The 50,705-nt window shown below is 65.5% G+C and carries 45 protein-coding genes (1 of these 45 cut by a window edge); 23 read left to right on the top strand and 22 right to left on the bottom strand.

Annotated elements, in window-relative coordinates:
- Positions 1–904: the 3' portion of a bifunctional 5,10-methylenetetrahydrofolate dehydrogenase/5,10-methenyltetrahydrofolate cyclohydrolase gene (locus CCR94_RS20600; protein ID WP_104509751.1), read on the top strand. It extends 14 nt beyond the left edge of the window; 904 of the gene's 918 nt are visible here — the last part of the coding sequence; its start codon lies off the left edge, out of view; the stop codon is at positions 902–904.
- 88 nt (positions 905–992) lie between these two features.
- On the opposite strand, the gene CCR94_RS20605 is transcribed toward CCR94_RS20600, so the two are convergent.
- From CCR94_RS20605 to CCR94_RS20635, 7 genes are all read right to left on the bottom strand, one after another.
- On the bottom strand, positions 993–2,117 hold the full coding sequence (locus CCR94_RS20605; protein WP_104509753.1) for a branched-chain amino acid ABC transporter substrate-binding protein: 1,125 nt from the start codon (positions 2,115–2,117) through the stop codon (positions 993–995).
- 84 nt (positions 2,118–2,201) lie between these two features.
- Positions 2,202–2,690, bottom strand: coding sequence for a hypothetical protein (locus CCR94_RS20610; RefSeq protein ID WP_146090125.1), 489 nt, complete (start codon positions 2,688–2,690; stop codon positions 2,202–2,204).
- 86 nt (positions 2,691–2,776) lie between these two features.
- The gene (locus CCR94_RS20615; RefSeq protein ID WP_104509758.1) at positions 2,777–3,076 is read right to left on the bottom strand and encodes a DUF6867 family protein; all 300 of its coding nucleotides are present in this window, start codon (positions 3,074–3,076) and stop codon (positions 2,777–2,779) included.
- On the bottom strand, positions 3,073–3,795 hold the full coding sequence (locus CCR94_RS20620; RefSeq protein WP_104509760.1) for an ABC transporter ATP-binding protein: 723 nt from the start codon (positions 3,793–3,795) through the stop codon (positions 3,073–3,075). Before CCR94_RS20620 ends, CCR94_RS20615 begins: the two co-directional genes overlap by 4 nt.
- On the bottom strand, positions 3,792–4,718 hold the full coding sequence (locus CCR94_RS20625; RefSeq protein ID WP_104509763.1) for an ABC transporter ATP-binding protein: 927 nt from the start codon (positions 4,716–4,718) through the stop codon (positions 3,792–3,794). Before CCR94_RS20625 ends, CCR94_RS20620 begins: the two co-directional genes overlap by 4 nt.
- Complete coding sequence (gene livM / locus CCR94_RS20630; RefSeq protein ID WP_104509766.1) at positions 4,715–6,034, bottom strand: high-affinity branched-chain amino acid ABC transporter permease LivM; 1,320 nt, start codon at positions 6,032–6,034, stop codon at positions 4,715–4,717. The genes CCR94_RS20625 and livM overlap by 4 nt, the downstream gene beginning before the upstream one ends.
- Positions 6,018–6,932 carry a branched-chain amino acid ABC transporter permease gene (locus tag CCR94_RS20635; protein ID WP_104509769.1) on the bottom strand — a complete coding sequence of 305 codons (915 nt, stop codon included), beginning with the start codon at positions 6,930–6,932 and terminating at the stop codon, positions 6,018–6,020. Before CCR94_RS20635 ends, livM begins: the two co-directional genes overlap by 17 nt.
- 109 nt (positions 6,933–7,041) lie before the next feature.
- On the opposite strand from CCR94_RS20635, the gene CCR94_RS20640 reads away from it, so the two are divergent.
- The 5 genes from CCR94_RS20640 (at position 7,042) to CCR94_RS20660 (ending at position 11,300) form a co-directional block, all read left to right on the top strand.
- The gene (locus CCR94_RS20640) at positions 7,042–7,530 is read left to right on the top strand and encodes a cupin domain-containing protein (RefSeq protein ID WP_104509772.1); all 489 of its coding nucleotides are present in this window, start codon (positions 7,042–7,044) and stop codon (positions 7,528–7,530) included.
- A 66-nt stretch (positions 7,531–7,596) separates the two neighbouring features.
- Positions 7,597–8,082 carry a flavin reductase family protein gene (locus CCR94_RS20645; protein ID WP_104509775.1) on the top strand — a complete coding sequence of 162 codons (486 nt, stop codon included), beginning with the start codon at positions 7,597–7,599 and terminating at the stop codon, positions 8,080–8,082.
- Between the two features lie 122 nt (positions 8,083–8,204).
- Entirely contained in the window at positions 8,205–8,558 is a 354-nt protein-coding gene (locus CCR94_RS20650) for a hypothetical protein (protein WP_104509777.1), read from the top strand.
- A gap of 108 nt (positions 8,559–8,666) precedes the next feature.
- Positions 8,667–9,134, top strand: coding sequence for a hypothetical protein (locus CCR94_RS20655; RefSeq protein WP_104509779.1), 468 nt, complete (start codon positions 8,667–8,669; stop codon positions 9,132–9,134).
- Between the two features lie 153 nt (positions 9,135–9,287).
- Positions 9,288–11,300, top strand: coding sequence for an acetyl-CoA carboxylase biotin carboxylase subunit (locus tag CCR94_RS20660; protein ID WP_104509782.1), 2,013 nt, complete (start codon positions 9,288–9,290; stop codon positions 11,298–11,300).
- A 54-nt stretch (positions 11,301–11,354) separates the two neighbouring features.
- On the opposite strand, the gene queF is transcribed toward CCR94_RS20660, so the two are convergent.
- Positions 11,355–11,816 carry a preQ(1) synthase gene (gene queF, locus CCR94_RS20665; protein WP_104509785.1) on the bottom strand — a complete coding sequence of 154 codons (462 nt, stop codon included), beginning with the start codon at positions 11,814–11,816 and terminating at the stop codon, positions 11,355–11,357.
- Positions 11,817–11,966: 150 nt separating this feature from the next.
- Here queF and eno point away from each other — a divergent pair, with 150 nt between their 5' ends.
- The 3 genes from eno to CCR94_RS20680 are packed head-to-tail and all read left to right on the top strand — an operon-like array spanning position 11,967 to position 14,558.
- Complete coding sequence (gene eno / locus CCR94_RS20670; RefSeq protein WP_104509866.1) at positions 11,967–13,250, top strand: phosphopyruvate hydratase; 1,284 nt, start codon at positions 11,967–11,969, stop codon at positions 13,248–13,250.
- 25 nt (positions 13,251–13,275) lie between these two features.
- The gene (locus CCR94_RS20675) at positions 13,276–14,085 is read left to right on the top strand and encodes a threonine/serine exporter family protein (RefSeq protein ID WP_104509788.1); all 810 of its coding nucleotides are present in this window, start codon (positions 13,276–13,278) and stop codon (positions 14,083–14,085) included.
- Entirely contained in the window at positions 14,082–14,558 is a 477-nt protein-coding gene (locus tag CCR94_RS20680) for a threonine/serine exporter family protein (RefSeq protein ID WP_104509791.1), read from the top strand. The genes CCR94_RS20675 and CCR94_RS20680 overlap by 4 nt, the downstream gene beginning before the upstream one ends.
- A 54-nt stretch (positions 14,559–14,612) precedes the next feature.
- Here the strand turns inward: CCR94_RS20680 and CCR94_RS20685 are convergent, their stop codons facing one another.
- Entirely contained in the window at positions 14,613–14,816 is a 204-nt protein-coding gene (locus tag CCR94_RS20685; RefSeq protein WP_104509794.1) for a hypothetical protein, read from the bottom strand.
- 146 nt (positions 14,817–14,962) lie between these two features.
- On the opposite strand from CCR94_RS20685, the gene CCR94_RS20690 reads away from it, so the two are divergent.
- From CCR94_RS20690 to CCR94_RS20720, 7 genes are all read left to right on the top strand, one after another.
- Entirely contained in the window at positions 14,963–15,313 is a 351-nt protein-coding gene (locus CCR94_RS20690; protein WP_104509796.1) for an FtsB family cell division protein, read from the top strand.
- Positions 15,314–15,388: 75 nt separating this feature from the next.
- Entirely contained in the window at positions 15,389–16,360 is a 972-nt protein-coding gene (locus CCR94_RS20695) for a thiamine pyrophosphate-dependent enzyme (RefSeq protein WP_104509798.1), read from the top strand.
- Positions 16,361–16,370: 10 nt separating this feature from the next.
- Positions 16,371–17,651 (top strand): pyruvate dehydrogenase complex E1 component subunit beta, encoded by a 1,281-nt coding sequence (locus CCR94_RS20700; RefSeq protein ID WP_104509800.1) that lies wholly within the window; start codon positions 16,371–16,373, stop codon positions 17,649–17,651.
- A gap of 53 nt (positions 17,652–17,704) precedes the next feature.
- Positions 17,705–17,992, top strand: coding sequence for a DUF5076 domain-containing protein (locus tag CCR94_RS20705; protein WP_104509802.1), 288 nt, complete (start codon positions 17,705–17,707; stop codon positions 17,990–17,992).
- Positions 17,993–18,180: 188 nt separating this feature from the next.
- Positions 18,181–19,170, top strand: a complete 990-nt coding sequence (lipA, locus tag CCR94_RS20710; protein WP_104509804.1) for a lipoyl synthase — start codon at positions 18,181–18,183, stop codon at positions 19,168–19,170.
- A gap of 1 nt (position 19,171) precedes the next feature.
- Positions 19,172–19,624, top strand: a complete 453-nt coding sequence (locus tag CCR94_RS20715) for a type II toxin-antitoxin system RatA family toxin (RefSeq protein WP_104509806.1) — start codon at positions 19,172–19,174, stop codon at positions 19,622–19,624.
- Between the two features lie 888 nt (positions 19,625–20,512).
- Positions 20,513–21,514, top strand: coding sequence for an alkaline phosphatase family protein (locus tag CCR94_RS20720; protein ID WP_104509808.1), 1,002 nt, complete (start codon positions 20,513–20,515; stop codon positions 21,512–21,514).
- Positions 21,515–21,664: 150 nt separating this feature from the next.
- On the opposite strand, the gene CCR94_RS20725 is transcribed toward CCR94_RS20720, so the two are convergent.
- On the bottom strand, positions 21,665–21,826 hold the full coding sequence (locus CCR94_RS20725) for a Flp family type IVb pilin (protein ID WP_104509810.1): 162 nt from the start codon (positions 21,824–21,826) through the stop codon (positions 21,665–21,667).
- Positions 21,827–22,101: 275 nt separating this feature from the next.
- Between CCR94_RS20725 and CCR94_RS20730 the strand changes: the two genes are divergently transcribed.
- Together CCR94_RS20730 and CCR94_RS20735 are read left to right on the top strand one after the other, a co-directional pair.
- Entirely contained in the window at positions 22,102–22,890 is a 789-nt protein-coding gene (locus tag CCR94_RS20730; RefSeq protein ID WP_104509812.1) for a TOBE domain-containing protein, read from the top strand.
- A 92-nt stretch (positions 22,891–22,982) separates the two neighbouring features.
- On the top strand, positions 22,983–24,551 hold the full coding sequence (locus tag CCR94_RS20735; RefSeq protein WP_244594160.1) for an undecaprenyl-phosphate glucose phosphotransferase: 1,569 nt from the start codon (positions 22,983–22,985) through the stop codon (positions 24,549–24,551).
- A 49-nt stretch (positions 24,552–24,600) separates the two neighbouring features.
- Here CCR94_RS20735 and CCR94_RS20740 read toward each other — a convergent pair whose 3' ends face one another.
- Both CCR94_RS20740 and CCR94_RS20745 read right to left on the bottom strand, forming a co-directional pair.
- Positions 24,601–25,890, bottom strand: coding sequence for a TldD/PmbA family protein (locus tag CCR94_RS20740; protein WP_158254853.1), 1,290 nt, complete (start codon positions 25,888–25,890; stop codon positions 24,601–24,603).
- The gene (locus CCR94_RS20745; protein ID WP_104509815.1) at positions 25,887–27,263 is read right to left on the bottom strand and encodes a TldD/PmbA family protein; all 1,377 of its coding nucleotides are present in this window, start codon (positions 27,261–27,263) and stop codon (positions 25,887–25,889) included. The genes CCR94_RS20740 and CCR94_RS20745 overlap by 4 nt, the downstream gene beginning before the upstream one ends.
- Positions 27,264–27,373: 110 nt before the next feature.
- On the opposite strand from CCR94_RS20745, the gene CCR94_RS20750 reads away from it, so the two are divergent.
- Positions 27,374–28,312 carry a hypothetical protein gene (locus CCR94_RS20750; RefSeq protein ID WP_104509817.1) on the top strand — a complete coding sequence of 313 codons (939 nt, stop codon included), beginning with the start codon at positions 27,374–27,376 and terminating at the stop codon, positions 28,310–28,312.
- A gap of 180 nt (positions 28,313–28,492) precedes the next feature.
- Here CCR94_RS20750 and yidD read toward each other — a convergent pair whose 3' ends face one another.
- Positions 28,493–28,837, bottom strand: a complete 345-nt coding sequence (yidD, locus tag CCR94_RS20755; RefSeq protein ID WP_104509820.1) for a membrane protein insertion efficiency factor YidD — start codon at positions 28,835–28,837, stop codon at positions 28,493–28,495.
- 151 nt (positions 28,838–28,988) lie between these two features.
- On the opposite strand from yidD, the gene CCR94_RS20760 reads away from it, so the two are divergent.
- Positions 28,989–29,855 carry a MipA/OmpV family protein gene (locus CCR94_RS20760; protein ID WP_158254854.1) on the top strand — a complete coding sequence of 289 codons (867 nt, stop codon included), beginning with the start codon at positions 28,989–28,991 and terminating at the stop codon, positions 29,853–29,855.
- 133 nt (positions 29,856–29,988) lie between these two features.
- Here CCR94_RS20760 and CCR94_RS20765 read toward each other — a convergent pair whose 3' ends face one another.
- The 4 genes from CCR94_RS20765 to CCR94_RS20780 all read right to left on the bottom strand — a co-directional run bounded on the left by CCR94_RS20765 (position 29,989) and on the right by CCR94_RS20780 (position 38,051).
- Positions 29,989–32,121: a di-heme-cytochrome C peroxidase gene (locus CCR94_RS20765; protein ID WP_146090126.1), complete on the bottom strand. Its 2,133-nt coding sequence runs from the start codon at positions 32,119–32,121 to the stop codon at positions 29,989–29,991.
- 497 nt (positions 32,122–32,618) lie between these two features.
- Entirely contained in the window at positions 32,619–33,461 is an 843-nt protein-coding gene (locus CCR94_RS20770; RefSeq protein ID WP_104509827.1) for a tetratricopeptide repeat protein, read from the bottom strand.
- 277 nt (positions 33,462–33,738) lie between these two features.
- A complete protein-coding gene (locus CCR94_RS20775) occupies positions 33,739–35,877 on the bottom strand; it encodes a putative bifunctional diguanylate cyclase/phosphodiesterase (RefSeq protein WP_104509830.1) in 2,139 nt (712 codons plus the stop codon).
- Between the two features lie 221 nt (positions 35,878–36,098).
- A complete protein-coding gene (locus CCR94_RS20780) occupies positions 36,099–38,051 on the bottom strand; it encodes a sensor histidine kinase (protein WP_104509833.1) in 1,953 nt (650 codons plus the stop codon).
- 163 nt (positions 38,052–38,214) lie between these two features.
- Here CCR94_RS20780 and CCR94_RS20785 point away from each other — a divergent pair, with 163 nt between their 5' ends.
- The gene (locus CCR94_RS20785) at positions 38,215–38,667 is read left to right on the top strand and encodes a response regulator (RefSeq protein ID WP_206605876.1); all 453 of its coding nucleotides are present in this window, start codon (positions 38,215–38,217) and stop codon (positions 38,665–38,667) included.
- A 46-nt stretch (positions 38,668–38,713) separates the two neighbouring features.
- Here CCR94_RS20785 and CCR94_RS20790 read toward each other — a convergent pair whose 3' ends face one another.
- The 4 genes from CCR94_RS20790 to CCR94_RS20805 form a co-directional block, all read right to left on the bottom strand.
- Positions 38,714–41,488: a valine--tRNA ligase gene (locus CCR94_RS20790; RefSeq protein ID WP_104509872.1), complete on the bottom strand. Its 2,775-nt coding sequence runs from the start codon at positions 41,486–41,488 to the stop codon at positions 38,714–38,716.
- Between the two features lie 976 nt (positions 41,489–42,464).
- A complete protein-coding gene (locus CCR94_RS20795) occupies positions 42,465–43,595 on the bottom strand; it encodes a PopZ family protein (RefSeq protein WP_146090127.1) in 1,131 nt (376 codons plus the stop codon).
- A 211-nt stretch (positions 43,596–43,806) separates the two neighbouring features.
- Positions 43,807–45,192, bottom strand: a complete 1,386-nt coding sequence (locus CCR94_RS20800; RefSeq protein ID WP_244594161.1) for a TolC family outer membrane protein — start codon at positions 45,190–45,192, stop codon at positions 43,807–43,809.
- 198 nt (positions 45,193–45,390) lie between these two features.
- Positions 45,391–46,089: a protein-L-isoaspartate O-methyltransferase family protein gene (locus CCR94_RS20805; RefSeq protein ID WP_158254855.1), complete on the bottom strand. Its 699-nt coding sequence runs from the start codon at positions 46,087–46,089 to the stop codon at positions 45,391–45,393.
- A gap of 161 nt (positions 46,090–46,250) precedes the next feature.
- On the opposite strand from CCR94_RS20805, the gene CCR94_RS20810 reads away from it, so the two are divergent.
- Together CCR94_RS20810 and CCR94_RS20815 are read left to right on the top strand one after the other, a co-directional pair.
- Complete coding sequence (locus CCR94_RS20810) at positions 46,251–46,811, top strand: DUF4337 family protein (protein WP_104509845.1); 561 nt, start codon at positions 46,251–46,253, stop codon at positions 46,809–46,811.
- 116 nt (positions 46,812–46,927) lie between these two features.
- Complete coding sequence (locus tag CCR94_RS20815; protein WP_104509847.1) at positions 46,928–48,676, top strand: B12-binding domain-containing radical SAM protein; 1,749 nt, start codon at positions 46,928–46,930, stop codon at positions 48,674–48,676.
- Positions 48,677–49,002: 326 nt separating this feature from the next.
- Here CCR94_RS20815 and CCR94_RS20820 read toward each other — a convergent pair.
- Positions 49,003–50,705: HWE histidine kinase domain-containing protein (locus CCR94_RS20820; protein ID WP_146090128.1), on the bottom strand; the 1,703-nt coding region annotated here is incomplete at its 5' end.

The raw sequence follows: 50,705 nt of genomic DNA on the forward strand, positions 1-50,705 counted from the left end.
GAAAACCTCGGGGAAAAAGGCCCTGCTCATCGACGGCAAGGCGGCCCAGGCGGAGGTGCTGGCGCGGGTCGCGGCGGAAGCGGCTCTGCTCAAGCAAAAGCCCGGCCTCGCCGTGGTGCTGGTGGGCGAGGATCCGGCCAGCCAGGTCTATGTCAAATCCAAGGGCAAGGCGGCCAGCGCGTGCGGCTTCCTTTCGGTGCAGCACGATCTTCCCGTCACGACAACGCAAGCCGAGTTGATCGCGCTGGTGCAAAGCCTCAACGTCGATCCGGCCATCCACGGCATTCTCGTGCAATTGCCGCTGCCCAAGGGCATCGACGCCAGCAAGGTTCTGGAAACCATCGCGCCGGAAAAGGACGTGGACGGCTTTCACCCCGTCAATGTCGGCCTGCTGGCCACCGGCCTGACCGACCGCGCTTTGGTCCCCTGCACCCCGGCGGGCGCCATGCTCTTGATCGAGGAAGCCGCCAAGGCTTTGGGTCGCGACATTTCCGGAGCGGAAGCCGTGATCGTCGGGCGCTCCAACATTGTGGGCAAGCCGATGGCGCAATTGCTGCTGGCGCGGAACGCCACGGTGACGGTCGCCCATTCGCGCACCAGGGATCTGCCCGCCGTGGCGCGGCGCGCCGACATTCTGGTGGCGGCGGTCGGCCGTCCCGAAATGATCCGGGGCGACTGGATCAAGCCCGGCGCGCTGGTGATCGATGTCGGCATCAACCGCATCCCCGGCGAAGGTTTTCGCCCGGATGGCCAGCCGAAAACCCGACTGGTCGGCGACGTGGCCTTGCAGGAAGCCCTTGAGGTGGCGGGCGCGATCACCCCGGTTCCCGGCGGCGTCGGCCCGATGACCATCGCGCTGCTGATGTCCAACACGCTGCGGGCGGCGAAGCTCGCGGCGCTCTGACGCGCAAGCCATCGGTCTGAGCGCTCTCCCCGCACGTGGGGAGAGCGGATGATGCGTTACGAGGGGACGTCGCCGTCAGGTCAGCTTTTCATTTCTCGATCTGCTGATAGCTCACCTTGCCATCGGCGGCCTTGCGCCATTCATAAACCGTGTAATCGGCGCGGGTGATGTCGCCCTTGGCGTCGAACGACAGATCGCCGATCACGGTCGAAAACGGCCCGGAGTCGTGCAGAGCCTTGGCTACGGCGGTCGGGTCGGCGGTTCCGGCCTTTTCGATCGCCTGTTTCAGCACTTGCACGGTCGCGTAGGAATAGAGGGTGTAGGTCTCGGGATTGTAGCCCTTGGCTTCAAAAGTCCTGACCACGGCGGCGGCCTCGGGGCGCTTGCGCGGGTCCGGCGGGAAGGTCATCAGCGCGCCCTCGACGCCCGGCCCGGCGATGGAGGCGAATTCCTGGCTGGCGATGCCGTCGCCGCCCATCAGAATGGCCTTCACCCCCTGGTCGCGCATCTGCCGCACCAACAGGCCGCCCTCGGTGAAATAGCCGCCGAAGAACACAATGTCCGCGTCCACCGACTTGATCTTGGAGACCATGGCGGAATAATCCTTCTCGCCCTTGTTCAGCCCCTCGTAGATCACCTCCTTGATCCCGGCGACGGCGAGCGCCTTGCGCGCCTCATCGGCGAGACCCTTGCCGTAAGTGGACTTGTCGTGGACGATGGCGATCTTCTTGCCCTTGGCGTGGTCGGTCAGATATTTCGCGGCGACGGCGCCTTGCTGGTCGTCGCGCCCGCAAGTGCGAAACAGCAACGGCATGTTGCGCTCGGTGATCTGCGGATTGGTCGAGCCGGGCGAGATTTCGAGCACGCCGGCCTCGTTGTAGACTTCCGACGCCGGCATGGTCACCGCCGAATTGAAATGGCCGACGACGAAGCTCACGCCCTCGCCGACGAATTTGTTGGCGACCGAACGCCCCTGCTTGGGTTCGCCGGCGTCGTCGCCGACCGAAATCTGGAATTTCTGGCCAAGCACGCCGCCGGCCGCGTTAATGTCGGCGACCGCCTGTTCCGCGCCATTCCTGACCTGGGCGCCAAAGGCGGCGTCCGATCCGGTGATCGGACTGCCCACGCCCACAATGATCTGCGCGCGGGAGGGGCCGGCGAGCAGGACCGCCAGAAGGCCGAGGGCGAGGCCGGCGAAAACGTGCTTTCTCATGAGGACTCCGGGCGAAGGCGATGAGCAACCAAACTTGGCCGATCTTGCCGTCTGCCCGAAGGTTTGTCGATAGCCTTGGCGCCCTCAGTGGGGGGGACGGAGGCCTCCCTGGGGGTGTCCGCCGCCATGAAAGCCGCCGCCCCCATTAAACCCGCCGCCGTTGAAGCCGCCGTGATGGGGGCCTCCGCCCCAGCCATGACGGCGCCAGCCGCCGCCATAATAGCGACCGCCGCCATAATAACCGCCGCCGCCATAATAGACGGGGTCGCCGCCGTAATAATCGTCATCGTAACGGCGGCAGCCGCCGTAGAGGCAGGGATTGGACAGCACGCCGCCGATCACGGCGCCGAACATCGCCGCGCCGGGATCGTAACCATGGCGGTAACGGCGGTGATGCCGATAGCCGCGATGATAATGGCGGTAATAGTGCCGGTGGGCATAGCGGCGGTAGTGCGCCGCCTCGACCGGCGCGGCCGTGCGCTCGATCGCGGCGGGCGCGATCGGCGCGGCGGCGACCGGCTCCATCAGGGTGAAAGCCAGCACGCCCGCCAGCACTGTCGAGAGCATACGCATGGACGTCTCCGTTTCTTGAAATGATGCGGAGCGATCAGGCGCGCCGCTGTTTCATGAAATAGAAATGGGAAGCCCGCGCTTTGGTTTCAATTCAACCAAGGATATTGCCGACGCATCATGGCGCGGCGCGCGATCGCCCAGGAGGCGCCCTGCACGGCGAGGCTCCAGCCATAGGCGGCCAACGCGCCCAGCGGCGCGAGCGGCTCCTGGAACAGCGACCAATGCAAGAAACGAATAGCCGCAGCCAGCAAAAGCCCATAGAGCGGCAGCAGCGCAGGCGACTTCCAGGCGCGGGCCACCGCGCGCCCGGAGGCGAAACTGGCGAGTCCGCCGAGAACCAGCGTCACGCCCACGAACACCCGCCAGTCGCCGATGACGAAACTCAATGCGCGCCCCCCTCAAGATAGGCCGAGCGCACTTTTGGGTCGCGCAGCAGGTCGGCGCCCTTGCCGGACAGGGTGACGGCGCCGTTGACCAGCACATAGGCGCGATGCGCCAGTTTCAGCGCGTGATGGGCGTCCTGCTCGACCAGAAACACGGACAGGCCCTCGACCTCGTTGAGCCGCTTGACCGTCTCGAAAATCTGCTTGCACACCAGCGGCGCCAGGCCGAGCGACGGCTCGTCGAGCAGCAGCAGCTTGGGATTGCTCATCAGCGCGCGCGCGATCGCCAGCATCTGCTGCTCGCCGCCCGAAAGCGTGCCGCCGCGCTGGCGCAGCCGCTCTTTTAAGCGCGGGAAAATGCCGAAAACTTTCTCCAGATTGGCCTCGAAGCCTTCAAAGCCCGCGACCGCCGCCCCCATTTGCAGGTTTTCGAACACCGTCATGCGCGAAAAAATCCGCCGCCCCTCCGGCGATTGTGCGATGGAGAGCCGCGCGATCTCGTGGGTCGGCATCTGCGTGATGTCCCGCCCATCGAACAGGATTTGGCCGTCGCGGGCGCGCGGCGCGCCAAAGATCGACATCATCAAAGTGGATTTGCCGGCGCCATTGGAGCCGATCAGGGCGACGATCTCGCCCTTTCCGACTTCGAGATCGACCCCGCGCAAGGCTTGCACCGCGCCATAGAAGGCGGTGAGGCCGGAAATCGACAGCAGCGCGGTCATGTCGCGTCGCTCCCCGTCTTCGCGGACTCGGCAAGCGCGGCTTCGGCCGCCGGCTCGTCGGTCTCCTCGACGCCAAGATAGGCGGCGATCACGGCGGAATTTTCGCGCACCTCGACCGGCGAGCCGTCGGCGATCTTCTGGCCGTAATCCAGCACCACCACATGGTCGGAAATCCGCATCACCACGGACATGTCGTGCTCGATCAAGAGGATCGAGGTCTCGCCCTCGTCGCGGATCGCGCGCAGCAAATCCGCGAGATCGCGCGATTCCGTGGCGTTCAAACCCGCCGCCGGCTCGTCGAGGCAGAGCAGGGCGGGGTTTGTACACATGGCGCGCGCGATTTCGAGCCGGCGTTGGTCGCCATAGGGCAGTTCGCCGGCGGGATCGTCGGCGCGACCTGTCAGGCCGATGCGCTCCAGCCAGCCCGCCGCGCGGTCCACAGCCGCCCGTTCGGCGCGCCGCCACGAAGGCGCGCCGAGCAGGCCCAGCACCGAAAAACCGGCGGCGCGCGACAGGCTTCTGCCTTGCGCGATCATCAGATTTTCCAGCGCGCTCATGCCCTGGAACAGCCTGATGTTTTGGAATGTGCGGGCCAGCCGCGCCTTGCGCACGATCTCATGGTCGGCCATGCGTTCGAGCAAAAACGTGTCGCCGTCGCTTTTTCGCGCCGAGCGGGTCAGGCGTTCGATCTTTTCCGCATCGAGCCGCTCGGGCGAAAAGGCGATGCGGCCGCTGGTCGGTTGGTAAAAGCCGGTCAGGCAGTTGAACAGAGTGGTTTTTCCCGCGCCATTGGGGCCGATCAACGCGGTAATGTCGCCGCGCCCGGCGGCAAACGAGACCTCGTTGACGGCGACGAGCCCGCCAAAGCGCATGGTGAGCGCATCCACGCGCAGAATCGGATCGTCGATCCAGCGCGCGCTCATTTCGCCGGCTCCGGTCCGAGTCTTATGGTCGGCTCTCGCGTGGACACCAGCCCGCGCGGCCGGAAATTCATCATGCCGACCATGGCGAGGCCGACCAGCAGCATGCGATATTGCGCGGGATCGAAATCCTCCCCGAACACGCTTTTCAAAAAGGTCAGCTCGCGCAAAAGCTCGGAGGCGCCGACCAGAAACACGGCGGCCACGGCCACGCCGAGTTGCGAGCCGCCGCCGCCCAGCACGACAATGGCGAGGATCAGCGCGCTTTCCGAAAAAGTGAAGGCCGACGGCGACACGAAACCCTGCCGCAGCGCGAACAGGCAACCGGCCACGCCGGCGAAAAAGGCGCCCAGCGCGAAGGCGGTGAGTTTGATGTTGGCGGTGTCCAGCCCAAGCGCCCGGCAGGCGATCTCATCCTCGCGCAAGGCCTCCCAGGCGCGGCCCAGCGGCAGGCGGCGCAGCCGCAGCGAGACGAAATTGGCGGCCAGCGCCAGAACCAGCACCAGATAATACAGGAAAATCGGCTTGTGGACGCCGGCGAACGGCAAGCCGACATGGGCGGCGAAACCGCGCGGTCCAGGTATGAAGGGCAGGCCGAAGAAATTCAGGCCGGGAAAGCCGAACAGCCCGGCCTCGCCATGGGTGACCACATCCCAGTTGATCAGCACGATGCGCACGATTTCGGCGAAGGCCAGCGTCACAATGGCGAGGTAGTCGCCGCGCAGGCGCAAAACCGGGAAGCCGATGCAAAAGCCCCAAAAGGCGGCGAGCAGGCCGCACACAGGCAGCAGCGCCCAGAACCCGAGGCCGGTGGCGGGGGCGATCAGGGCATAGGCATAGGCCCCCACCGCATAAAAGGCGGCATAACCGAGATCGAGCAGGCCGGCGAGGCCGACCGTGATGTTCAGGCCCCAGCCGAGCAGCACGTAGATCAGGATTTGCACGCCATAAGTGTCCACCCACTTGAGCGCGGCCTGCGGTCCAAGCGCGCCGACAATGGCGATCGGATAAACCACGAGCACGGCGAGCGCCACCGGCCCGAGCCAGCCGGGCTTGCGCCAGATTCTTTCCCGCGCAACCGCTTTGGCCGCGCCGCCGCTCCATAGCGCCAGGGCGAAGCGCAGCACGAAGGCGGCGAGGCAAAATTCGAAAAACAGCGGCCAGCGCGCCTGCAACATCAGCGCATTGTTGAAGTCGGGCTCGGCGCGATAGGCGATGATGGGAAAGCCCAGACCCGCGACGACCAGCGTGGCCCAAGCCGCCTCGCGCGCGGCGCGAAAAATGTGATCCCCGCGCGTCACGTCAAACCTTTTCGACATCGGGGCGGCCCATCAGGCCTGAGGGCATGAAAATGAGGGTGATCGCCAGCACGGAAAAGGCCGCGACATCCTTGTAGTCGCTGGAGAAATATTGCCCCCACAACGTCTCGATCAGGCCGATCAGCAGCCCGCCGAGCACGGCGCCGGGCAGCGAGCCGATCCCGCCCAGCACGGCGGCGGTAAAGGCTTTTACGCCCGGCACGAAGCCGTCGGAACTTTTCACCACGCCATATTGCAGCAGGTAGAGCGAACCGGCCACCGCCGCCAGCGCCGCGCCGATGACAAAGGTGAGCGCGACGGTGCGGTTGACGTCCACGCCGAGCAAAGCCGCCATTTTGGCGTCCTGTTCACACGCCCGCTGCGCCCGCCCGAGCGCGGTTTTCTGCACCACGAACCAGAAGGCGGCGAGCAGCGCGCCGGTCACCGCGACAATGAGAATCTGCTTGTAGGACAGGGTGACGTCATAGGCGCCGCCTGAGGTGATCTTGATCACGTCGTCCCACATCGGCGGGATGCTCTTGTTGTTCGGCCCCTGCGTCACCGTGACGAAATTGGCGAGAAAGGTGGACATGCCGATGGCCGAAATCAGCGGCGCCAGCCGGAACGAACTGCGCAAGCGCCGATAGGCGACCCGCTCGATGGCGTAGTTCCAAAGGGCGGTGAGGGCCATGGAGGCGACCATCGCCGCCACGAAGGCGGGCGCGGCGGCAAGCCCCAGCATCTGCGTCAGCAGCAGAAGCAGCAGCAGGGCGATGAAGGCGGACAGCATGAACACGTCGCCATGGGCGAAATTGACCATGCCGATAATGCCGTAAACCATCGTATAACCAATGGCGATCAGCCCGTAGATCGAGCCGAGCGTTACGCCATTGATGATCTGTTGCAGGAAGATTTCCATTGCGCCGCCGGATTCGCTTGGGGTGACGCTAGCAATCGGCGCGTCCTGCGGCAATAGCGGGCGGGCTGCCGCCCGTCGGAGCGAAAAAGGCGCATTTTTGGAGGCAAGCATGAGCAATTCGACGTCAACCCCGCGCATCATCGCCGAAAACGCGGTTTCTATTCCTCCACGCGCGAAAAAATCCAATTATCCCGAGCCTTTCGCCAGTCGGATGCAGGGCCGGGAAAAACGCGCGCTCGGCGATTTTTTCGGCCTGACCCGATTCGGCGTCAATCTCGTCACGCTCGCGCCCGGCGCGGAATCCGCCCTGCTGCATCGCCACAGCCGGCAGGAGGAATGCGTCTATATTCTGGACGGCCATCCCACGCTTGTCACCGACGCGGGAGAATTCCCGCTCGCGCCGGGCATGTGCGCCGGTTTTCCCCCCGACGGCGTCGCCCACCAACTGGTCAATCGGGCCGCGCGCCCGGCGGTCTATCTGGAAATCGGCGACCGCCCGCCCGGCGACGAGGCCTCTTATCCCGTCGATGACCTCGCCGCGGAGCAGGCGGACGACGGGCGCTGGCGGTATCGTCACAAGGACGGGCGGCCCTATTGAGTCAGCCCCTTTGTCGCCGGGCGCGCGCGGTGCTACAGCAAGCGCGGCACATCGAGGGAGGCCCGCATGATCGACCCCAAAGACTATCGCGACGCCATGAGCGCGCTCGCCTCGCCGGTGCATATCATCGCCACTGACGGCAAGGCCGGACCGGCGGGCCTGACGGTGACGGCGCTGGCCTCCGTCACCGATTCCCCGGCGACGCTGCTCGTCTGCGTCAATCGCGAAACCGCGTCCGCGCCGCGCTTCATCGACAACGGGTTTTTCACCGTCAACAGTCTCGCCGCGCAGGATCGCGAACTCTCCGACATTTTCGCCGGCCGCACCGACGAGCATTTTGAAAAGAAATTCACCCACGGCCTGTGGAAGCGCAGCGTGAACGGCCAGCCGGCGCTGCTCAGCGCGCTCGCCTGTTTCGAATGCAAGCTGACGGAAGTGAAGGACGTCGGCACCCACCACATCTTCTTCGGCGAGGTTTTGGCCGTCGCCCGTCCGGCGGCGGGACCGAGCCTGATTTATCACCACCGCGCCTATGGGCGGGTCGGGGACTAAGCTTGCGCGGCGCCGCGCAAGTTTTAAGTAGGGGCCGTGATGTAAAGCTTGAGGGCGTATCCGGCTTTGGCGCGAAATTCGCCACTGGGGTCGCGACGCGCGGAAACAGCCGGATCGCCCCGATGAACGCCCAAAACAGCGCTGAGGTTATCGCTTTTCCCAAAACCACGGCCCGCTCAGCCGCCCGGCTGTTCGCCTTCGACGAACCGCCGACGGTCGAAACCCTGCTGGACCGCTGGCGACTCGCCGACAGCCTGTACCAAGGCGCCGTCGCCGAGCAGGCGGGCAGGGCGGTCTGGGCCAGGCCGCCCGCCGGTCTGAACGCGCTGCGCCAGGCGGCGGACTATTTCTGGGAGCGGTGCATGGAGCGGGTCGCGGTCGAAACCGTTTTCGCGGCGCTGCAACGCAGCGGCGCCGACGCCGCGCTGAAGACGCGCGTGCGCGATCATTTCAGCGCTTTTTGCCATTCGCTGTGACAGTCAATGTGACGTGACTCATTAACCTTTCCATTCGTTCACCAGTTTTCTTCAAAGTCGATCAATACCCCGGCGCTTAACTGATCTCCACTGAAGGAGTTCCCGTTGATGGCGTCCGGAAACCTGCCCAAACACACGCTTTACGGCTTCGAGCCGGCGAGCGACCGGCGCGGACTGATCGCCTCCCTTGCGCAAAACGCCGAGGCGATGGTTCCGGGAAAAGTGCGCCAGTTGCGCCGCGCTTTGTTCGAGGACGAGGTTTTGGCGCGCCCCGAGGCGGAAGCCCTGTTCGCGCTGGAGCGCGCGCAAAAAGGCCGGGCCGGCCGCGACTGGACCAAATTCTTCGTCGAAACCCTCACCGACCATCTGGTGTGGCGGGGACAGCCCGGAAAAATCCTCGATCACGAAACCGCGCGCTGGTTGATCGTCGAGGCCGACCGCAATCTCACGCCCGCCGTTTACGCCCTGCTCGCCCATGTGCTCGCGGAGGCCGAAAGCGCCCCGGCCTGGTTCGTCGAGGCCGTGCGCGCAAGAGGCGAGGCGGACCCGGTGCGCGCCGCGCTGGCCTGCGCGTAAGCCCATTGGGCCTGCGCGTAAGCCGAATGACTAACCTATTTGCTATGACCGCCGAGCTTGGCGGCGCTGGACGCGCGGTCCCGCTTCTCCTAAAAGGCCCGTTCCAAACGTCTCTTTGAGAGCGGAAACCCGTTCGTCCGCACCGGGGCCAAAATGTTCAAGAAAATACTGATCGCCAACCGTGGCGAAATCGCCTGCCGCGTCATCAAGACCGCTCGCAAGATGGGCATAAAGACGGTCGCCGTCTATTCCGACGCGGACAAGGACGCGCTCCATGTCGATATGGCCGACGAGGCCGTCAACATCGGCGCGCCGCCCGCGAGCGAATCCTATCTGGTCATCGACAAGATCATCGACGCCTGCAAGAAGACCGGCGCGGAGGCCGTGCATCCCGGCTACGGCTTCCTGTCCGAGCGCGCCGCCTTCGCCGAGGCGCTGAAGGCCAACGGCATCACCTTCATCGGCCCCAACGTCGGCGCCATCGAGGCGATGGGCGACAAGATCGAATCGAAGAAATTCGCCAACGCCGCCAAGGTCAGCACCGTCCCCGGCTATCTCGGCGTGATCGAAACCCCGGAAGAGGCGGTGAAAATCGCCGACGGCATCGGTTATCCGGTGATTCTCAAGGCCTCCGCCGGCGGCGGCGGCAAGGGCATGCGCATCGCCCACAGCCGCGATGAAGTCGCCGAAAGTTTTGCGCGCTCCAAGTCGGAAGCCAAGAGTTCGTTCGGCGACGACCGCGTGTTCGTGGAGAAATTCATCGTCAACCCGCGCCACATCGAAATCCAGGTGCTCGGCGACAAGCACGGCAATTGCATCTATCTCGGCGAGCGCGAATGCTCGATTCAGCGCCGCAACCAGAAGGTGATCGAGGAGGCCCCGTCGCCGCTGCTCGACGAGGCGACCCGCAAGAAGATGGGCGAGCAGGCCGTCGCGCTGGCCAAGGCGGTGAACTACGATTCCGCCGGCACGGTGGAGTTCGTCGCGGGACAGGACAAGTCGTTCTTCTTCCTGGAAATGAACACCCGCTTGCAGGTCGAGCATCCCGTCACCGAACTGATCACCGGCATCGATCTCGTCGAGCAGATGATCCGAGTCGCGGCGGGCGAGGAACTCACCATCAAGCAGAGCGACGTCAAGCTCAACGGCTGGGCGATCGAATCGCGCATTTACGCCGAGGACCCGACCCGCAACTTCCTGCCCTCCACCGGCCGTCTGGTGAAATACCGCCCGCCCAAGGAAGGCAAGTGGGACGCGATCACCGTGCGCAACGACACCGGCGTGTTTGAAGGCGGCGAAATCTCGATCTATTACGATCCGATGATCGCCAAGCTGGTGACTCACGCCGGCGACCGTCTTGTCGCCATCGACGCGCAGGCGCGGGCGCTCGACGCCTTCGTCATCGACGGCATCCGCCACAACATTCCGTTCCTGTCCTCGCTGATGCAGCATAAGCGCTGGCGCTCGGGCAATCTTTCGACCGGCTTCATCGCCGAGGAATATCCCGACGGCTTCGCGCCGCTGACGGCGGAAGGCGAGGTCGCCCACCGCATGGCGGCGGTCGCGGCCTATGTCGACAATATCTACAACCAGCGCAAGCGCCGGATTTCCGGCCAGTTGAAGGTGCAAAAGCCGGTCAAGTTCCACGACGACCGCACGGTCGCGTTAGGCAAAGTGCAGTATCAGATCGAACTCGACGAGAGCGAGGGCGAGGGCGCGCTGCTGGTGCGCTTCGTCGAGGGCGGACAGGCCCACCGCCTCGAAACCAACTGGATTCCCGGCGATCCCGTGTGGAACGGCCTGATCAACGGCGTCGGTCATTCCGTGCAGGTGCGCGACATTCTCAATGGTTTCCTCATCTCCCACGCCGGCGTGACGGTCGAGGCGCGCACCTTCACCCGCCGCGAGGCCGAGATTTACAATCTCATGCCGGAGAGGAAGCCCGCAGACACCTCGAAAACCCTGCTGTGCCCGATGCCGGGCCTGGTCAAGGCGCTTTACGTGAATGTCGGCCAGGAGCTGAAGGTCGGCGACCCCCTCGCCATGGTCGAGGCCATGAAGATGGAAAACGTGCTTCGCGCCGAGCGCGACGTCACGGTCAAGGCGCTGAAATGCAAGGAAGGCGATTCGCTCGCGGTTGACGCCGTGATCATGGAATTCGCCTGATTGAGCGACCGCGCCCTTCCTGCCCGGCAATCGGGGGCAGGAAGGGCCGCGCCGTCACCCCCGCCCGCGATAGCTCGGCGCCCCCTGGTCCGGCAGCCATAAGCCCTTGGGCGGTTCGCCGGTCTGCCAGAATACGTCGATGGGCATGCCGCCGCGCGGATACCAGTAGCCGCCGATGCGCAGCCAGCGCGGTTCGAGCGCGCTCACCAGATCCTTGGCGATGCGGATCGTGCAGTCCTCGTGAAAGGCCCCGTGGTTGCGGAACGAGGTGAGATAAAGCTTGAAAGACTTCGATTCGACCAAAAACCTGTCCGGCGCATAATCGATCACGAGATGCGCGAAATCCGGCTGTCCCGTCACCGGGCACAGCGAGGTGAATTCCGGCTGGGTGAAGCGCGCGAGATAGACCGCGTCCGGATGCGGATTGGGAACGCGGTCGAGTCGGGCCTCATCGGGATTTTTTGGCGTCTGGGCCTGCGCGCCGAGCAGGCCGGCGCCCTCATGTGTTCTCACCATGTGCAACCTCTTCGTGCGCGCAGCATTAGGACAGGCCGGCGCCGCCCGGCAAGGGCATTGCTTAGCGGCAATCCCCTCTTTTTTCTTTCACGCAATTCGCCTATGACGCTTGCGGAAAGCCGTTGCGCGAAAAAATCAGAGGAAAGCCAGATGACCGAGATTATCGACATTGCCGCCCGCGAAATCCTCGATTCGCGTGGCAATCCCACCGTGGAAGTCGATGTGACCCTGGAAGACGGCTCGTTCGGCCGCGCCGCCGTGCCTTCCGGCGCCTCGACGGGCACGCGCGAAGCCGTGGAGCTGCGCGACGGCGACAAGTCCCGCTACGGCGGCAAGGGCGTGCTCAAGGCGGTGGAAGCCGTCAACGGCGAAATTTTTGACGCGGTTTCCGGCCTCGACGCCGAGGATCAGGTCGGCATCGACCAGGCCATGATCGAACTCGACGGCACGCCGAACAAGGAACGCCTCGGCGCCAACGCCATCCTCGGCGTGTCGCTGGCGGTCGCCAAGGCGGCGGCCGAAGCCGCCGGCCTGCCGCTCTATCGTTATGTCGGGGGGACGCAAGCGCGCGTGCTGCCGACCCCGATGATGAACATCATCAACGGCGGCGCCCACGCCGACAATCCCATCGACTTCCAGGAATTCATGATCATGCCGATCGGCGCCGATTCCATCAGGGAAGCGGTGCGCTGGGGCGCGGAAGTGTTCCATACTCTGAAGTCGGCGCTGAAGAAGGCCGGCCACAACACCAATGTCGGCGATGAGGGCGGCTTCGCCCCCAACCTGCCGTCTGCGGAAGCCGCGCTCGACTTCATCGTGAAGGCTATCGAGACAGCCGGCTTCAAGCCGGGCCAGGACATCGCGCTGGGACTCGACGCGGCGGCGAGCGAGTTCTTCAAGGACGGCGCCTATCATTATGAAGGCGAGGGCAAGGTCCGCTCGATCCAGCAGCAGGCGGAATATCTGAAAAAGCTCGCCGACGCCTATCCGATTGTCACCATGGAAGACGGCAACGCCGAGCAGGATTGGGAAGGCTGGAAGATCACCACGGATCTGATCGGCAAGCAGGTGCAGATCGTCGGCGACGATATTTTCGTCACCAATGTCGCGATTCTGAGCGAAGGCATCAAGAAGGGCGTGGCCAATTCGGTCCTGATCAAGGTCAACCAGATCGGCTCGCTCACGGAAACGCTCGCTGCGGTCGACATGGCGCACCGCGCCGGCTACACCGCCGTGATGTCGCACCGCTCCGGTGAAACCGAAGACGCCACCATCGCCGATCTCGCGGTGGCGACGAACTGCGGCCAGATCAAGACGGGATCGCTGGCCCGCTCCGACCGGTTGGCCAAGTACAACCAGTTGATCCGCATCGAGGAGGAACTGGGCAATCAGGCGGTTTACGCCGGCCGCGCCGCTCTGAAGGCGCTGGCTTAAGGCCGCCCATCGCCGCAGGCCGGAGATGCAAGACGAGTTGGACGAGGACGATGCGGACCCGGTCCGCATGCGTCATCGCGATCTCGAACGGATCGCCAACGCCGCCTTGCGCGTCGGCCGCGCGCTGATGGAATGCGGCGCGAGCGTCAGCGTCACCCGTCTTGGGGTGACGATGACGGCGCGCGGACTCGGCGCCGGCATTATCGGCGTGCGCGTCGGCTATGCCTCGATCGGGCTGACGGTCTCAGCCGAACAGACCACCATCACGCGCATGATTTCGGTTGGCGGTCTCGGCGTCAATCACCGGCTCGACATGGCCGTGCGCGCGTTGGCCGCGCGCGTGGCGGAGAAAGGCGGAACGGTCGCCTCGGTCAATGGCGACCTGGATCGCCTGATCCGCGAAACGCCGCGCCACCCCATCTGGCTGGTGGCGCTGGCGACGGGGGTCGCCTGCGCCGCGTTCGGACGCCTGCTCGGCGTCGACGGGCAGGCCTTCGCCGCTGTCCTGCTCGGCGGGACGGTCGGGCAAGACCTGCGGCGCCGGTTGGCGGCGCGCGGCGTCAACCCTTTCGTCATCGCGGCCCTGGTCGCCTTCGTCGCCGGTTCGATCGGGGGCTGGGGCGCGCGTCTGCTCGGATCGGCCAGCGTCGACATGGCGACGATCGCGGCGAGCCTGCTGCTGGTTCCCGGCGTCCCCGCGACCAACGCCCAGACCGACATCATGGAGGGCTATCCGACCGTCGGCAGCGCGCGGGCGGTCGCGGTGGGCATGATGATGATTTTCGCCGCCACCGGCATCTGGTGCGCGCAGGGCCTTCTGCGAGCGGGCGCATGATCGACCTGGCCGCGCAAGCGCGGATCGTCCTGCATCAGGCGTTTTTCGGCGGCCTCGCGGCGGCCGGCTTTGGCGTGCTGTTCAATTTCGGCCCGCGCAGTCTGGCGCTTTGCGCGGGCGCGGGCGCGTTCGCGCTGGCCGTTCGCACGCTTGGCCTGGACGCGAACTGGACTCTCGAAGCCGCGACCTTCGTGGCGGCGCTGGCGACCGCCAGCGTCGCCATGATCGGCCTGCGCGGCATTGGCGCGGCGGCGCAGGCCATCGCGCTGGCAGGCTGCATCCCCATGGTGCCCGGCGCCTTTCTCAACGAGGCGCTGCTGGGTTTCTTCACGATTTCGGCGTCCGAGGCGGTCAACGCCGAAGCGGCCATCCTGCCTTCGCTTCAGGCGATGCTGCGCTTCATCTTCACGCTCGGCGCCATCGGCGCCGGACTGGCGATCCCGTCGCATCTCGCGCGCCATCGCGGCTTCTGACGCCGCTTGCGCTCCGATTCGGCGCGCCGCCCGGGCGAAACGCGCAAGCGCCGATCAGAACAGTCCGGCGATCCGCGCGAACATCAGGCGCACACTGTCCTGACAGGCGGCGGCGGAGAGAATCAGCAGGCCGAGGGCGACCATGCCGACGACGAAGCCGCCGTCGCCGCGTGCGTCCAAATGGTCGCGGCGGACGGTGGCGGGGGCGCCGCGCCGGATAGGCGCCTTGTGTTCGACCGAAAATCCCAGGGACGGCATGACGGACTCCCATTTTTGGCGATGTCCGGGGGAAATTGTATCAAAATGGAACAGTCGCCCCCGGTTCCCCTCAACATTTCAAGTTTGGCGCCGCGCGGGGCGGCGCGCATTAACCCGCGCCTAACCAAAAGGCGCGAGAATGCGCCATGGTCGTTCGCACGCGTCTCGCCGCCATCCTCATCCCCTTGGCCTTCTACGTCTTCTCCGGCGTGGTCGGGTCTTATTTCGTTTACCACGCCGCCCACGGCCAGCGCGGCCTTGAGGCTGACGCGGCCACGCGCAAGGAAATGGCCGAGATCGAGTCCAGGCTGAAGGCGGTGCGCGCCGAGGAAGACTATTGGCGCAATCGCATCGCGCTGCTGCGCGGCCCGGAGATCGACCGCGACCTGCTCGACGAACAGGCCCGCACCCTGCTCGACCATGTCGGCAAGAGCGACCTGATGATCTTCCTGCCCACGGTCAGCGCGGAGACCACAGGCGCCACCACCCGTCGCTGAGGCCCTCTCGCATTTCCCCGCGCTTCTGTTACGCTTTCGTAAGGAATCGAGGCTGACGCCGCTTGGGGAGGGAGAATGGCGATGCAACCGCATGGCGGCGCCGGGCGGGCGGAATTTCTGGCGTGCGACCCGCTGTCGAGCTTTCGCGCGATGCTGTTCCTGCGCCGCTTCGAGGAAAGGGCCGGGCAGATGTTCGCCATGGGCCTGATCGGCGGCTTCTGCCATCTGAGCATCGGCCAGGAGGCGATTGCGGTCGGCATGCGACAGGCGGCGCATCCGGGCGACCCGTTCATCGCCTCCTACCGCATGCGCGGCCATTTGCTCGCCAGCGGCGCCGATCCCCGCGCCGTGATGGCGGAACTGGCCGGGCGTCGCGACGGCCTGTCGCGCGGCAAGGGCGGCTCCATCCACATGTTCGCGCCGGAACTGGATTTCTTTGGCGGGCACGGCATTGTCGCGGCCCAGGCCTCGATCGGGACCGGCCTCGCCTTCGCCAGCGCCTATCGCGGCGACGGCAAGGTTTGCGTCGCCTTTCTCGGCGACGCCGCCGCCGACCAGGGCCAGTTCGCGGAAAGCCTGGTCATGGCCCAGCGCTGGGCGCTGCCCATCGTCTATGTCATCGAGAACAACCAACCGCGCGACGGCTGGAATCGCCTCGCCCTGGCGGATCGCGGCGCGGCCTTCCGCATCCCCGGCGAGGAGATTGACGGCATGTGCCTGGCTTCCGTGCGCGACGCCGGGACGCGGGCGCTGGACTGGGCGCGGGCGGGCCATGGCCCCACCATTCTGGAAATGCGCACCGAGCGCTATCGCGGTCATTCCGAGGCCGAGCCCGGCAAATATCGCGGCGGCGAGAAAAAGGCCGCGCCTGCGCCCGACCCGATCGCGCGGTTGCGCGCGGAAATCGTCGAGGCCGGCCTCGCCAGCGACGCGGAACTGCGGCGCGTGGACGCAGAGATTCGCGCGCGCGTCGCCGACGCCGCCGAGGCCGCCGCGCGCGGCGCCGAACCGGCCGCCGCCGAACTCATGACCGACATCCTGCTGTGAGGCGCCGGCGATGATCACTCACGTGCTGATGCCCGCCCTGTCGCCGCAGATGAAGTCGGGAACGCTGGTGCGCTGGCTGGTGGAGGAGGGCGAGGCCATCGAGGCCGGCGACATCCTCGCGGACGTCGAGACCGACAAGGCGACCATGGAGGTCGAGGCGGCGGTATCTGGCGTGCTGCTGCGCATTCTCGTTTCCGAAGGCGAGAATGTCGCCGTGGGCGCGCCGATCGCCGCGATCGAGCCGACGCCTGAACGGCCCGCGCAAGTTCGCGCGCCCGAACCGGCGCGCCGGCAGCCCGAACCCGCGCCGGTCGCGCGGCTCACCGTGCGCGAGGCCTTGCGTCAGGCGCTGGCCGAGGAAATGCGGCGCGACGACAGCGTGTTCCTGCTCGGCGAGGAAATCGGCGCCTATCAGGGGACGTTCAGGATCACGCAAGGGTTGCTGGAGGAATTCGGGCCGAAGCGGGTGGTGGACGCCCCCATCGTCGAGCACGCCTTCGCGGGCTTGAGCGTCGGCGCGGCCTTCGCCGGGCTGCGGCCGGTGATCGAATTCATGAGCTTCAATTTCGTGTTGCAGGCGCTCGACCATATCGTCAATTCGGCGGCGAAGACCCTGTACATGTCCGGCGGGGCGCTGAATTGCCCCATCGTGTTCCGGGGTCCCAACGGCGCCAGCGCCCGCGTCGGCGCCCAGCACGCGCAGGATTTCTCCGCCTGGTTCGCGCATGTGCCCGGCCTGAAGGTGGTCGCGCCCTATACGGCCGCCGACGCCAAGGGCCTGCTCAAGGCGGCGATCCGCGACCCCAACCCGGTGGTTTTCCTCGAACATGAACGTCTCTACGGCGAATCCTTCGACCCGCCGGCCGATCCGGAAGCTTTGGTCGAGATCGGCGTTGCGGCGATCGCGCGGTCGGGGGAGGACGCGACGCTGGTGTCGTTTTCGCGCGGCGTCGCGCTGGCTTTGCAGGCGGCGGAACAATTGGCGGGGCAGGGCGTCGCCGTCGAGGTGATCGACCTGCGCACGCTGCGGCCGCTCGACATGGCCTGCGTGATCGAGTCCGTGGCCAGGACCGGGCGCTGCGTCGTGGTCGAGGAGGGCTGGCCGCAGGGCGGAATCGGCGCGGAAATCTCGGCGCGGCTGATGGAGGAAGCGTTCGACTTGCTGCGCGCGCCGGTGCGTCGCGTGGCGGGGCGGGATGTTCCGGCGCCCTATGCCGCCAATTTGGAAGCTCTGGCGCGGCCACAGGTCGGCGACGTGGTGGCGGCCTTGGAGTCCGTGCTTTATCTTTAGCGCCCGCTCCCCTATCACGCGCATCGAGACGCTGGCGCGCGAAAGGAAAATCGATGTCGCAAGAAAAGGTCGAACTCACCGTGCCCCCGGATGTCGAACAGCATGGCGGGGCGGAAATCCTGCGCCTGTTCATCTGCAACGGGGCGCTGACGCTGTCGATGCAGCGCGCCTTCGAGCAGCCGGACATGTGGGGCCGCCTGCTGGCGGAACTGGCCATGCAGGTGGCGCAGGTCTATGCGCACGAAACCGAGATGAGCGCCGAAGAGGCGCTCGCCGACCTGCGCGTCGCGCTGGAGTCCGGGCTCGACCGCGTGACCTTCGAGCCGCCGCCGATTAACTGATACGAAATCCGAATGATCCATTCGGATTTGGCATTCGGCTCGTGCGGAACTTCGCTTTCGTTTCAAGGAATTCCGTGCGATTTTGTTTTCGCGGATCGCGGAGCGCGATCTCGCGTAAACCGGATGAGTGGCGATTTGACAGGGAGGCTTGAGCCGCGCATGAGAGGAAGAACGCCGGAACCCGCGCCATGCCCGTTGTGATCGACCTGCTCAATTCCGACCCGCGCCAGAGCGGCGGCGAACGCCCGCGCCATCCCGAAAAGGCGCATCGGCCGGACCAACCCATCGCGCGCAAGCCAGACTGGATCCGCGTCAAGGCGCCGGGGTCGCCCGGCTGGGCCGAAACCAAGGCCATCGTCAAGGCCAACGGACTGGCCACGGTGTGCGAGGAAGCCAATTGCCCCAACCAGGGCGAGTGCTGGGAGCGCAAGCACGCCAGTTTCATGATCATGGGCGGGATCTGCACCCGCGCCTGCGCCTTCTGCAATGTCGCCACCGGCTTGCCCAACCCGCTCGACGCCGGCGAACCCGATCATATCGGCGCGGCCACGGCCAAGCTCGGTCTTGAGCATGTGGTGGTGACCTCGGTCGATCGCGACGATCTCGCCGATGGCGGCGCCGCCCATTTCGCCGCGACCATCGCCGCGATCCGGCGCCTCAGTCCGAACACCACGATCGAGGTGCTGACCCCGGACTTCTTGCGCAAGCCCGGCGCGCTCGAAGTGGTGGTGGCGGCCAGACCGGACGTGTTCAATCACAATCTCGAAACCGTGCCGTCCAACTATCTGAATGTGCGGCCGGGCGCGCGCTATTTTCATTCCCTGCGGCTGTTGCAGCGGGTGAAGGAACTGGACCCGGAAATGTTCACCAAGTCCGGCATCATGGTCGGCCTGGGCGAGACCCGCAACGAAGTGCTGCAACTGATGGACGACATGCGCTCGGCCGACGTCGATTTCCTGACCATCGGCCAATATCTGCAACCGACGAAAAAACATTATCCGGTCAAGGCGTTCGTCACGCCCGAGGCGTTCAAGGCCTACGAGACATTGGCCTATTCCAAGGGCTTCCTGCTGGTGTCGGCCTCGCCGCTGACCCGCTCCTCGCACCATGCCGGCGAGGATTTCACCAAGCTGCGGGCGAAACGGCGCCAGCTTTGCGGGCAGGGAGCAGGCGTCTGACATGCCGTCGTTTCGCACCAGCCATGTTGTCAAGCACTCACCGGAGCAGATGTTCGATCTGGTCGCCGACGTCGAATCCTATCCGCAATTCGTGCCGCTCTGCGCCGCCATCAAGATCAAGCGCCGCTTTTCCGCCTCGGATGGGACGGAGGTATTCGTCTCGGAAATGGAGGTCGGCTACAAGGCCGTTCGCGAACGATTCACCAGCCGCGTGGTGCTGAACCGCGCCGCGCGCCGCATCGACGTCACCTATGTCGATGGCCCCTTCAGCCATTTGGAAAACCGCTGGACCTTCGCCGAGGCTGACCCCGGCCGCTGTCGCGTGGAATTCTTCATCGCCTATGAATTCCGCAACCGCATGCTGGCCACGCTGATGGGCGGCATGTTCGACGCCGCCTTCCGCAAGTTTTCCACAGCCTTCGAGGCGCGGGCCGACCAGATTTTCGGTGTTTGAGCGTTTTGCGCGGTGGAAGCAATCATGCGGTTAAGAAAGTATTAATGACGATACGTCAAGTAAAACGGCGGCTGGCAGGACAATGAGACGACATTGCCACCGGGACTGTCGGTCGGCAGGTCTTCGCATGACTTCAGGCAACGACCTCCGCGCGCAACAGCCGCCGAGGACTGCTGGCGTTTTTCCGTGCAAGGGCGGGCAAGGGAACGTGCAAACGAAATGGAGAGGGGCGGCGGGACGTTAGCGGCGCGGCGATCCTGTCGGCGTTGATCGCCTGTCCAAATCGCTGGAACTGTCCCCAAAAAGTGACGGCCCCGTCGCCTGGGGCGCACGGGGCCTTTTAATTCGCTCTATGGCGAATTCCGATAAAAATCAGAAGGTTAAGCGGATTTTACCCGCGCATGAACTGTGGTGGATTGTCTGATCTGTTTCTCCCTTCGATTGGCGGCAAATCCCAGACGCCCGCGAAATAGCGCGCGTCACGCCCCGTCAAGGGCCAGAGGTCAATTGGCACTGCGGTGGAGTCATGCTCCCGCTCCGTCTTCCCATTCTGCCGACCAGCTACGTGGCGCGGCGCTCCAGGTCAGAAGGTCGATTCGCAAGAGGTTGCGCGACGTTTTAAGCCCGAAACCCAGCTTGCGGGGAACGATCAGTTTATTGCTCGCCACGTGGGTTCGTAGCCCTGGGCGTTGGCCTCATCTTGAAAGCGGCTCCGCACGTCTTTCAATCAAGGCTGCAATACATGAATACTGACATCTTTTTTCACGGCGTCAACTGGAAAATTGCGTCCGCCCGTTCCTCCTGAAAAATGGGCGATCCCGGTCAACCCGCCATGGAATCGTCATCCAGGCCGGCTTATCCTTGGCTCGAATCAAAGGGAGAACCGCCATGCGATGGGCGACGAGAGCGTGCCTTTTCCTGCTTGCCCTGCTGGTCGTCCCCCGCGGCGCGATGGCGGAGCCGGCGCGGCGGCTCGATCACGTCTTCGTCCTCGTTCTGGAAAACCACGGCTTCGACGACGCCTTCCTGAACGGGCCGACGCCTTTCCTGCGCGAACTCGCGGCGAGCGGCGGGCTGGCGACCAATTATTTCGGGGTCGCCCATCCCAGCCTGCCGAACTATCTCGCCCTGATCGGCGGCGACACTTTTGGCGTGCGCGACGACCGTCCCAGCTGTTTCGCCAGCGATCTAACCCCCGGCGCCGCCTGCAACCGCGTCGAGGGCGAAAGTCTCGTCGGCCAGTTGGCGGCGGCGGGCCTGACTTCCGCGCTTTACGCGGAAAGCCTGCCGGAGCCGGGCGCGATGGTTACGGCCGCGCCCTCGCGCGCGCAGGCGCTGTATGCGCAAAAGCACAATCCCATCGCCTATTTCGCGGCCCTGGCGCAAAATTCCGAGGCGCTGGCGCGCGTAAAGCCGCTGGAGGCGCTGGCGCGCGATCTGGAGCAGGGGGCCGCGCCGAATTTCGCGCTGATCGTTCCCAACCAGTGCCACGACGGTCACGGTCTGGAAATCTGCCATGATCGCGACCAGTTGGCGCGCGACTATGACGACATGGCGCGCGAGGTTTTCGCAAAAGTTCGGGCGTCAAGGGCCTGGACGGAGCGGTCCGTCTTCGTCGTGGCCTTCGACGAGGGCGCGCGAACGCTCTATCCGGAGGCGCAGCCGTCGGAGTTCACCCGCGCTGTCGGCGGCGCCGACAACCATATCGCGACATTCGTCGCCACGCCCTGCGGCAAGCCGATCCAGGAGCCGGCGCGGCGCGATCATTATGCGCTGCTGGCGACCATCGAGGACGGCTTCGGCTTGCCCCGGTTGCGCAAGGCGGCCGGCGCCCCCGCGATGGACGCGCTGTTCTTTCCGGCCTGCGACGGGTCGAAAGCGCGAGATTGAGCGCGCCGGTTCGGAACGCTGGCGCCGGCGGCTTCGCTCGTCGAAAATGTTCTTCGCTCGGGACCGATGACGAAGCGCGGGAAAAGTCTCGATGCGTGATCGGATGGCGCGGGGAGCCTGGCATGGGACTCGCGCCATCTCGCGAAAAGCTCAGTTGAGGCCGTTGGAAACCTTGATGAACTTGGCGTTCAACTTGGTGCCGACCGTCGTCAGGGTCGCGATGGCCACGACGGAGATGAGCGCGGCGATCAGGCCATATTCAATGGCCGTGGCGCCTGACTCATCTCGAAGAAAAACTCTGAACACTCGCATGTCTCGCACTTTCAAATTGGCCTCGCGGTCAAAGCCTGTTTCGCTGCGAGTTAAAGTTGTAGCGCCAAAAAGTTTCGCGCGGCTTTACGTAAAGTAACAATATTGACCATACGGCCATAGTGGCTCTTAAGTCGGCGTTATGAAAGGAAAAAGTCACCGGAGCGCTTCGCGGCGGGGCGGGCGCGTATCGCGCCGACAAAGGCGAAGAATTTCTGCGCCAAGCCGGAATCGTGGTAACTCTGACGGCTGGCGCGGACGCGACGGGGCTGGGGCGAATGGCGGAACACAAGATCGATGCATTGCTGGCGCTGCATGGCGGCGGGCGCTTCCTGGTGGGCCGGGACCGCATAAAACTGCTGGAGAAGGTCGCGGAATTCGGCAGCATCGCCAAGGCGGCCAAGGCCACGGGCTTCAGCTACAAGACCGCCTGGGATTCGGTCAACGCGGTCAACAACCTGCTGCCGACGCCGGCGTTCCTGACCCGGCCGGGCGGGCGCTCGGGCGGCGGCGCCGAGGTCACGCCGGAGGGCCTGCGCCTGATCGCCACCTTCCACAAGCTCGAGGAGAAACTGTCGCGCATCTCCAACCTGATTGCTGAAGAGGGGCTGGAGGGCCAGGAGGAGGCGCTGCTGTGGACCGTCGGCGCCCGCGTATCGGCGCGAAACGTGTTCCAGACCGAAGTGGCGACCATCCGGCGCTGGCCTGTTGATGTCGAGGTCACGCTGACATTCGCGCTCGACCAGCAGATCCACGCCATCGTCACCAATGAGGCGACCGACGACCTGCAACTCGCGCCGGGGCGGCGCGCGCTGGCGCTGGTGAAATCCTCCTTCATCAGGCTGGCCGCGCCCGACCGCCCCGAAGGCGCCCGCAATCATTTCGTCGGCGAAGTCAAGGAGCGCACCGACGCTGAGCGCAACAGCGAGATCCATCTCGACATCGGCCACGGCAAGACCCTTTACGTGGTCACGCCGCGCGAAACGGTGGAGGCTCTGAAATTGCAGCCCGGCGCCCAGGCCGCGGCCCAGTTCGACGCCAACCATGTGATCCTGGCGGTGAGCTGAATTTTTCCGCCGCCAGAGAATATTTACTTCCGTTCGGTATAATCAAGGTCGGCGCCGGCGGCTGACGCGGCGCTGCTTGCTGGATGGCGCGTATGAGTTTGCCGCACCCCTCCTTTCCCGACCCCGACTTCGACCTGAACCGCGCCCGCGCGCCGCAGGCCAAGCCGGACTTCTATTTCGCCGACATGCGCGCCCTGGCGCGCCGGGTCGCCGCCGAAGCCGCGCGGGATATCGACGTTCCGCCGCCGGCGCGGGCCGTGTCGCAACCGGCGATCATCGGCGCGGCGCTGCTGTTCGACCTCGGCGCTTTCCTGGCGTCCGGCATTCTGTCGCACATGCGCGCGCTCGGCGGCGCAGCGCCGGACCTGAAATTCCTGATATGGGGCCTGTTTCTGGCGACGGCGGTCGGGATGTTCACGTTGCAGGCGCGCTGGACCTACACCATCCGCGCGCTGGCCGATTTCCCCCGCCAGACCCTGAACCTGATGCTGGCTTTCGCGCTGGCCATCGCCATCTGGGACGCCGATTGTGTGCTCGCCGGCTTCGAACAGACCGCCTTTCTGCGGCAATGGAGTCTTGATTGGTTCGCCTGGGGCGTCGGCGCCACGGTTTTGTCGCGCGCCCTGCTGGCGCTGGCGATCGGCGCCTGGACGCGGCAAGGCGCGCTCGCCCGCCGCACCGTGATCGTCGGCGGCGGCGAACAGGCGCTCGAAACCATCCGCCGCCTCGAAGCCTCCGGCAAGGGCGCGCTCGAAATCCTGGGCGTGTTCGACGACCGTGACCGCACCCGCCTGCCGGACGGCCTCGGCCGCTACCGCCTGCTCGGCGCCTTCGACGATCTCGAAAAATTCTGCCGCAATCAGAAGGTGGACCTTCTCATCATCGCCTTTCCGCTGACGGCGGAGAAACGAATCCTGCACGTCTTGCAAAAACTGTGGGCGCTGCCGGTTGACGTGCGTATTTCCGCGCTGGGCGGCAAGCTGCGCCTGCGCGACCGCGCCTATAATTTCATCGGCGACGTCCCGTTCCTTCCGGCCTTCGACAAGCCGATGAAGGATTGGGAAGTCGCGCTCAAGGCGATATTCGACCGCTGCGTGGCCCTGCTCGCCATCGTCGTGCTGTCGCCGCTGTTGGCGCTGCTGGCGCTGGGCGTCAAACTGTCGTCGCCCGGCCCGATCCTGTTCGTGCAAAAACGCTACGGGTTCAACAACGAGGAATTCGGCGTCTACAAATTCCGCTCGATGTATACAGACCAATGCGATCACGCCGCCGCGAAACAGGTCACGCGCGGCGACCCGCGCGTGACCCCGTTCGGGGCCTTCATCCGCCGCGCGTCGCTCGACGAACTGCCGCAACTGTTCAACGTGCTGCGCGGCGACCTGTCGCTGGTCGGCCCGCGCCCGCACGCGCTGAAAAGCGCGGCCGCCGGACGCGCCTACGAGGCGGTGGTGGTGAACTATTTCGCCCGCCACCGCGTAAAGCCGGGCATCACCGGCTGGGCGCAGATCAACGGGTGGCGTGGCGAGACCGACACCGAGGAAAAGATCGAACAGCGCGTCGCCCACGACCTGCATTATATCGAGCATTGGTCGGTCTGGCTGGACATCGGGATTCTTCTCAAGACGCCCATCGCCGTGCTGTGGGGCAAGAACGCGTTCTGAAACGGATCCAAGCTCCACCTCCTCGCAAGCCGGAACTCTCTCCCTCTCCTCACGGCGCCGGCGAAATCAGCGCCCCCGTCGTGGCGATATAGGGATAGCGGCAGTGGCCGAAATCCACTGTCTCCCGCGAAACCGCGTAAACCTGCCGCAGCAACGCCCGCAAATTGCCGCTCACCATGGTTTCCGACAGTGCGTGGCGGATCTCGCCATCCTCGATATAGAACGAGTTCTTGGCCACGCCGGCGAAATCGAGCGCGCTGTTGGGAACGCCGCCGGAAAAGCGCGACAGCAGGACGCCGCGCTTCACGCCCCCGACGATCTCGGCCAAAGGCGTATCGCCGGCCGGAACGACGAAATTTTGCGCGCCCGCCGTCTGGGCGCGGCCGAGTTTTCGCGCCATGAAGAAATCGACCAGAAAATCGTCGAGCACCCCGTCCTTGATCACATCGAGGTCGCGCGTCGGCACGCCATAGGCGTCGAAATCGGCGCCGCCCGCAAACGCGCGCGGGCGGTTGAGCAGCGAAAAGCACGGGCTGGCGATAAGCTCGCCCTGGCGGTCCTTGAACGGCGATGTGCCCGCGAACAGGGCATGGCCCGAGAGCGCTCCCGCCAGCGGGCCGATCACGGTATCCGCGCTGTCGGGCGTAAAAATCACGTCGCCAAGGAATTTTTCCGGCGCGGGTTTCGAGTGCAGCGACCGCACCGCTTCGTCGAGCAAACGGCGCAGCGTTTCCGCCGCCAGCAGGTCGGCGCGCGGCGCGAAACTTTGCCAGCCGGTGTGGTTGAACGAGGTGGACCGACCGCCGTCTCGCGCGGAAAACATCAAGCCGAAGGCATAGGCCCCGCGCCGACTGTGTTGGCGCAGGCCGCGCGAATTGGCGAAGCCGGTTTCTGTGTCGTTGAAGGCGGAAATCACGCCATCGGTCATGATTTTCGGATAGTCCCGCGCCAGCGCCGCGCCAAAATCCGTCATCGCCGCCGCCATGGCCGCGCGGTCCGGCCGCTCCGGCCCGTGGCGGGTCGCAACCGCCTCGACCCCCTCGGCGACGCCATTGGCGTCGTCGGGAACGCCGGCTTGCGCCGCGATGAGGGCGCCGGCGACCGCCTCCGCCAAATCCTCGTCGCGCCCCCCGGTGATGCTTGCCGCGCCGCGCTTGCCATCGCGGAAAACGGTCAGGTCGATGCGCAAACTGTCCACGCTGCGCGCCAGACTGGCGCGGCGGCTGGAATAATCGATCTCGAAATAGGCCGAGCGCGCCGCCGTGGCCTGCGCCTCGTCCGCCCCCGCCTTGCGCGCCAACGCCACGGCCTGTTCGGCCAGATCCAGCGGCGCGCTCATGACCGTCCCCCCACATTGATGCGGCATTTGATCGCCGGTCCGCCCATGCCGACCGTGATCGGCTGCTTCTTGCCGCACCAGCCCGAGGGCGACCACGACAGCGTGTCGCCGACATGGGTGACGCTCTGAAGCATGTCGAAGGCGACGCCTGAAATCGTGGTGTCGCGGAGCGCGCGCCCGAGCTTGCCGTCCCGGATTTCGCGGCCGCAATTGACGCCGAACATGAATTCGCCGGTGAGGTCGGCCTGCCCGTTGGTGGCGCGGCGGAAGTAATAGCCATGCTCGACAGCGCCGATCATGTCGTCGAGCCGGTCGTCGCCGGGCAGGATGCAGGTGTTGCGCATGCGGATGATCGGCTCGTCGGAAAAAGCGAAGGCGCGGGCGTTGCCGGCGGGCGCGGCGCCCAGGCGTTGCGCGGTGTCGCGATTGTGCAGGAAGTTTTTCAACACCCCCTTGTCGATGAGCAGGACATCCTCGCAGGACGCGCCCTCGTCATCGACATGGATGGCGAAGCTAGATCGGCCGTCCGGCCCGCGTCCGGAAAAATCCCCGAGCGTGATCTTCTCGCTGGCGACCTTTTCGCCGAGCCGGTCGCCCGCCACCGAGCCGGCCAGCACCAGATCGGCCTCGCAGGTGTGGCCAACCGCCTCATGGGCGAGAATGCCGGCGACATTGGAGTCTAGCACGACGTCATGCGGCCCGGCTTCGCAGAACGCCCCCTCGGCCTTTTGCCGCAGGTCGGCGTAAAGCGCGTCGATGCGCGCGAGCAGGGCGTCGGTGTCGTGGAGATGATCCTCGATTTCGCCGAAGCCGCCGAGCGAATCGTAAAGGTCGACAATGCCGTCGCTGGCTTCCAGCGCCAGGCTGATGTTGAAGATCACCTGGGGCGCGGCGGAAAAGGTTTTGGCGCCGCCGGAGGTCGCCAGCGCCTTTTCGCTGCAAAACGCGGTCAGGTTGAGATCGCGGCTGACGAGATCGGGATATTTTGTGGCGATGGCCGCGTCGAGCGCGCGGAACAGGTCGATCCGCTCGGCGGCGGTGAATTTGGCGCGCCCGGCGCGGCGATGATCGAAGGAACCGCATCCCGGCGCGACCGGCGCCAGCGGCGACGCCTTGGCGCGGGGCGCCAGTTCGGCGTTTTCGGCGGCCAGCGCCAGCGCCCGGTCGATCGCATCGACAGGCCCGTCGGGCAGGGCGGCGAAGCCGAACGCGCCCTTGCTGAAAACCCGCGCCGAAACCCCGCTGGCGCGCGCGCTCTGGTTGGCGAGCAGCACGCCCTTGCGCATGGTCATGGCCAAGGTTTCGTTGGCGTGCCAGCGCAGCACGACCTCCGCGTTGGAGGCTTGCGCCTTGGCGGCGAGTTGGTGAAGCATCGAGAACCTTTGCTGCTGGACCGCGCTCGGGCGGTGAGCCTCGACAGGGCGATCGTATGAATCTTTCGCGAACACGCCGATCGGCAAGTCAATCGGATTGACGCGTTGGCATGGTACAGGCGAAAGTCGACGCGATGAAGTTGGGTTCGGGTTCCGTGCGTCGTTATCTCAAACAAGTTCAGCTTGGAATTTTCGCTTTGGCGGCGCTGGTGGCGGCGGCGGCCGGAGTCGTCATGCTGTCGCCGAAGCCGCAGGCGCAATCCCAACCGGCGCCGCAAGCGCAACCGGAGCAAGCGCCCGCGCAACCCGCCTCGCCGCCGCTCGCGGTCAAGCCGGTGACCACGCAGCCGATCGCGCCGGAGGCCCAAACCTTCGTCCCGCCGGACCCGGAGCTGGAATCCGCCTGGGCGGACAAATTGCGGGAAGCGCCGGATTATCGCGCCTTCTTCAACCGCATGCGCGCGGACTTCCCCGCCGAATGGACGCAAAGCCTGCGCGATGCTTCGGCCGAGGGCGGTTTGCGCAAGCCGGAGGGCGTCGATCTGCTGATGAGCCTCGCCGTTCAGGCGGCGCGCGCCAAGAGCGGGCTGCTGGCGGCGCGGGCGGGCGGCCCGGCGCTTGACCGGCTGTTCGCCGGGCAACGCGCGGTGGCGCGGCAACTGGCGACCTCCGATTCGGCCTTGTGCCTCGATTTTCTCAATGGCGCGGCGGCGCAACGCTTCACCCTGTTCGCGGCGACCCACCGCGCGCTCATGGCCGGCCAGGCGCTCGCCGGGCTCGACGCCATCGGCGATGGCGCCAAGGCCAGGATCCAGCGCGAGACGCCGACACAGGCCGATTTCGACCAGCTTGAAAAGGCGTTGCGCGAGAAAGGCCTGCCATCGGAGGCGATCGCGCTGTTGCTCGACGGCAAGCAACCGGCGACGCCCATTCCCGACGATAAGGCCTGCAACAACGGCGTCGTCTATCTCGAAACCCTGGCGCGCCTCGACGAACCCGCGCGGATGCGGCTGTACGCGCTGGCGGTGACGTTGATGGCGCACGATTAGGCGACGAAGCGAAATAACCGCTTCAATTCCGGCGCCAGATAAGCACCAGGACTCGCTGGCGCGCTTCCCTTCTCCCCTTGCGGGAGAAGGTGGCCCCGAAGGGGCCGGATGAGGGGTTCGTCCCCGGATTTCAAACGGATATGCGGCGGTTGGCGCGCTTATCTTGCCACGTCGCCTTAGTTAGGCATTTTCTTCACGCGAACCGGCATCCGGCGGAACCGCCTCGCAGACAGGTTTTTTCCGCCAGTGGCCGTAGCGCCAGGGATGCAGGGCGTCGGCGCCGGGCGAAAAATGTTTCGGGACCGGATCGAAGCCGGAATCGCCCAAAGGGTGGCAGCGGCACAGGCGCGACAGGCCGAGCCAACCGCCGGCCCAAAGACCGTGGCGGTCGAGCGCCTCGTCCATATAGGCCGAGCAGGTCGGCAGATAGCGGCATTGCCGGCCGATCAGGCCGGACAGGGTGAGCTGATAGACGCGAATCAGCCCGCGCGCCGCGAGGCGAGGTCCTTTTTCGGGCTTGAACACGAGAGCGCCGTTCTCCTTGCGCGTTCTCCTCGGACGTTCCGGAACTGTTGCAAGAAAACGACGCCCGCGACAATCCCTCGTCGACGGGTCTTCCGCGACTGTTCACCGTTTTGGTCGGCTGCTACAACCGACTCAATCAGGAGATTCCGTTTTGAAATTCGCAGTTCGCAACATCCTCGCCACGCTGGCGGTGGGCGCCGCGTGCGCCGCCCAGGCGGCGGACCTTCCGTCGTCCAAGGCGCCGGCCGCGCCCGCGCCCACGCAGGAGGACTGGTTCGTCACCGTGTCCGGCCAAGTCAGCTTCGGACCGTCCTATCCGGGCGCCAAGAGCTACGATTTCTCCGGGATTCCCGGCATCAGCCTGCGCCGCGTCGGCGAGAAGGAGCCGTTTGGCACGCCGGACGACGGCTTCAGCTTCGCCTTCTACAATAACGATCTGTTGCGCTTCGGCGCGGTCGGCCGCTTGGTCGGCGACCGCGCGGTCCACGACAATAACGCGCTAAAGGGCCTCGCCTATGTGCCTTACAGCCTGGAACTGGGCGGCTTCGCGGAAGTCACGCCGGTCTCCTGGGGCCGGTTGCGTCTGGAGCTGCGCCAAGCGGTGTCGGGCCACGACGGCCTCGTCGCCACTGTCGGCGGCGATGTGTGGCAGAGCTGGAACGGTTTTACCCTGTCGATCGGCCCGCGTCTCAATTTTGGCAACGACAAATACGCCTCGACCTATTTCAGCGTGTCGCAGGCCCAGGCCAACGCCAATATCGGCGCTGGCGGCAAGCTCTATGCGTATAACGCCGTTGGCGGCCTGACCTCCGCCGGCGCCACGACGGCGCTGCGTTACGACGTCAATGAAAACTGGCGCGCCACGGCCTTCGGCACTTACCAGCGCCTGACCGGCAGCGTCTCCAACAGCCCGCTGGCCTACAGCGTCGGCAATGGCGACCGCAACCAATGGACCTACGGCCTCGAAGTCGCCTATCGGTTCCGGACCACCGGCCAGTTCATCCCCGGCCTGTTCTGATCCGCTGCAAGGCAAAGGCGCGAAACCCGACCTTTTGCATCCCGCCCGGCCCATGGCCGTGGCGGGATTGCATTGTCGGCAACGGTCTGTCGCGAATGGCGCGAAGTGGTCCGCAAAACGCTTCGAAAAATGCTCACAGCGTCTTGAGATATTCGATCAAGTCGAACCGCTCGGCGTCGGTCAGAGCGCGGCCAATGACGCCGGCGCCGGGCTTGGCTTCGCCGTTTTCAAAGGAATGGCCGCCAATTCCGTTGCCCGCGATCGGCTGGCCGCCGCGATCCACGGCCTCGAACAGGGTTTCGCCCACCGTGCAGGCCTTGCTTCCGCCCTCCGGCGTCGCGAAGCCCACCGTTTTTGGATCGAAGTCGCCGCCGCCGATGCAGAATTTCCTCGGCCGTTCCGCTGCGGGGCGCAGCAGCCAATAGAGCGAGGGAACCGAACCATTGTGCAGATAAGGCGCCGTGGCCCAGATGCCGTTGAGGGGGCGGGTGCGGTAATAAGGTTGATCGGCCCCCGTATTGGGGCAGTTCTTTAAGGGCCCAAACGCCGCCGCGCGAACGGCGGGCGCGATCTGGTTGTCATCCATCCATTTGCGGATGACATTGTCCACCGTGGCCATCAGCGCCAGCGAGAACGGCATCCGTCCCGAAGGCGACACGGCGCCGGACAAATCCACGCCGCAGGACCAGCGCTCGGAAATGTCGCGCTGAGGCGCGATGTCCAGCGGCCTGGGCGTATCGACCTCCCGCGTTTTCAGCACCAGCGCGCGCCCTTCGTCCGTGCCGACGGTCTGGTATGGTATCTGCGGCGGCGCGAGGATTTGTTCCGCGCCGCCGCGCACAGGAATCCAGTTTTTGGACGTCCAGAACCGCTTGTCCGGATAGGCCTGATCGAATTCGGCGTCGCCGATTGGGCCGAGATGGCATCCGGAACACAGTTCCGCGTAGAGCCTCCGGCCGCGCGAAACCTTTTGCGGGTCGATCTTCCAGGCGGCGTCGTCGGGAAACAGCGATTGCGGCCATTGCGGCGCCGCCAGTCCGCCGAACGACGGCCGCTCGGCCGCGCCGAACGGATCGGGGCCACGCAATAAATCTTCGACCCATAGGACATTGGCGACCTTGACCGTGGAGCGATACAGACCGTCCGCCCCGGTCAGGTTCAATTGCGCGGCGACGCCCATGGCCTCGCCGACATTGCGGATCAACGGATGTTCGATGGAAGAATCGTATTGCGCCCAGAGGAACCAGGGCGCCGTCCAGATGTGAGGAAAGCTGACCGGCGCGTCGGTCGCATGGAAATTGCCGTTGGGCGCCGGGTGGTTCGGGCGCGACAGGTCGGTGAAGAACACCTGGTTGCCGATGCGGTTCAAGGCGTCGAGGCGGCCCGGTCCGTCTCCCGTGGCTTTTTGGCCGGCGTCATGCGTGATCTGGCCGGTTTTCATCGCAACGGCGACAATGTCCGCGATGGTCGCCTCGAGCTTTTGTTTCAAGGCGGTCTTGTCGGCGTCTCCAGCGCCTTCGCCCAGGACGCGCGTCGCGAAACGGTCGAACCGGCCCGGCGCATAACGCGCGTAAAGCAGCGATTGCACCAGGATCGACTGCAATTTATCGAGATCGATCACAGCGCCCGCGCCGTCGATCCGCAGCGTGACTCCCTGATATTCCACGTGCCCGGTGTGGCAGGCGGCGCAAGTCAAGCCAACGCCATCGGGCTGAGCGGCGCCGCTGATCGGATCCTTCGCGCCGGCGAGGCGCGCGAAGCCGACCGGCAGAGCGTCGTCATTGGGCGCGGGCTCCCAGGCGAGCGAGGTCGATGGCTTGATCTCCGGGGGCTGGGGCGCCGAACTCCAGCCAAAACCGGCGGCGCGCAAGTCCGTGGCGCTGGCGTCGGTCTTCGGGCTGGGGATGAAGCCGAACCTTTGCAGATAGTCCGGGTCGCGCAACAGGCCGGGCTGCCGGAACAGCGAAAGATAGGGCTGTTCCAGGGCGACGAACCAGGCGTAGGGGATGGGAAAGGTGGCTGTGCCCTGGCCGGCATGGTGGAACCAGCGGCGATCGTCCAGACGCCAATTCTGGTCGAGCCAATAGGCGGCCTTGACCGGCTTCGCCTTGGGCAGCGGCGGGGGCAGCAACGGCGTCAGCCAGTTTGGCGCCACGCCGGAGATCAGCGTCACCGCCTCATCCGGGAATTCAATCGCCGCAACGGCCGAAGCCGCGACGAGCGCGACAGCGGCGCCAGACCCAAGTAAAATCTTCTTGATGGACATGATGGCCTCTTTTGCAATCAGGGCGGCGGCGGTTCGCGCCGCGCGCGTCATTTCAACAATTGATTGGCGGCCGGAGTCTTCGCAGGGGGCCGCGCGTTGCGGTGAGCGGAATAGACTCTTTGGTTGGCGGCGCGCTAGACACAGGCGTGGACAGCAACGCGAGTCCAAAGCCGGAATGTACACTGTATTTTGTAGTAAAAACGAAGTGCGGAGTGCGATCCATGGCCGCCTCATCAACATCATTGGTGCACGCTAAACAATTACATGACAAACATTGATCTGCGTCAATGTGAATTTGCGTATTGATGAATCTGATGATGCGAGTCGCCCCGGACGAGGGCCCAAATTGGCGCAGGCCCTCCTTTGGCAGCGAGGCTTATAGCGGCCTGCGCTCCACCGATTGGAGCCGTGCGACAGATCGAGTCGGATTTGGATTTGGCCGGCTGTCGCGTCGCGGTTGAACAGCGGGCCTGACGACAGTCTTCAGCCGCGCCGGGTCAATACCGCCGCTTGAGATGGTCTTCCAGATAGACCAGCGCCGCTTGGCGATCATTGTCGTTGGCGGCGCGAATCGCTTGGTCGTATTGCGCGTGGATCCACTCCTGCGCCTTGCCGCTTGCGCCTTCGCGGGCCAGCGTCATCCACATCAGGCCGCGCGCGCGCTGCGCCGGCACGCCGTCGCCGGAAAACAGCATCTGGCCAAGCAGCGCCTGCGAGTCCACATGGTTCTTCTCGGCCGCCAGATTGAGCCAGCGCGCCGCCTGCATGTGGTCCTTCGGCACGCCGGGCGCGCCATCGCGATAGAGGCGGGCGAGTTGGTATTGCGCGTTGGCGTCGGAAAAATGCGTAGCGGCATAGAGGAACAGTCGCAGGGCCTCCTCCGGGTCGGCCTGTAGCCGGTCGCCGGAAATCCCTTTCAGGTTGAACAGGCCGACGGCGACAAAGGCGCTGGCGACGACAGATTTCTCGCGCCAGTTGGCGGTATCCTCGTCATATTTGTCGACGATTTCCTGGAAATATTCATAGGCCTTGTAATCGTCGCGCTGCACCCCGTCGCCGTCTGCATACATCCGGCCGAGCTTCCATTGCGCCAGCGGTTCGCCGCCGGCCGCGGCGTATTTCAGCGCCTCGACGGAGGAGGCGGGATTGCCGGCGCTATAGCTTTCCAGCGCGGCTTGCAGCGCCTGTCGCGGATCCTTGAAGATTTCCAGCGGTCTTGTGGCGGCGGCGGCGGATTTCTCGGCGCCGTCGAAGGCGAGGGCGTCCCCATTCGGCGCGAGCGCGGCGGCGAACAGGGCTCCAACAAGTGTCGCCTGAAAAACACGCCCGTACCCGGCCATCGCCCATGTCCTCTCGGGATCGTCCAATCCCACCCGGGCGCCAAGCCCGTCGCCTTTTTATCTAGCGCGAACTAGCGTCCAGTTTATGGCTGAATCGCGGCGGAGGCTGCGCAACAAATCAAGGAAATGTGTTTGCCTGGGCCTTGTTGCGCCGCGGACACAGGTTTTGTCTTCAACTCAGGAAACGGGCGACAGGATCATACGGTTTCCGCTGGATCGCGACTCGCGATTCGCGGAAATAAAATCGCGCGGACTTCGTTGGATCGCGGATTTCATGTCACTCCGCCGCCTGCGCCCATTCGGCGCCGTTGAGCGCGTCGAGCAGGGCGGGCAGGGCGTCGGCGGCGACCGCGCAGCTGAACAAATAGCCTTGCGCCTGGTTGCAGCCTTCGCGTCGCAACGCCTCGAACTGGCCCTCGGTTTCCACGCCCTCCGCCACCACGGCCATGTCCAGGCCGTCGCACAGGCCGGCCACGGCCCTGATGATGGCGTTGCTCTTGCGCGACTGGCCGAGTTCGCAGGTAAAGCTGCGGTCGATCTTCACCTTGTCGAACGGGAAGATTTGCAGATAGCTCAGCGAGGAATAGCCCGTGCCGAAATCGTCCATGGCGATGCGCGCGCCAAGCGCCTTGATCGCATACAGGGTGGCGAGCGCGGTCTCCTTGTCCTTGATGAGGACGTTCTCGGTGATCTCCACTTCGAGCCGGCGGGGGTTCAGCCCGGTGTCCCGCAGAGTCGAGGCGATCTGCCCCACCAGATGGCGCGACTGGATTTGCACGGGCGAGAAATTCACGGCGAGGCCGATGTCCTCGGGCCAGCGCGCGGCGTCGGCGCAGGCGCGGCGCAGCACCCAGTCGCCCAGCGGCACGATCAGGCCGACTTCCTCGCACAGGGGAATGAACAGATCCGGCGCCAACAGGCCGCGTTCGGGATGGCGCCAGCGCAGCAGGGCCTCGAACGTCTTCACCCGCCGGGACTCCACGTCCATGATCGGCTGGTAGAACACTTCGAACTGCCCGTCCGTCATCGCCCGGCGCAGATCGAGCTCCAGCTCCCGGCGCATCTGCATGCGCTGGTTCATCTCCGGCTTGAAATAGCGCCAGACGCCGCGCCCGTCGGATTTGGCGTGGTAGAGCGCCATGTCGGCCGCGCTCAGCAGGCTTTCGGTTTCGCCGCCGTCCTGTGGGGCGAGGGCGATCCCGATGCTGACGCCGACGACGATCTGCTGGCCGTCGATGACGAAAGGCGCCGACAGCGTCTGGACCAGCCGCAGCGCCAGCGCCGAGGCCTCGCGCGGTTCGAGCAGGCAGGACTGGATGACGGCGAATTCGTCGCCGCCGAGCCGCGCCAGCGTGTCGGTGTCGCGCAATTCCTTGCGCAGCCTTTTGGCGGCGGCGTCGAGCAACCGGTCGCCGACGGGATGGCCCAGCGTGTCGTTGACCTCCTTGAAGCGGTCGAGATCGAGGCAGAGCAGGGCGAAGTTGACGCCCCGCCGCGCCAGCGCCAGCGCCTCTTCGAGCCGGACGCGGAACAGGCCGCGGTTGGGCAGGCCGGTGAGGGAATCATGGTTGGCGGCGTGGGCGAGGCGTATTTCCGCCTCGCGGCGCTCAGTGACGTCGATCGCCACGCCGATCGAGGAGGTCGCTTTCCCATTTGGCCCGAATATATAGCGTGCGCGCAATTCGATATAACGCAGCCGGCCGGTGCGCGGACAGGTGGTGCGGTAGTCGAGGCTGATGTCTTCGGCGCCGCCCTCCTCGGCGCGGCGCATTTCCGCGGCGACGCGATTTCGATCCTCGGGCACGATCCGTTCGAGCCATTGCGCGGTCGGGATCGGCCCGGCGCCTTCCGGCAGGGCCATGATGTCGCGGATGGCGGGTTCGGCGAGAATGACGCCGTTGACGATGTCGCGCCGCACCGTGCCGATTCGGCCCACCACCTGGCCGAGCCGCAGGATTTCCGTATTTTCGCGGGCCTGTTCGTCGGCGCGGCGGGCGTCGGTCATGTCGAGCAGGATGGCCACGCCGCGCAGGGGCGCGCCGGTCTCGTCGCGGGCGGTGACCATGGCGCTGATCCGCGCCCACACCACTTCGCCGTCGGGCAACAGGTGGCGCATGTCGCCCTCCCACTTGCCCTTGCTGCTCATGGCCTTGAGGAAGACGGGCATCAGGCGGGCGCCGTCGTCGGGATGCTGCACGTCGGGCGGCCCGAGGGTCATCAGCTCCTGTTCGCCGCGCCCGAGCATCTCGCACATGCGCGAATTGACGCGCGTGAATTTTCCGGTGCGGAAATCGCTCTGCGCGATCCCCGCTATATCCGAGGCGAACAAGGCCTCGATCATGGCGGCGTCGTCAGCCGGGGCGGGACTTTCCGCGGCGCCGAACAGGTTTTTCAGCTTGCGCCACAGCGGCTTCATCGCGACCCCATGTCGGCGCCGTCCTTGCGGAAGGCGCGAAATTCATGGCCTCTGACATGAAGCGCTGGAAAGGCCGCGACATTGCGCCCGCGTTGACGTTAAGCTGCAAAGGTGAACGGGCCGCAAAAGCGCGGGGTAAACTCTTCGTTTACGACGCCGCCGGCGCGGGCGCTCACGAGCGCCGTCGGCTTGGCGCAAAATCAAGACGCGCAAACAGAAAGCTATGCGGCGTGGCGCGGGTCGGCGGGAATGGCGACGCAGAAGGTCGTTCCCGCGCCGGGCGCGCTTTCCAGGGAAATGCGCCATCCGTGCCGGTCGCAGATGGTGGCGCAGATCGCCAGACCGATTCCCGCGCCCTTGACCCCGTCGCCACGGCGCAGGCGGACGAAGGGTTCGAAAATGCGCGCCTGATCCTCCCGGGCGATCCCCATGCCATTGTCGGAGAAACGCAAGACCATGCGCCCCTCGTCCTCGCCGGCGGTCAACGTGATCTCGGGCGTGACGCCGGGACGGCGGTATTTGATCGCATTGGTGAGCAGATTCACGAACAATTGCTCGACCAGGGTTTCGTCGCCGCGCAGCGGCGGCAGCGGCGCGATCCTGACCCGCGCCCGAGCCTCCGCGATGGCGACGGCGCAGGTCTTGACGACCCGCCCCATCAGCGCGTTGGCGTCGAAAGGCGCTGTCGCCAGCTCGCGATTGGCGGCCTGCGCAAAGATCAGGAGTTCGTTGATCAGGATGCGCAGGCGCTCGGCCGATTCGCGCAGCACCTTCAGGTAATAGGTCGCGTCATCGCCGATGTCCCCACCGCAATCGGTCACGAGCAGTTCCGAGAACTGCTGGATCTTGCGCAAGGGCTCCTGAAGGTCATGCGCCGCGATATAGGAGAATCGCTTCAGGCTGTCATTGGCGCGCGCGAGTTCGTTATTCGCAGCCTCCGCCGCCTCCCAGGCGGCGTGACGCTCGCTGACATCGAGGGAAATGCCGGACAGGCGAACGGGCGCGCCATTTTCGTCGCGCTCGACGCGGCCGAAAATCTCGATCCAGCGCAGGGCGCCGTCGGGCGCGCGCACGCGATATTCGCTGTGGTAATCCGGCGCGCCGGGCGCCAGCGACTCGCGCACGGCGCTTTCGGCCTGGGCGCGATCGTCTTCATGCACGGTTTCCATCCATTTGGCGAAGGACGGCGACTCGCGGGCGGGATCTAGCCCGTGCAAGGCGAAGAAATGCGGATCCCAGTTGGAGACCATGGCCCGGCAGTCCCATTGCCAGGCGGCGGCGCGCGCGCCTTCCAGCGCGAACCGCAACCGCTCCTCGCTGGCGCGCAAGGCGTCGTCGATCTCTGTCTGCCGGGTGATGTCGCGCAGGATTTTCGAGGCGCCGATCAGGCGCCCGTCGACGTCGCGCAGCGGCGAAATGGTCAAGGCCACGTCGATCGCCCGCCCATCCCTGGCCAGTCGCTGGGTGCGGTAATGTCGAGCGTCCTCGCTGGCGCGCAATTGCGCGACAATGGCGCTTTCTTCGGCGAGCAGATGCGACGGGAACAGCCGCGTCACCGGCTGCCCGATGATTTCCTCCGGGCGATAGCCGAGGATGCGCGTCGCGGCGGGATTCCAGCTGGCGATTCGGCCATCGAGCGTCTTGGTGATGATGGCGTCGTCGGAGGAATCGACGATCGCCGACTTCAATTGTTCGAGCGCTTGCGCGCGGGCCATTTGCGCCAGCGATTCGGACCAGACGCGCATGAGCGCTTCCACCAGTGCGACGGTCAGGATCGAGTTAAGAATGAATATGGCGAGGGCGACGATGTCGTCGCCACCTTGCGGGGGCGCGACGAATTCCAGCACGAGGGCGGCGCAGGCCAGCGCTGTGGTCGCGCCCAGGGCCGGCAAGCCGGACAGGGCGGCGAGGGTGACCACGGGAACGAAGGTGATATAGGGAATCTTGGCCGAATCGCCGAAAATGGCGATGCGCGCCGCCCAGGCCATGATGGCGATGGCCACGCCGGCGACGACGCAGAACCATGTCGGAACCTGCTCGCGCCAGCGGATCAGCGTGAGCCCCGCCCGCTTCGCCAACGGGGCCTTGAGGCCCGCCAAGACGCCCCCCTTGGCCGCGCCAGCCGTCTCCGGCGGGGGAACAGCCGTTCCCGAGGGAGGAAAATGCGCATTCATTGCGTTGACCCTCCCTCGGATCCATGAAGCGGCGGCGGATGATTGACGCTGCGTAACTATACTTGCGGCAAATCACAATATTAATTAATATTAACGTAATTTAAATGGAATCACAATTGCGGGGGCGACGATGGTGATGCTCAATTCCAGCCAGGGCGGCCAAATGTTTGAAGAAGAGCGTCCGCTGGTCCATGTCCTGATCGTGGACGACGACGCGGAAGACGTCTTTCTGCTTAGGCGCCTGCTCCGGCGCTCGAAACGAGTCGCGTATCAAGTTGCGGACTGCCGCGAGATGGACGAGGGCGCGGCGCTCGCCGCCGCGGGGGACGTCGATCTCGTGTTCCTGGATTTCGTCCTGGGCCTGGGGCTTTCCCTCGGCGGCGGACGCGCCAATCACGACCTGCTGGCCTTGCCGTTCATCCTGCTCTCGGGCCTCGACATTCCCGATCTCAAGCGGATCGCCCGCGACGCCGGCGCCCTCGATTATCTCTGCAAGAGCGACCTGACGGTGGAAGCCTTGGACGAACTCGCGCTGAAGGTCTCGCACGCCAGCGCGCAGTCCCCGGAAGCGGGGGCCGTTTCACAACTGGCGCGGCGCCGAGGCTCCGCGCGGTAATCTGGCGCGGCGCGACCCCGCCGCCGCGCCGCCGCCAACGGCCCGTTCACCCCAGCAGCTTCAGCGCCGCCTGCATTTTCTCCAGCCGCGCCACGCTGTCGGCGCGGCGCTCCTGATTCTCCTCGACCACCTCTTCCGGCGCGCGGCGCAGGAAGTCGGCGTTGCCGAGCTTGGCGTCGATCTTGCCGATTTCCTTGTGCTCGCTGGCTATGCCCTTTTCCAGCCGCGCGCGTTCGGCGGCGAAATCGATCACCCCGGCCAGCGGCAGCGCCAGCACGGTCCCGCGCGCAACGACCTGCACCGCCTGCGCCGGCGCCGCATCGGCGAAGCCGATCTCGGACAGCCGCGCCAGCCGCTTCAGCGTCTCTTCCCAGCGCTGCGCATGGCTCTGGTCGGCTTCCGACGCCGCCACCAGCACCAACGGGATCTGCGCGCCCGCCGGCACGTTCATTTCCGCGCGCACCGAGCGCACCTGCGACACCAGATCGACCACCCGGCCGATCTCGGCCTCGGCCTGCGCGTTCTCCAGCCCTTTCAAATCGGGCCATGGCGCGAGGGCCAGCACGCTGTCGCGCGGAAAACGCTCGCCGGCGATCGCCCAAAGCTCCTCGGTGAGGAACGGCATGAACGGATGCAGCAGTTTGACGATCTCGTCGAGCGCGAAGGCGATGGTTTCGCGGGCCTCCTGCTTGGCCGGCCCGTCCTCGCCCTGCAACAAAGGCTTGGCCAGCTCCAGATGCCAGTCGCAGAAAATGTTCCAGACGAAGCGATAGGCGGCCTGCGCGGCCTCGTTGAATTTATACGCGACCAGCGCGGTCTCGACCTCGGCCACGGCCCGCGCGGTCTCGCCGAGAATCCACTGGTTCAGCATTTCCTTGACGCGCATCGGATCGAAACCCGGCCGCGCGAAGCACTGGTTCATTTCGGCGAAACGCGCGGCGTTCCAGAGTTTTGTCGCGAAATTGCGATAGCCCTCGACCCGGCTGGTGGCGAGCTTGATGTCGCGCCCCTGCGCCGCCATCGCCGCCAAAGTGAAGCGCAGCGCGTCGGCGCCATAGCTGTCGATCAGGCGCAGGGGATCAATCACATTCCCCTTCGACTTCGACATTTTCGCGCCCTTCTCGTCGCGCACCAGCGCGTGGAGATAGACGGTCCTGAACGGAACCTGCTTCATGAAATGCAGCCCGAACATCATCATCCGCGCCACCCAGAAGAAGATGATGTCGAAGCCGGTCACGAGCACGTCGGTCGGATAGCGCGTGGCCAAGTCGTTCGGCTCATCCGGCCAGCCCAGCGTGGACATCGGCCACAGGCCCGAGGAGAACCACGTGTCCAGCACATCCTCGTCGCGCGTCAGCAACGCCGCGCCCTTGTCGGGATCTCCGGCGATCGCGGCGGCCTCGGCGCCGGAAAGAATCTCGCGCTTGGCCGCGTCGGCCAGCGCATCCGCCAGCGCCTCCTCCTCGGTCTCGGCGACATAAACCGAGCCCCAGGGCGCGTACCAGGCGGGAATCTGGTGGCCCCACCACAATTGGCGCGAGATGCACCAGGGCTGAATATTCTCCAGCCAGTCGAAATAGGTCTTTTCCCAGTTCTTCGGCACGAACACCGTGTCGCCCTTGCGCACGGCGGCCAAAGCCTCGACGGCCAGCGCCTTGGCGTCCACATACCATTGGTCGGTGAGCCAGGGCTCGATCACCACGCCGGAGCGGTCGCCATGCGGCACTTGATGCTCGTGCGCCTCGATGGTGGCGACCAGCCCGCGCGCCTCCATGGCGGCGATCACGGCCTTCCGCGCCTCCTCGCGGGTCAAACCGTGCAGGCTGTCCAGCGTCTCCGTGAGATCGTCGTTCTCGATCACACCCTCAAGAAAAGCCTCGTTCTCGCGCACGAGAATGCGGGCTTCGGCGTCGAGAATGTTGATCAGCGGCAGGTCATGCCGCGCGCCGACCTCGAAATCGTTGAAATCATGCGCTGGCGTGATCTTGACCGCGCCCGACCCCTTTTCCGGATCGGAATATTCATCCGCGACAATGGGAATCAGCCGCCCGACCAGCGGCAGCACCACTTTGCGCCCAAGCAGATGGGCGTAGCGCGCATCCTCGGGATGGACGGCCACGGCGGTGTCGCCGAGCAGGGTTTCGGGCCGGGTGGTCGCCACCACGATATATTCGTCGGTCGGGCGACCGGCGTCATCGGCCAGCGGATATTTGAAATGGTAAAGCTGGCCCTTGACGGTCTGCGCCACCACCTCGATGTCGGACACGGCGGTCAGCAGTTTTGGGTCCCAGTTGACCAGCCGTTTGTCCTTGTAGATCAGCCCGGCGCGATAAAGCTCGACAAAAGCTTTGAGCACCGCCTTGGACGAGCCGGGGTCCATGGTGAACCGCTCGCGCGACCAGTCGCACGATGCCCCGAGCCGTTTCAACTGGTTGACAATGGCGCCGCCGGACTCCGCCTTCCATTGCCAAACCTTTTCCAGAAATTTTTCACGCCCGAGGTCGCGGCGCCCGACATTGCCGCCATTTTGCGCAAGCTGGCGCTCCACCACCATTTGCGTGGCGATGCCGGCATGGTCGGTGCCGGGCTGCCACAAAACGTCGCGTCCGCGCATGCGCTCGAACCGGCACAGAATGTCTTGCAGCGTGTTGTTGAGCGCATGGCCCATATGCAGCGAGCCGGTGACGTTCGGCGGTGGAATGACGATCGTATAGGGTTTGCCGGCGCGATCCGCGCGTCCGGCGCGAAAGGCGCCGACGCGCTCCCATTCCGCCGCGATGCGGCTCTCAACGGCGGCGGGATCGAAAGTCTTTTCCATCATTTTGGCGAACCGGCTCGATTTTTTTACGTGAGGCGCACAAAAACCGAGCGGGCGCCGCAAGTCAACGAAATCGTGGCGCGGGCGAGGGTTTTCGTCGCCGCGGCCCGTCGCGGTCAAAAGTGAAAATGCGGCAAGTACTACATCTTGTTCGCGTTATGTTCCATGTAAAGCGCCCCCACGGACACAATGCCGCTTAACCACCTATTTTAACGCGATAATCCATCGCCGCGCCCACAACGCCAAACCCCGCGCTCGCAGAAACCCACCCCTTATGTCGTACACAACCGAAAAATTACATGAGCAAAAATCGAACGTTTCTCGCAGGAATTCGCACAAAATTCGCGGAAATCCCGCGCTTTCGCACTATTTTGAATCAATAAGCCACAATTTCAGGTAGAGATTCGGCAGAATTCGCCCCACGTCGCGGCGCCTCAAGCGGTGAAGACAAGCTTGCAACGGAGGGCGGCAGTCGGCTCGAAGCCGTCATTGGCTACCGCATTCCCGACGGCGTTGATCGCGATCTAGAATGTATTCTGGAGCCGACTCGTCCCAGCACCGGCTGATTTGCGCATTCATCGAATGTAGGGCAGCAAAAAACAGAATACAACCAACGCTGGCGAGGATCAGCGCCACCGCTGTCACGGCGAGAAATTTATTCCAACGACCCATGCACGTTGTTCGGTCACCACGTCGTTCAGAATGCAGCACTGACCGCAGTTCTGCAAATCAGAAGCCGCCTTCCAACCCATCAGCTATTGGAAGGGAACTGGACCCTTAGCCCGCGTTGAAGTGCTCTTGCCCGACCCTGTCAACCGGATAATCGTTAGATCGTCACGCGTTGACGGACGGGGGCGCGTCTTTGAAAACAAAGGCATCAACCAACTTTTGCGCCAGTCTGTGACAGTCCGCTCCCCGCCGGGAGCAGACCATGCGATGATGATCGCTTCCCGCCCATGCCAATCAAGCGGCAATTCGCTCAATCCTTCGGCCCGCGCGCCACCCGTTCGATCTCCGCGCGCACCAGACGCTCCACCACATTGGGCAGATTGTCGTCGAGCCAGGTTTTTATGATCGGCCGCAAAATCTCGCGGGTCAGCCGCTCGACCATTTCGGGATCGCGCAGCAGCGCCGATTCCGCCAGAGCCTCGAACGCCGCGCCAACCTTGACGCCGTTGAGTTCCGACAGCATCGCCGGTTCGATGCGGTCGAAGCGCGCCGGCGGCAGTCCGGACTGACGGGGCGCCGCGACGGGCTCCGCCGCCGCGCTCGGGGCCGCCTGGGCGGCGAAGACGGACGCGACCGTCGGTTCGGGCGCGGGCGCCGGCGTCGCTTGCGCGGGCGGCCTTGGCGCGGGGGCTTGACGAAGCGGCGCGAGGCCGACCAGCGGCGGCGGCAGGTTGGCGCGGAAGGAGAACGGCGGGATCGCGCCGCCGGTCTCGAAACTGACGGACGGTTTGGCCGCCTGCGGCGCGGGGCCGGACACAAGGGGCTGCGCCGGCGGCGCCGGTCGCGGCGCGGGTTGGGCGGTCTCAGCGGCCGTTTCGGCCGCCGCGCGCGCGCTGACGAATTCGGGAAGCCCACCCAGCGACGGGCGCAAATCCGACGCGAACGGCGCGGGTTCGGCATTCGCCGGCGCCGCCAGGCTGGCGGGCGGCGCCGGGCTGGAGGGAATGTCGTCGAGACGCAGGCCGAGGTCGCGCAGGTTGGGCAGCGGCGGCGGCCTCATCTGCGCTCCGGAGCGCGTCTGGAAAAAGGGCGGCGCCACCACGGTCGGACCGGGCGTCGGCGCATTGGAGACGGGGGGCGGGGAGACCGGCTGAGCCGCGAGGGGCGGCTGTTGTCCCGTTGGCGGCTCTTGCGCTTTCGGCGGCTCCTGCGCTCTCTGGGGCTCCTGCTCTCTCTGGGGTTCTTGCGCTTTCGGGGACTCTTGCGCTCTCGCGGGGTCTTTCGCGGCCGGCTCCGGTCTGACACTGGCTCGGCGACTAAGCGGCAAGGCGTCGTCGTCGGCGATGATCCTCCGGATGGAGGCGAGAATGTCCTCCATCGATGGCTCAAGCGCCTTTTGTTCGGCCTGCAGGCTGGTCTGGCTGGCGTTCGTTGCGTTCATTGGGGTTCGGACGCTCGCAAGGCTTCGGACGTCGATAATATCGGAACGTCCGCTTTGCGAACGTTCCTAGGATGATTGTGGCGCGCGCGCCACGAGGAAACGCGCATGGCGCGACTCTCGCAAGAGCCACGCGTCTAAAATGCGCCGCCGACTTTTCCGGCGCAAGTCAATACCCGCCGTAATCCTCAGATTTCGCAGCCAAGCCGGACGCTCAGCCGCCGTCGGCGGCGGTCAGGCCGATGAAGCGGTTCTTGGTGCGCTCGTAATGGTCGGCCGGGTCGTAGGCCGGCGCATCCAGGCCGAGCGTTTCGGCGGACAGGCGACCGATCTGGGCGAGCACGGTATAGGACGTGACGACCCGGTCGTGTTGAGCCGAAACCAGCTGCACGCGGGCGTTCAGCAGCGTCTGCTGGGCGTTGAGCACGTCGAGCGTCGTGCGCTGGCCGACCTTGGCCTCCTCGCGCACGCCGTTGAGGGCGACTTCCGCCGCCTTGACGGCGGCCTGGTAGGCGACGATGGCCGCCTTGGACGCCTGCAACTGGCCCCAACTGCTGGAGATGCCGCCGCGCACCGCGATGCGCTGCGAATCGACCGCCAGCCGCGCCTGGCCGAGCTGCTCCTTGGCCTGGCGCACGGCGGCGTATTCCTGGCCGCCCTGATAAATCGGGATGTTGAGCGTGCCCACGACCGAGGCGGTATTGACATTGTAGCCGGGCGTGCCGCTGGTATCGAGGGACCGGCTCACGGTGCCCTGGACGCCGAGGGTGGGCAGCAGCGCGCCCTCGGCCACCTTGACGGCGGATTCGGCGGCGTCGACCTGATGCAGCGCGCCGGTGATGGCCGGATGCTCGTCGAGACCGACGCCGATGGCGGCCTGCACGGATTTCGGCAGCAGGCGCTCGACCGGCTGGGCCGGCGAGAGATTCTTCGGATCGACGCCGATCTGCCGGCGGAACGAGGCGATGCTGGTCTCAAGGTTGGACTGCGCGGAGGCGAAATCGGCGCGCGCGCCGGCCAACGCCGATTCGGCTTGCGCCACGTCGGTGCGCGTCACTTCGCCGACATTGAAGCGGTCCTGCGTCTGCTGCAACTGAACCTGCAACACCTTGATGTTACTGCGCTTCAGGCCGAGCACGGCGGTGTCGCGCAGCACGTCCATATAGGCCGTGGCGCCCGATTGCAGCGTGGCCAGCTCCTGCTGGCGCAGCGCCTCACGCTGGGCCAGCACGGTCGATTCGGCTTGGCTGACGCCGTTGGCGGTGCGATTGCCGTCGAACAGGGTCTGCGACAGCGTGGCGCCGGCTTGGGAAGGATTGGACGAATGTCTGCCGTTCGACCCCGGATAACCGGTGATCTCGTTGGCCTGATGGCCCGACTGGCCCTGGAGCGACGCCTTGGGCAGCCAACCGGCCTTGGCCGCCGGCACGGTCTCGTCGCGGGCGCGCACGGCGGCGCGCTGCTGGTTGATGTCGGGGTTGTTGCGATAAGCGCGCGCAAGGGCGCTGGACATGGTCTCCGCCGCCGCCGGGCCAGCAGCGCACATCAGCGCCACGACAGCGACCCCAGCCAGCAAGCGCGAGAAAGGAACACCGATCAACAGCCCACTCCCAAATCCGTACGATTCCACGCGTGACAGCGCCACAAGCTCGATGTTCGACTTCACCAAAGAATCCATGCCATACAAAGATTACCGTTAACCAAATGACCCGCGGAGACAAGGCCAGTCCCGCCCCACGCGGCTCAAGACCATCAGATTTTCGCAGGCTGCGTCCGAAAAGTCACAACCTCGCGCGCTTCAAAACACAAAGACTGGCGGCGCCGTCAGCGCCGTCAGCGTCGCGGCCGATGCGGAAAACAGGCCGCACCCCGAAGTCTGGCTGTCCGCGCGGGTGAACAGGGTGGCGCGGCCGGTGCGCGCGCCGGGGGCGTCGCCGACAATGGCCACCATGCGGCCGCCCTCGGTCAATTGGTCGCAAAGCGCTTCAAGACCGCCGGTGACGACGCCATCGACGAGGATGAGGTCGAAAGGCGCGGCTGCGGCGGCGCCCTGGCGCAGCGGGCCGGTCACGCTGGTCGCATTGGCGAGGCAGAGGCGCGTGAAACTGGCTTGCGCCCGCGCCGACAGCGCCGCATCCTCGTCGAGGCTGACCACGGACAAGGCCAGACCCGCGAGCAAGGCGGCGGCATAGCCGGAGGCGCCGCCGACAACCAGCGCCCGATCGGTCGCGCGGACATGGGCCTCCTTCAGCATTCTGCCCAGGATCAGCGGCGCGGTCAGTTCGCGCGGACTCGTCCCCGTCACCAGGACGCGGGCGTCGGAATAGGCCAGCGAAACATAGGCGTCATCGACGAAGATCTCGCGCGGAACCGTCTTCATGCGCTCCTGCACGGCGAGATCGCTGACGTCGAAGGTGCGGATCTGCCGCTCGACCATGGTTTCGCGCAAGCCCGCGAAGGGATCGGCCGCGAAGGAATCGGCGAGCGTTTCGGACATGGAGCCCCCTCGGAACGGCCGGCGTGAAGTCCCGGCGCTGGGATAGTGAACGCTAACTTTATAAGGGCGCCGGCCGCCGCTGTCTAGAATAGGCGCGCGCGTGAGATTGCGGCGACGCCGGCGCATGGTTAAGCTTGAAGGACTTCAGGGAGAGAGGCCTCATGACCGAATCGCCGACCGAACCGTTCGAACACGCCGAACACGCCAAGCATGTCGCCCATTCCGGCGACGATTTCCTTTCGCTCGTCTCCGTCGTCATCGCGGTGCTGGCCGTAGTCGCGGCCACGGTCGGCAGCCTGGAGACGATGGAGACCGCCAAGGCCTTCGCGGAGAAGAACGCGGCGGTGCTGCTGCAAAGCAAGGCCTCCGACGCCTGGGCCTATTACCAGGCCAAGAGCGTCAAGCTGAACCTTTACACTCTGTTCGGCGAACAGACCGGCGCCAAGCCCGAATATGCCGAAAAGGCGCGCCGCTACGAAGGCGAGCAGAAGGACATCGAGAAACAGGCGCGCGACTACGAGCACAAGTCCCACGAGGCGCTGGAGGCCAGCGAGGCGCACGAGCACCGCCACCACATTCTGACGGTCGCCGTGACGCTGCTGCATATCGCCATCGCCATCGCCACCATTTCCATCATCGTCCGCGGCCATCGCTGGCCTTTCCACGGCGCGCTTCTGCTGGGATTCGCCGGGGTGGCCGGAGCTATTTTTGCTTTTATATGAGACACTTGCGCGGACAGGCGCAAGCACGGGCGAAAATTGAGGTTTCGACAGCCGAGGATTTACCTTAAGTCTCCGGGTGAGAAGGCGCGTTCCCGCGCCCTGAACCGAGGGTCCGCATGGCCGTATTCCAACTGCATCTGCTGAAACCGTCGCATTACGACGACAACGGCTATGTGGTGCAATGGTGGCGCTCGGCGATTCCATCCAATTCGCTGGCGGCGCTCAACGCCATCGCGCTGGAATCCGCCGGCCGTCACGCGCTCGGCCCGGATGTCGTCCTCGAAATTTTCGTTTACGACGAAACCAACACAAGGATCATCCCGGAAACCATCGCCGCGCGGATAAAAACGGCTGGAAACGGCCTGATCTGCCTGACCGGCGTGCAGTCGAACCAGTTTCCGCGCGCGCTCGACCTCGCCCGTCGCTTCCGGGCCGCGGGCGTCGATGTGGCGATCGGCGGCTTCCATGTGTCGGGCTGCGTCTCCATGCTGCCGGACCTCACCCCTGAATTGCTTGAGGCGCAGGCGCTGGGCTGCAGCCTGTACGCGGGCGAGATCGAGGGGCGGTTCGACGCGCTGCTTCAGGACGCTTTTTCGCGCCAGCTCAAGCCCTTGTACAACTTTCTTCATGATCTTCCGGCGATGGAGGGCGCGCCGTTCCCGCTGCTGCCGGCCGCGATCGTTTCGGGCACCAGCGGCGCCGTCACCTCGTTCGACGCCGGGCGCGGCTGCCCGTTCCAATGCTCGTTTTGCACCATCATCAATGTGCAGGGCCGCAAATCCCGCCACCGCTCGGCCGACGATGTCGAGGCGATCATCCGCGCCAATCTCGCGCAGGGGGTGGATTCCTTCTTCATCACCGACGACAATTTCGCCCGCAACAGCAATTGGGAAGAGATTTTCGACCGGCTGATCGGCCTGCGCGGGCAGGGGCTGCGCTTCACCTTCATCATCCAGGTCGACACGCTGTCGCACCGCATCGAGAATTTCATCGAGAAGGCCGGCCGCGCCGGGGTGAAGCGCGTGTTCATCGGCCTCGAAAACATCAACCCCGACAATCTCGCGGGCGTGAAGAAAAAGCAGAACCGCATCGCGGAATACCGGGAGATGCTGTTGGCCTGGAAGGCCGCCGGCTGCTTCACCTATGCCGGCTATATCCTCGGTTTCCCCAACGATACGCCCGAAAGCATCCGGCGCGACATCGCCATCATCCAGCGCGAGCTGCCGCTGGACATTCTGGAGTTCTTCTTCCTGACGCCGCTGCCGGGCTCGGAGGACCACCAGCGCCAGTCCGCCGCCGGGACGTGGATGGACCCCGACCTCAACAAATACGATCTCGAACATGCGGTCACCCACCATCCCCGCATGTCCAAGGCGGAGTGGGAGGGGATCTACCAGCAGGCCTGGACGCTTTATTATTCGGTCGCGCACATGAAGACGATCATGCGCCGCGCCGCCGCCACGGGGGTGTCGGCCGGGCAGGCGCTGTTCCTGCTGTTGTGGTTCTGGGGCTGCGTCAAGCTGGAAAAGGTGCATCCGCTGCAAGGCGGCTACCTCCGCCGCAAATATCGCCGCGACCGCCGGCCCGGCCTGCCGCTGGAAAATCCGCTGCTGTTCTACCCGCGCCTTGGCGCCGATTTCGTGACCAAGCACGTCCGGCTCGCGGCGATGGCGGCGCGTCTCGGCCTGTTCCGTCTCTGGCTCAAGCGCCACAAGACCGAGGCTTCCGCCTATATGGATCAGGCGCTGTCGCCGCCGAAAGCGGGCGATCTCGACGACCTCGACCTGTTCCAGAACACGGAATCGTCCCGCGCCGCCGGCGAAAAGGCCAAGCAGAAGGCGGCGCGCAAGACGGCGGCGGTCTGACGCCCGGGCAGTCGGGCGAATAAAGAATAAGGACGCGCGGTCGTGTTCCGTTCTCCCCATAGCCCGTCGGTGGACGGGCGTCCTTTCGGACGCCCTATGGCGGGAGAAGGTGGCGCCCTCGGGCGTCGCCAGACGCCCGTCCTTGCGGACGGGCTATGGCGCCGGATGAGGGGGCGCCAGCCGAAGATAAACGCCTTTGTTCTTGCGTTTGCCCCCTCATCCGACCCCTTCGGGGCCACCTTCTCCCGCAAGGGGAGAAGGGATTCCCAGCCTAACTGCCGCTATACTCATTCACCCGATCGCCCTGGGTCTGACGCCCATCGAACTCACCCCGTCTCGATGGTGGCTTCCATCGGCGCGCGAACGGTCCAGCACACGCCTGCGGCGCGATAGTCGATCGTGACATCGCCCCTGATGGCGCGCTCGACCATGTCCACCATGACTTTCTGGCCAAATCCCTTTCGGGTGGGCGCGACCACCTCCGGGCCGCCGTCCTCGCGCCAGCGCATGTGGAAGGCGGCGTCGCCTTCGGCCGCCCCGTCGCCCCAGTCGATGCGCACCACGCCCTCATCGTTGGACAGGGCGCCATATTTGGCGGAATTGGTGGCGAGTTCGTGCAGCGCCATGCCGATGGCCTGGGCGGCGGCGGCGGCGAGACGCAGGTTTTGCCCCGAAAGCAGGATGCGACGGTCGAGCAGGTCGCGGAAGGCCGTGAGCTGGGCGCGCACCAGTTCGGCGACGTCCACCCCCTTCCATTCGCTGTTGATGAGCAGGTTCTGGCTGGCGGCGAGACCGGTGATGCGGTGCGACAGGTTTTGCGCGAAAGTCCTGGGGTCGGCGTCCCTGGCCGACAGCACGGCGATCGACTGCACCACGCTGAGCAGGTTTTTCGAGCGGTGGTTGACCTCGCCCATCAGGAACCGGATATGCTCCTCGGCCAGCTTCGAGGCGGTGATGTCGGTGCGGATCGCGATAAATTGGCGCGGTTTGCCGCGCGCGTCGAGGAAGGGGACGATGGTGGTCTCCACCCAGTAGATCTCGCCGTCGCTGGCGCGGTTGCGGATTTCGCCGCGCCAGGTCCGACCGGCGGAGATCGTCGCCCACAGGTCGCGAAAAAATTCCGGCGGGTGCAGGCCCGAGTTGATGATCGCATGGGTCGCGCCGAGCAGATCCTCCCGGGCATATTTGGCGACCGCGCAGAACTTGTCGTTGACATAGGTGATGACGCCGCGCCGGTCGGTGGTGGCGACGATGGCGTGCTGGTCGAGCGCGGCCTTGAAGTCGCCGAGATCCTTCAGCGCCGCCCGCTCCGCCTCCAGCGCGGCGGACAGATGCGCGGTCTTGGCGGCGACCTCTCGGTCGAGGGAGGCGGCGGTGGAAGCCAGTTGTTCATGGACGCGGCGCAGTTCGAAAAAGCGCCGCCGCGCGTCCAGAAACAGGAAAATCGCCAGCGCGACCACCACCGCTATGGTGAGCAGGGTGGTGAACTGGAGTTGCGTGCCCAGCCGGTCGGCCGCCGCGCGGCTGGCTTCGATCCGGGCGTCCTCGGCATCCTGCGTGGCGGCGACCGCCTGGCGCAACAGCTCCAGCGTGGCCTTGCGGGCGTTGGCGCGAATGACCTCCAGGGCGCGCGCCGTCTGGCCGCCCTGCTGCAAGTCCATTTCCTCGCGCAACTCGTCGAGTTTCAGCTCGGTCAGCGCCCGCACGCCGCGCACGTCCTCAATCAGGCGCGGATCGCCGGAAGTCCACGAGTCCAGCCGCCGCGCGGCTTCGCGCAGGTCGTCCGCCGCCTGGCGATAGGGGGCGAGATAGCCGGCCTCGCCCGTGAGCAGGTAGCGGCGCGACTGCGCGGTGACATCCTGCAACGAACTCAGCAGGCGGGCCAGCCCCCCCACCATGGTCGTCGCCAGACGAATGTCGTCATGGCTGCGTTTTTGCGCCTCGATATCGACCAGCGAGGCGCCGACGAGACCCGCGAGCGCGATCAGGCTGACCACCGGCCCGCCGATCGGCCGGAACCGCTTCCTGC

The organism is Rhodoblastus sphagnicola (genome assembly GCF_002937075.1).
Taxonomy (GTDB): Bacteria; Pseudomonadota; Alphaproteobacteria; order Rhizobiales; family Beijerinckiaceae; genus Rhodoblastus; species Rhodoblastus sphagnicola.

Excerpts from the sequence above, each read along its gene's own strand:
- CCR94_RS20765 (WP_146090126.1), bottom strand. The coding sequence starts at position 32,121 with ATGTCCATCAAGAAGATTTTACTTGGGTCTGGCGCCGCTGTCGCGCTC.
- CCR94_RS20720 (WP_104509808.1), top strand. The coding sequence starts at position 20,513 with ATGCGATGGGCGACGAGAGCGTGCCTTTTCCTGCTTGCCCTGCTGGTC.
- CCR94_RS20790 (WP_104509872.1), bottom strand. The coding sequence starts at position 41,488 with ATGATGGAAAAGACTTTCGATCCCGCCGCCGTTGAGAGCCGCATCGCG.
- CCR94_RS20810 (WP_104509845.1), top strand. The coding sequence starts at position 46,251 with ATGACCGAATCGCCGACCGAACCGTTCGAACACGCCGAACACGCCAAG.
- CCR94_RS20650 (WP_104509777.1), top strand. The coding sequence starts at position 8,205 with ATGAACGCCCAAAACAGCGCTGAGGTTATCGCTTTTCCCAAAACCACG.
- CCR94_RS20605 (WP_104509753.1), bottom strand. The coding sequence starts at position 2,117 with ATGAGAAAGCACGTTTTCGCCGGCCTCGCCCTCGGCCTTCTGGCGGTC.
- CCR94_RS20715 (WP_104509806.1), top strand. The coding sequence starts at position 19,172 with ATGCCGTCGTTTCGCACCAGCCATGTTGTCAAGCACTCACCGGAGCAG.
- livM (WP_104509766.1), bottom strand. The coding sequence starts at position 6,034 with ATGTCGAAAAGGTTTGACGTGACGCGCGGGGATCACATTTTTCGCGCC.
- queF (WP_104509785.1), bottom strand. The coding sequence starts at position 11,816 with ATGGTGAGAACACATGAGGGCGCCGGCCTGCTCGGCGCGCAGGCCCAG.
- CCR94_RS20775 (WP_104509830.1), bottom strand. The coding sequence starts at position 35,877 with ATGAAGCCGCTGTGGCGCAAGCTGAAAAACCTGTTCGGCGCCGCGGAA.
- CCR94_RS20705 (WP_104509802.1), top strand. The coding sequence starts at position 17,705 with ATGTCGCAAGAAAAGGTCGAACTCACCGTGCCCCCGGATGTCGAACAG.
- CCR94_RS20680 (WP_104509791.1), top strand. The coding sequence starts at position 14,082 with ATGATCGACCTGGCCGCGCAAGCGCGGATCGTCCTGCATCAGGCGTTT.
- CCR94_RS20805 (WP_158254855.1), bottom strand. The coding sequence starts at position 46,089 with ATGTCCGAAACGCTCGCCGATTCCTTCGCGGCCGATCCCTTCGCGGGC.
- CCR94_RS20645 (WP_104509775.1), top strand. The coding sequence starts at position 7,597 with ATGATCGACCCCAAAGACTATCGCGACGCCATGAGCGCGCTCGCCTCG.
- CCR94_RS20745 (WP_104509815.1), bottom strand. The coding sequence starts at position 27,263 with ATGCTTCACCAACTCGCCGCCAAGGCGCAAGCCTCCAACGCGGAGGTC.
- CCR94_RS20785 (WP_206605876.1), top strand. The coding sequence starts at position 38,215 with ATGTTTGAAGAAGAGCGTCCGCTGGTCCATGTCCTGATCGTGGACGAC.
- eno (WP_104509866.1), top strand. The coding sequence starts at position 11,967 with ATGACCGAGATTATCGACATTGCCGCCCGCGAAATCCTCGATTCGCGT.
- CCR94_RS20725 (WP_104509810.1), bottom strand. The coding sequence starts at position 21,826 with ATGCGAGTGTTCAGAGTTTTTCTTCGAGATGAGTCAGGCGCCACGGCC.
- CCR94_RS20620 (WP_104509760.1), bottom strand. The coding sequence starts at position 3,795 with ATGACCGCGCTGCTGTCGATTTCCGGCCTCACCGCCTTCTATGGCGCG.
- CCR94_RS20655 (WP_104509779.1), top strand. The coding sequence starts at position 8,667 with ATGGCGTCCGGAAACCTGCCCAAACACACGCTTTACGGCTTCGAGCCG.
- CCR94_RS20695 (WP_104509798.1), top strand. The coding sequence starts at position 15,389 with ATGGCGATGCAACCGCATGGCGGCGCCGGGCGGGCGGAATTTCTGGCG.
- CCR94_RS20625 (WP_104509763.1), bottom strand. The coding sequence starts at position 4,718 with ATGAGCGCGCGCTGGATCGACGATCCGATTCTGCGCGTGGATGCGCTC.
- CCR94_RS20740 (WP_158254853.1), bottom strand. The coding sequence starts at position 25,890 with ATGAGCGCGCCGCTGGATCTGGCCGAACAGGCCGTGGCGTTGGCGCGC.
- CCR94_RS20735 (WP_244594160.1), top strand. The coding sequence starts at position 22,983 with ATGAGTTTGCCGCACCCCTCCTTTCCCGACCCCGACTTCGACCTGAAC.
- CCR94_RS20685 (WP_104509794.1), bottom strand. The coding sequence starts at position 14,816 with ATGCCGTCCCTGGGATTTTCGGTCGAACACAAGGCGCCTATCCGGCGC.
- CCR94_RS20640 (WP_104509772.1), top strand. The coding sequence starts at position 7,042 with ATGAGCAATTCGACGTCAACCCCGCGCATCATCGCCGAAAACGCGGTT.
- CCR94_RS20610 (WP_146090125.1), bottom strand. The coding sequence starts at position 2,690 with ATGCGTATGCTCTCGACAGTGCTGGCGGGCGTGCTGGCTTTCACCCTG.
- CCR94_RS20635 (WP_104509769.1), bottom strand. The coding sequence starts at position 6,932 with ATGGAAATCTTCCTGCAACAGATCATCAATGGCGTAACGCTCGGCTCG.
- CCR94_RS20730 (WP_104509812.1), top strand. The coding sequence starts at position 22,102 with ATGGCGGAACACAAGATCGATGCATTGCTGGCGCTGCATGGCGGCGGG.
- lipA (WP_104509804.1), top strand. The coding sequence starts at position 18,181 with ATGCCCGTTGTGATCGACCTGCTCAATTCCGACCCGCGCCAGAGCGGC.
- CCR94_RS20675 (WP_104509788.1), top strand. The coding sequence starts at position 13,276 with ATGCAAGACGAGTTGGACGAGGACGATGCGGACCCGGTCCGCATGCGT.
- CCR94_RS20780 (WP_104509833.1), bottom strand. The coding sequence starts at position 38,051 with ATGAATGCGCATTTTCCTCCCTCGGGAACGGCTGTTCCCCCGCCGGAG.
- CCR94_RS20690 (WP_104509796.1), top strand. The coding sequence starts at position 14,963 with ATGGTCGTTCGCACGCGTCTCGCCGCCATCCTCATCCCCTTGGCCTTC.
- CCR94_RS20660 (WP_104509782.1), top strand. The coding sequence starts at position 9,288 with ATGTTCAAGAAAATACTGATCGCCAACCGTGGCGAAATCGCCTGCCGC.
- CCR94_RS20700 (WP_104509800.1), top strand. The coding sequence starts at position 16,371 with ATGATCACTCACGTGCTGATGCCCGCCCTGTCGCCGCAGATGAAGTCG.
- CCR94_RS20795 (WP_146090127.1), bottom strand. The coding sequence starts at position 43,595 with ATGAACGCAACGAACGCCAGCCAGACCAGCCTGCAGGCCGAACAAAAG.
- CCR94_RS20815 (WP_104509847.1), top strand. The coding sequence starts at position 46,928 with ATGGCCGTATTCCAACTGCATCTGCTGAAACCGTCGCATTACGACGAC.
- CCR94_RS20750 (WP_104509817.1), top strand. The coding sequence starts at position 27,374 with ATGGTACAGGCGAAAGTCGACGCGATGAAGTTGGGTTCGGGTTCCGTG.
- CCR94_RS20770 (WP_104509827.1), bottom strand. The coding sequence starts at position 33,461 with ATGGCCGGGTACGGGCGTGTTTTTCAGGCGACACTTGTTGGAGCCCTG.